Source organism: Streptomyces sp. NPDC102467, from assembly GCF_044765445.1.
In the GTDB taxonomy this organism is placed as follows: Bacteria; Actinomycetota; Actinomycetes; order Streptomycetales; family Streptomycetaceae; genus Streptomyces.
Genome location: NZ_JBIWKA010000003.1, coordinates 11,978 through 66,983, shown reverse-complemented (window position 1 = coordinate 66,983; position 55,006 = coordinate 11,978). Strand labels below are relative to the sequence as shown.

Sequence of the window (55,006 nt, the reverse complement as noted above, 5' to 3'; positions counted from 1 at the left end):
CCACCCTCACCACCGAGGCCTTCCGGCCCGAGCTCGCCGAGATCGACCAGCAGTCCACCCTGGAGATCGCGAAGATCATGAACGGCGAGGACGCCACCGTCCCCACCGCCGTCGCGGCCCAGCTGCCGCGGATCGCCGCCGCGATCGACGGCACGGCCGAGCGCATGGCGCGCGGCGGCCGGCTGATCTACGCGGGCGCCGGCACGGCCGGGCGGCTCGGAGTGCTGGACGCGTCGGAGTGCCCGCCCACCTTCAACACCGACCCGGGCGAGGTCCTCGGCCTGATCGCGGGCGGCCCGTCGGCGATGATCACCGCGGTCGAGGGCGCCGAGGACTCCAAGGAGCTGGCGGCCGAGGACCTGGACGCCCTGAAGCTGACGGCGGACGACGTGGTCGTCGGCATCTCCGCCTCGGGCCGCACCCCGTACGCGATCGGCGCCGTCGAGCACGCGCGCGGCGGTGTCGGCGCGCTCACCATCGGCCTGTCCTGCAACGCGGACAGCGCCCTCGCGGCCGCAGCGGACCACGGCATCGAGGTCGTCGTCGGCCCGGAGCTGCTCACCGGCTCCACCCGGCTGAAGGCGGGCACGGCGCAGAAGCTCGTCCTCAACATGCTGTCGACGATCACCATGATCCGGCTCGGCAAGACGTACGGGAACCTGATGGTCGACGTACGCGCGTCCAACGAGAAGCTGCGGGCCCGCTCCCGCCGCATCGTCTCCCTGGCCACGGGCGCCGAAGACGCCGCCATCGAGGCCGCACTCGCCGCGACCGACGGGGAGGTGAAGAACGCGATCCTCGTCGTCCTCGGCGAGGTCGACGGGCCCACGGCGGCCCGCCTGCTGGCCGACTCCGACGGCCACCTGCGTGCCGCGCTCGCCGCGGCCGCCACCTCCTGACCCCACCCCGGTACTTCCGTACTCCCGTACAGAGCAAGGCACCACGCACATGACCGAGAACAAGAACCGCGCCATCGCCGCCGCGATCCTCCCGCTCGTCGGCGGCGCAGCGAACGTCACTTCCGTCGTCCACTGCATGACCCGGCTCCGCCTGGGCCTGGCCGACCGCTCGCTCGTCCAGGACGAGGCGCTGAAGGCGCTGCCCGATGTCATGGGCGTGGTCGAGGACGAGACGTACCAGATCGTCCTCGGCCCGGGGAAGGTCGCCCGGGTCACCCCCGAGTTCGAGGCGCTGGTGGCCGAGGCCGACGTCCCGGCCGCCGCCCCCGCCCCCGCGCACACCACGACAGCCGATGAACTGGCCGACCGGGGGGCCGAGTTGAAGGCGGCGCGCAAGGCGAAGAACGCCACGCCCCTCAAGCTCTTCCTGCGCCGGATCGCCAACATCTTCGTGCCGCTGATCCCGGCCCTGATCGGCTGCGGCATCATCGCCGGCATCAACGGGCTGCTGATCAACCTGGAGTGGCTGCCCGGCGTCACCCCCGCCCTCGCCGCGATCGCCTCCGGCTTCATGGCGCTCATCGCGGTCTTCGTCGGCTACAACACGGCGAAGGAGTTCGGCGGCACCCCGATCCTCGGCGGCGCGGTCGCGGCGATCATCGTGTACGCGGGCGTCGCGAACATCACCGCGTTCGGCCAGAAGCTGAGCCCGGGCCAGGGCGGTGTCCTCGGCGCGCTGGGCGCGGCGGTCCTCGCCGTCTACGTCGAGAAATGGTGCCGCAAGTGGGTCCCCGAGGCGGTCGACGTCCTCGTCACACCCACCCTCACGGTACTGATCTCCGGCCTGGTCACGATCTTCGGTCTGATGTACGTCGCCGGTGAGATCTCCACCGGTATCGGCACGGCGGCCAACTGGCTCCTGGACAACACGGGCGCGTTCGCGGGCCTGGTCCTGGGCGGCCTCTTCCTCCCCCTCGTCATGCTGGGCCTGCACCAGGCCCTGATCCCCATCCACACCACCCTCATCGAGCAGCAGGGCTTCACGGTCCTCCTCCCGATCCTGGCGATGGCGGGCGCGGGCCAGGTCGGCTGCGCGATCGCGGTCTTCAAGCGCCTCAAGCACAACAAGTCGATCCGGAAGACGATCAAGTCGGCGCTCCCGGCAGGCTTCCTGGGCGTCGGCGAACCCCTCATCTACGGTGTCTCGCTCCCCCTGGGCCGCCCCTTCATCACGGCGTGCGTCGGTGGCGCGGCGGGCGGCGCGTTCATCGGCTTCTTCTCGATGCTCGGCGACAAGGTCGGCTCGACGGCCATCGGCCCGTCCGGCTGGGCCCTGTTCCCCCTCCTCAAGGGCAACCACGGCCTGGGCACCACCTGCCTGATCTACGGCGGCGGCCTCCTGATCGGCTACGTCGTCGGCTTCCTGGCCACGTACTTCTTCGGCTTCAGCAAGCAGATGCTGGTCGAGCTGAACGCGGACGCCGAAAACACGTCCGCGGGCGAGTCTCCGACGGCCCGCGCGGAGTCCACCCCGGACGCCCCGACCCCGGAACCGGCGAAGGTCTGATTCTCGCGCTCGCACGTGTGGCCTTGCCTCACGACCCTCTCGCACGTACGCTTTCCTGTACGTACAGGAAAGCGTACGTGCACACTCGAGGAGGCTGCGATGCGCACCATGACCTACACCGAGTCGCGGGCGAAGTACGCCGAGACGCTCAACGCAGTCGTGGACGACCGCGAGGAAGTAATAGTGACTCGCGCGGGCCACGACCCCGTCGTGATCGTCGCGCTCGACGAGTACGAGTCCCTGAAGGAGACGGCGTACCTGCTACGCAGCCCAGAGAACGCGCGACGGCTATTGGCCTCCATCGAACGCCTGGAGAACGGCGGCGGCACGGTCAGGGAGCTCGCTGAGTGAAGTTCGTCTGGGATGAGTCCCCCTGGCAGGACTACATTTGGTGGCAGGCCCAAGACCGCAAGATCGTCAAACGGATCAACGCCCTCCTCCAGCACATCGCCCACAATGGCAACGAGGGCATCGGCAAACCGGAGCCATTGAGGCACGGCTTCCAGGGTTACTGGTCCCGCCGAATCACCGACGAACACCGCCTCCTGTACAAGATTGTCGACGACGAGATCCGCATCGCCGGTTGCAGGTACCGCTACGAGCGGTGACCTCCTGAGCACCTGACCCGCTCACGGCAGCCGCCCCTCCTGATTGACCCACCGCACCCGCGGCCGCAGTTGCACGCATCCGCCCTCGCGGCCATCACCTGCCCGACGCGCCCGTCCCGTCTGTCGATCACGTACGGGCCGAGACTCATCGCGCGTTCCTCTCGTGCAGCACCGCGACCATCCGCATCGCCGTGTCCAGGTTCACGCACCCCGGGTCCACCAGCGGATACGCGGCCTCCCCCGCCGCCGACACGGGGTCGACCCGCAGCCAAGGCGGCAGCGCCCCCAACACGCCCAGCTCCGCCCGCAGTTGCCCACCTGGCACAAGTCCACCCACAGCGGCGGCGAGGGCAGCAACCGCCTCGCCGCCACCGACACCCCCGGACTCGTCCCGGCCCGCGACTCCAAGCACCCCTCCGACCCGAAGCCCGGGCCGGCGCGCGGCAACGAGTGGTGGACGGCGTACGCGGCACACCCGGCCACCCCGAGGCCCTGCCCGGCGGCGTCTGCGCCCTGTGCCGAGGCGCCCGCCCCGGCTACCGGGCCCCCGCCCCTCTCACCCCGGAAACCGTCCGCTCCCACGCGTCGGAAGTGCGCAGCGCGATGTGGTCCGGGCGGGAAAGAACGTGGGCATGGCCCCGCACCGGCCCCCGGGCCCGCCCGGCCCCGCTCCACATGCGGCGGGCCCCGCCCTCCCCCATCCTGACCCCATGGCTGAGAGCACCCTTTCGAAAATCTCCTGGACCGAGTTCCGCCCCGAGCGGCGGCGCCTTGTCGCGGGCGCCGCGCTGACCGGCGCGGGCATGCTCGTCGCCACGGCGGGCGTCGGCGTACTGGTCTACGAGCTCGCCCGCGCGGGCCGCACCTGGACCGGAAGCTGGGGCGTGCCGCCCGCCGAGCTGGCGTCCCGGACCATGCACCAGGCGCAGACCGCGGCCCAGAGCGCGGCCCAGGCCGGCCGCGACGCCTGGAGCAGCTACGAGGAGTCGCCGCTCCGGCGCCGCTAAATGTACTGATCACGAGCGCTGTGGGCGCTGGTGATCAATACACCTAGGGCCCTTCTGACGGATCTCCGTGAGGGAAGGAGCGGCGTAGTGGGGTCTCCCCTGCTCGAACGGAGTGGAGAGCTTGGGGAAGCGTGCGCTCGGGGTGCGGTGTGAAGGGTCATGTGGCGGAGCCACCTGTCCCTTTGCGCCGTGCGCCGAGGGTGCGTGCCGGGCGTCGTGACGCCGCGGAGATCCGTCAGAAGGGCCCTTAGCCCGCCCAGCGGCCCGACAGGAACGCCACCGCGTACAGCGTGGACAGCGGGGCCAGGACGCACAGGCAGACGTACGTCGCCCGCTGGCTGCGCAGCGTCCACGCGGCCAGGCCCGCCCACAGCGGCCACCACAGCAGCGTCGCGCGCGGCACCGACGTGTACCAGTAGGACGTGCCGAGCGCCCACAGCGTCAGCGCCACGTACGTGGCCTCGGCCCAGCGGCGGCCGCGCAGCAGCCGGGCGAGCAGGCCGAGGCCGAGCAGCGTCGCGACCAGTTCGGCCTGGCACGCGAGCGCGTACCCGGTGGCGTAGTTCCCGTCGAAGGCCGCGTTCCAGGTGGTCGCCCACGCTTCCCACGGCCAGTGGAACGTGCGGTACCAGCCGCGTTCCTGCGCGTGCTTCCACGCCATCCAGTCGCCGGTCCTGGCATGCAGATACGCCGTGTACGCGAGTACCGGCACGGCGGGCAGCGTCAGCCAGGGCAGCCGCCGCCACGGACGCGACGGAGCGTGCGTCACCAGGAACTGCACCAGCAACGCCGCCACGAGGAAGAGCCCGCTGATCCGTACCGTGGTCGCGCCCGCGGTGAGCAGCCCCGCGAGGGCCCAGTTCCCGCGCCGCGCCGCGAGCCACGCGGGCAGGGCGAGCGCGAGGAACAGCGACTCGGTGTACCCGGCGGCCAGGAACACCGCGCACGGCGAGAGCAGCAGAAGCAGTACGGCCCGGCCGCCGACCAGGCCGCCCGCGATGCGCGCGAGAGCCAGCACGGCGACGCCGCCCGACACGAACGAGATCAGCAGCCCGGCGAGCGTCCAGTCGGGGACGACGACGTGGACGGCGCGCAGCACGAGCGGGAACCCCGGGAAGAACGCCTCGGAGTTGGCGTCACCGTGGAAATACCCGTACTCGGCGATGGTCCGGTAATGCGCCCAGTCCCACTGCTGCCACACCGAGAGCAGCGGCCGCGCCCGCTTGACGTCCGGGCCGCCGACGGGGAAGAGCCGGGCCACGCAGTACGCCGTCACGAGGAGCCCGGCCCGGGTGAGGACGTAGGTCCGCAGCACCGTCCGGTCGAGGGGGGTCAGCCGGCGCAACGGCCTTTGTGCGGCGGGTAGTTGCTGTCGTACGGGTGGTGCTGGGGGTATGTCCAGAAGGGCTGCGGGCATACGCGAACTCCGTTTCGGGCCGTGCGGGACCGCCCGGCGGCGCGTCACGCGTGCGCGGCCGGCGGTTCAGGGGCGGTGAGGGGCTAGGTGTATTGACCCGCAGGGTTGTTGACGCGGGTCAATACACCTAGGGCGCGGACGTGGGCGCGTCCGTCGGCGTACCGGAGGGCGGGCTCGTCCCTTGCCTGGTCGGCGGCGGCGTCGTCCGCACCGACCCCGGCACCGACGGCGAGTCCGAGGACGTAGAGGTGGAGGACGTAGAGGTGGCGGACGACGTCGGAGTGGCGGGCGGCGTGGACGGCGGGCCGGACGACGGCGCCGGCGTCGGCTCCCCGGTGTCGGCGGGCCGGACCGTGCGCGGCCCGTCCGCCATGAGCCCGGCGGCCACGGTGCCACCGGTACCGGCGCACAGCACGACCGCGGCGGCCGCGGCGACGGTGAACCGGCGGCGCCGCAGCCGGTCGCCGCGGGCCCGGATCACCACCCCGGGCCGGGGCACGGACCCCCGCTGCCCGGACGCGGCCAGTTCCTTGAGCGCCTCGGCAAGGCCGGGCTCGTCGCGGGCTTCAGTCACGGTGCGCCTCCTGCGCGCGAGGGTCCTGCATACGGCCGGCCAGCGCGGCCCGGCCCCGGGACAGATGCGTCTTCACGGTGCCGGTGGAGAGCCCGGTCTCGCCCGCCACCTGCTCGACGGAGAGATCGCAGATGTAGTGCAGGGCGACGACCCTGCGCTGCTGGGCGGAGAGCCCTCTCAGCGCTTCGACGAGCGCGACGGATCCGGGCTCGGGCGCGCCCACGGAGGGTGCTCCGCCGTGCCGCAGCCAGGCCTGCTCGCTGCGCCGCAGCCCTCGGTGGCGCCGCAGCGCGAGCCGCCAGGCCACGGTCCGTATCCATGCTTCGGGCGCGGCTTCCCGGTCGAGCCGCCCGCGCCGGCTCCACGCCTTCACGAACGCCTCCTGCACGACGTCCTGCGCCTCCTGCCGGTCGCCGAGCATCACGTACAGCTGCCCGGTGAGCCGCCCGACCGCATGGGCGTAGAACTCCTCGAACTCCTCAGCGGTCACTCCCGTGCTCCCCGTGCTCCCGGCCGTCGTGCTGTCGTGATCTTTAGACCTGGCGGCCCCGAACCGGTTGACACTCAGGGGCAGAAATTTTCGAACGGCGCGCGGCCGGGAAACGCCCGAGGGCGGCACCCCCTCCAGAAGAGGAAGTGCCGCCCTCGGTACGAACAGACGAGCTGAACCAGGTCGGTGACCGGGATCAGAAGTCCATGTCACCGCCCGGCATGCCGCCCGGAGCGCCGCCGGCAGCGGCCTTCTCCGGCTTGTCGGCGATGACGGCCTCGGTGGTGAGGAACAGCGCGGCGATGGAGGCGGCGTTCTGCAGAGCAGAGCGCGTCACCTTCGCCGGGTCGAGGATGCCCTCGGCGATCATGTCGACGTACTCACCCGTGGCGGCGTTCAGACCGTGGCCGACGGCCAGGTTCCGAACCTTCTCCACGACGACGCCACCCTCGAGACCACCGTTGACGGCGATCTGCTTGAGCGGGGCTTCCAGGGCGAGCTTCACGGCGTTGGCGCCGGTCGCCTCGTCACCCGTGAGCTCCAGCTTCTCGAAGACCGCGGAGGCCTGGAGGAGAGCCACGCCACCACCGGCGACGATGCCCTCTTCGACGGCCGCCTTCGCGTTGCGAACGGCGTCCTCGATGCGGTGCTTGCGCTCCTTGAGCTCGACCTCGGTCGCGGCACCGGCCTTGATGACCGCAACGCCGCCGGCCAGCTTCGCCAGGCGCTCCTGCAGCTTCTCGCGGTCGTAGTCGCTGTCCGAGTTCTCGATCTCGGCACGGATCTGGTTGACGCGACCCTGGACCTGGTCGCTCTCACCGGAGCCGTCGACGATCGTCGTCTCGTCCTTGGTGATGACGACCTTGCGGGCGCGGCCGAGCAGGTCGAGACCGGCGTTCTCCAGCTTGAGGCCGACCTCTTCGGAGATGACGGTGCCACCGGTGAGGATGGCGATGTCGCCGAGCATGGCCTTGCGGCGGTCACCGAAGCCGGGCGCCTTGACGGCGACGGACTTGAAGGTGCCACGGATCTTGTTGACGACCAGGGTCGACAGGGCCTCGCCCTCGACGTCCTCGGCGATGATCAGCAGCGGCTTGCCGGACTGCATGACCTTCTCGAGCAGCGGAAGGAGGTCCTTCACGTTGCCGATCTTCGAGTTGACGATCAGGATGTACGGGTCGTCGAGCGACGACTCCATGCGCTCCATGTCGGTGGCGAAGTACGCCGAGATGTAGCCCTTGTCGAAGCGCATACCCTCGGTGAGCTCGAGCTCCAGACCGAAGGTCTGGGACTCCTCGACGGTGATGACGCCTTCCTTGCCGACCTTGTCCATGGCCTCGGCGATGAGCTCGCCGATCTGGGTGTCGGCGGCGGAGATGGAGGCCGTCGAAGCGATCTGCTCCTTGGTCTCCACGTCCTTGGCCTGCTCGAGCAGGGCGGCGGAGACGGCCTCGACGGCCTTCTCGATGCCACGCTTGAGGGCCATGGGGTTGGCACCGGCGGCCACGTTGCGAAGGCCTTCGCGAACGAGGGCCTGGGCCAGGACGGTCGCGGTCGTCGTGCCGTCACCGGCGACGTCGTCCGTCTTCTTCGCGACCTCCTTGACCAGCTCGGCGCCGATCTTCTCGTACGGGTCCTCGAGCTCGATCTCCTTGGCGATGGACACACCATCGTTGGTGATCGTGGGGGCACCCCACTTCTTCTCGAGGACGACGTTGCGACCCTTGGGGCCCAGGGTCACCTTGACGGCGTCGGCGAGCTGGTTCATGCCGCGCTCGAGGCCGCGCCGTGCCTCCTCGTCGAACGCGATGATCTTGGCCATGTGAAGTGGTCCTCCCGGACGGGGTGGAAATGCAAGCAAACGGACCGTGCTGGTGCCCGCGACGGACGGTCCCTGAGCCTTGTGGTTCCTTGCCCCACCCGGCCCCTGGACCTCACCGACCCGATCCAAGTTCTGTCACTCTCACTGGGAGAGTGCTAAGCCCAATGATTAGCACTCGACCCATGCGAGTGCAAGCGGCTACCACAGATCCTTGAGGGGCGCGCGCAGCACGGAGGGTCCCCGCCCCGCCGGGTGCGCAGCACGAAGGGCCCGCACCCCCTGTCGGGGACGCGGACCCTTCGCTTCATACGAAGCCTGCAGTCAGTCGCGACGCGCTTCAGCCGGCGGCGGCCAGGCGGACCATGTCGGCCTGCGGCCCCTTCTGGCCCTGCGAGATCTCGAATTCAACTCGCTGACCCTCTTCGAGGGTGCGGTAGCCGTCCATCTGAATCGCGCTGTAGTGGACGAATACATCCGCACCACCGTCGACCGCGATGAAGCCGTACCCCTTCTCCGCGTTGAACCACTTGACGGTGCCCTGAGCCATGCCTAACTCCCCTATTACTGGCCCTTGCACAGACCCGCACTTCGCGGATCCGGGTCAGACCTCACCCTCCCCAATGGGTGGGGGTGTGCGCCGGAACGCGTCGACCGCGGCTGAATGTATCTGCCCAACTGCCCTCTGCAACAGGTCAATCGGACGAGAATTCTGGGCACACATGATCGGGGAAACCGGGCCAACTCACCGGATCCCAGGGCAAGTCGGGCCGCGTAAATGCCATAAAAGGCCCGAATGGGCTGGGCACTTTGGCTGCTTCTTGTCGCGTCGAGAGCGAGAATTCATATGCACCCGTCATGCACCACACGGGGGAACGAAGCAGCTTCCCCAACTGTACCGCGCTCAACCAAGCAGAATTGCCCCCTCCGCTTCTCGGGCGGAGGGGGCAATTCAAGTAACTCTGCGTGGAACGTAGAGCAGGGGAACGTAGAGCAGGGGAACGTAGAGCAGGGGAAAGATCAGCCGCCGGCGACGGCGGGAATGATCGACACGCCGGCGCCGTCCGGCGTCGCCGTGCCGAGGCCCTGCTCGAAGCGGACGTCGTCGTCGTTGACGTAGACGTTGACGAAGCGGCGCAGCTTGCCCTGGTCGTCGAGGACGCGGGCGGCGATCCCGGTGTGGTTCTTCTCCAGGTCGGCGATGACATCGCCGAGCGTGGCCCCTTCGGCGGCGACCTCGGCCTGCCCGCCGGTGTAGGTACGGAGAATGGTAGGAATCCGGACGTTGACGCTCATGGTGGGTGACTCCCGGTGCTACAGGTTCGGTGGGCTCGGGTTCAGTGGTCGAGGCCCGCGGCGCGGAACGCCTCGAGGCTGGGCCGGATCGTCGCCGTGGCCTGCGAGGACTCCGCGACGGCGTCGAGCGTCTTCAGACCGTCACCGGTGTTCAGGACGACCGTCGTCAGGGACGGGTCGATGAGACCGGCCTCGATGAGCTTCTTGGTGACGCCGACCGTCACCCCGCCCGCCGTCTCCGCGAAGATGCCCTCGGTCTGCGCGAGCAGCTTGATCGCGTCGACGACCTGCTCGTCGTCGACGTCCTCCACGGCTCCGCCGGTGCGGCGCGCGATGTCGAGGACGTACGGACCGTCGGCCGGGTTGCCGATGGCGAGCGACTTGGCGATGGTGTCCGGCTTCTGCGGACGGACGACGTCCGTGCCTGCCTTGTACGCCACCGAGACCGGCGAGCAGCCCTCGGCCTGGGCGCCGAACAGCTTGTACGGCTTGTCCTCGACGAGCCCGAGCTTGATCAGCTCCTGCAGCCCCTTGTCGATCTTCGTGAACTGCGAACCGGACGCGATCGGGATGACCAGCTGGTCGGGAAGCTGCCAGCCGAGCTGCTCGCAGATCTCGTACGCGAGGGTCTTGGAGCCTTCACCGTAGTACGGGCGCAGGTTCACGTTGACGAAGCCCCAGCCCTCGCCCAGCGGGTCACCGATGAGCTCGGAGCAGAAGCGGTTGACGTCGTCGTAGTTGCCCTCGATGGCGACGAGGTCACCGCCGTAGACGCTGGCCATGACGACCTTGCCCTGTTCCAGGTCGTGCGGGATGAACACGCAGGAGCGGAAGCCGGCGCGGGCGGCCGCGGCGCCCACGGCGCCGGCCAGGTTGCCGGTGGAGGAGCACGAGAGGGTCGTGAAACCGAAGGCGCGCGCGGCCTCGATGGCCTGCGCGACGACGCGGTCCTTGAAGGAGTGCGTGGGGTTGCCGGAGTCGTCCTTGACGAACAACTTGCCCTGCTCGACGCCGAGTTCACGGGCGAGGTTGTCGGCCTTGACGAGCTTGGTCCAGCCGGGGTTCAGGTTCGGCTTCTCGGCGACGTCGGCCGGGACGGGCAGCAGGGGGGCGTAGCGCCAGAGGTTGGCCGGGCCCGCCTCGATCTGCTTGCGGAGCGCTTCGGGGTCGCCGACGGGCAGGTCGTACGCGACTTCCAGCGGCCCGAAACACTCGACGCAGGCGAAGATCGGACCGAGCTCGAACCTGGTGCCGCACTCGCGGCAGGAGAGCCCGGAGGCGGGGCCCAGATCGACGGTCTTCGCGGGGGTTCCGGTGACGGCGTCGGTGGTGGCGACAGTCTGTGCAGCCATGAGAGGCGAGGCCCTTTCTCCTCATCTTCCTCGCGGCGCATCTCGCCACGAGACGGACTTGGCACCTTCCCGAGCCGGGAGCCTCGCGGGCGCACTGCAATGTGCGGACGAGACCGGCTGGAGGGTTGCCGGGGCTTCAACGGGCCGTATCCCTCTGCCCCTCTGGATGAGCGGTATTCGGTTATGTGTAGCGGTTATGTGCGGCGGTGACCCCGACATGCGATGGTCACCGACCTTGTTCAAGACTGTAACCGAAGGCCCGGACCCTTGAGATAGTCGTCCGAACCGCGAGATGGATCACATCCACCGATACCGACCCGCCACCCGCCCCGCCGCTGAGGAGCCACAGACCGTGCTGGAAGAAGTCGAACACTGGCTGAGCAGCCGCTCCTGGTCCGTGGCCGACCGCCCGCCGCAGCAGCTGATCGCCGCGAAGCGGGCATCCGGCCAGAAGGTGAGCGTGGTGCTGCCCGCGCTCGACGAGCAGGAGACGGTCGGCGAGATCGTCGCCACGATCCGGCGTGAACTCATGACGGACACGGTGCCGCTCGTCGACGAGCTGGTGGTCGTCGACTCCGGGTCCACGGACCGCACCTCCGAGGTCGCCGCGGCGGCGGGGGCGACCGTCGTGCACCGGGACACGATCCTGCCGCGCCTGCCGGCCCGGCCCGGCAAGGGCGAGGTGCTGTGGCGCTCGCTGTTCGTCACGTCCGGCGACATCGTGTGCTTCGTCGACGCGGACCTGAAGGAGTTCTCCGCGGACTTCGTCACCGGGATCGTCGGGCCGCTGCTCACCGAACCGGACGTGGACTTCGTCAAGGCCATGTACGACCGCCCGCTGGACGGGGCCGCGGGGCAGGGCGGCCGCGTGACCGAGCTGATGGCCCGCCCGATACTCAATCTGCACTGGCCCCAACTGGCCGGATTCGTCCAGCCGTTGGGCGGCGAGTACGCGGCCCGCAGGTCGCTCCTGGAGCGGCTGCCGTTCCCCGTCGGGTACGGCGTCGAGCTGGGGCTGCTCGTGGACGCGCTGCACACCGTGGGTCTGGACGCGCTGGCCCAGGTCGACGTCGGGGTGCGCAAGCACCGGCACCAGGACGGGCAGGCGCTCGGGCGGATGGCCACGGCGATCTACCGCACGGCGCAGCTGCGGCTCGCGCGGGGGCATCTGGTGCGGCCCGTGCTCACCCAGTTCGAGCGGGGCGAGCACGGCTTCGAGCCGAGGACGTACCCCGTGGACACGGAGGAGCGGCCGCCGATGGCCGAGATCAGTGAGTATGCGGAGCGTCGCGTGGCGTAATCACCGGATGATCACGTTTTTACCTAGATTGCCCCTATGTGGCTCAGATACCTCAAGGGCGTGGCGGCGCTCGCCGCGACATCGACGGCCGTCGCGACGCTCCTCGCGACGGCCACCCCCGCCTCCGCCGTCGTCGTCGAACCGTTCGCCAAGCGCTACGAGGAAGCCCTGTACGGCGACTTCATCACGCTCGGCAACACCGTGCTGCAGTGCCCGGACACGCCCGAGGCCGACGCGACGCGCTGCCAGGACGCGCAGGCCGGACACACCGCGGAGAACAACAACCAGTTCGACATGCAGTACGCGGACCGGGCCGGGTTCGGCTCGACGGTGCTGAACTCCTCCACCGGCAAGGTGACGATCCCGCCCAGCGCCACCGTCGCGTACGCCCGCCTCTTCTGGGGCGGCAACGACGGCACGTACAAACTGGGCCGCAACCAGATCCAGCGGTGCGACACCGCGGGCCTCGCCACCTCACCGGCCGGGAACCCGCTCACCCAGAAGCCACTGGTCGCGGTGGACGGCGGCACCGAGACCCCCGTCGCCGTCCAGAACGCGGTGCGCACCCCGGCCGCGGTCGGCGGCCCGCACTACTACACGGCCGAGTCCGACGTCACCTCGCTGTTCTCCGGCGTCGCCACCGGCACCGAGGTGCCCGTCGCGGTCGGCAACGTCTGGGCTCCCACGGGCAAGGGCTGCGTCGGCGGCTGGTCGCTGACCGTCGTCTACAAGTACGACAGCCCCGACAGCGAGTACGCGCCCACCCGCCGCAACGTCTACGTCTACGGCGGCCACGTCGTGCAGCAGTCCAAGGACCCGGACACCACGATCTCCATCGACGACTTCTACCGGGCCGGCGGCGGCGACGTACGCGCCGGTGTCACGGCGTACGAGGGCGACTCGAACGTGGCGGGCGACCAGTTCCTGGTCAACGGCAAGCGGATCGTGGACCCCGACGGCGGCGGCGCCAACAACTTCTTCGACAGCCACGCCGACGGCTCCCTCGACCCGGCCGACCACAACAACTTCAGCATCGACGCGAAAGAGGCGATCATCCCCTCGGCCGCGCTGCCACCGGGCTCCACCTCCGCCGCTCTGACGTTCCGCACCCGGGGCGACACCTACGTGCCCTCGGCGCTCGCCTTCTCCGTGCCCGTCCCCGACCTGGAGGTCAAGAAGAGCGCCGCGCCGAAGAAGGTCGCGCCCGGCGGCAAGGTGACGTACACGATCACCGCCAAGAACATCGGCGAGGTCGACCACCCGGGCGCCAAGCTCAGCGACGACCTCAGCGACGTGCTGGACGACGCCACCTACAACCGCGATGCCAAGGCCACCCTGGGCAAGGTCACCTACGACACGCCGAAACTGAACTGGCGCGGGAACGTGCCCGCGGGGAAGACCGCGAAGATCACCTACAGCGTGACGCTGCACGACCCGCTCAGCGGCGACGGCAAGCTGACCAACAACGTGATCGCCGACACCCCGCGCACCAACTGCGACGACGACTCGTCCGACCCGAACTGCGGGACAACCCCGGTCATCGAGAAGCCGCGCACGCCCGCCCCTCCCGTCCCGCCGATCAAGATCGTGCAGACCCCGGCCACCACCACCCCGCCCCCGTGCGCCAAGGTCGGCGACACCATCACCCTGCGCAACGGAAGCGGCCACCCGCGCAGGAACGCCCGTATCCACTGGCCGGCGAAGGGCGCCGTCAGCACCCCGACCGCCAGTGGCGGCAGCATCACCAAGAAGGGCGCGAACTTCTACTGGAGCGGCAGCGTCCCCGCCCACGGCAAGGTCGTCATCAAGTGGAACGTGCGGGTCTCCTGCACACCCGGCCGCGTCCTCGCCATCCCGGTCACCGGTGACGTACCGAAGACCACCTGCACGACGCGCTCCCGTGGCGGCGGCGACGACCCGTGCACCGCCGTCATCGTCCCCCGCCGCCAGCAGGCCCGGCCCGCACCGGGAGCGACGCACGGCTCCGAGCTCGCCGCGACGGGCTCCGACGGCTCGCACGCCCTGCTGTACGGCGGGCTCGCGCTGTCGCTGTGCGGACTCGGCGCGCTGGCCCTCGCGGCGGTGCGCAGCCGCCGGGGCTGACCTGCGCTTGAGTCAGTCGTATACGGCCGGATCCCTGACGGGATCCGGCCATACGTTTAGACCCGGGTGAGCCGGGCTAGCGTGCCGGTATGGCTTCCACTCTTGGTGCTGCTGAGGTTCTCGTCGCGTCCAACCGCGGCCCCGTCTCCTACGTCGTCGGGGACGGTGACGACGGCGCCACGATCGAGGCGAAGCGCGGCGGTGGCGGACTGGTGTCCGCGCTGAGCGTCGTCGAGGACAAATTGTGGGTGTGCGCGGCACTCACCGACGGCGACCGGGCGGCCGTCGGGCGGGGAATCTCCGAGCCGGGTGTGCGGATGCTGGACATCGACGCGGACGTGCACGCGGACGCCTACAACGGGATCGCGAACTCCGTGCTGTGGTTCGTGCACCACATGCTCTACCAGACGCCTCTTGAACCGTCGTTCGGCCCGGAGTTCCGCCGCCAGTGGGCGTCCTACGAGGCGTACAACCGGGCGTTCGCCGAGGCCCTCGCCGAGGAGGCCGCGCCGGGCGCGACGGTGGTCGTGCAGGACTACCACCTGGCGCTGGTGCCGGGCATGCTGCGCGAGCTCCGCGACGATCTGCGCATCGGACACTTCTCGCACACGCCCTGGGCGCCCGTCGACTACTTCCGGATGCTGCCCGACGACATCGCCGAGCAGCTCCTCAAGGGCATGCTCGGCGCGGACCGGCTGGCCTTTCTGACCCGCCGCTGGGCGGACGCCTTCACCGATTGCTGTACGCGGATCCTCGGGGGCACGTCGGGCACCCGGATCGGGGTGCACGGTCTCGGCGCCGACGCCGACTTCCTGCGGGAGCGCGCCGGCCGCGCGGACGTCGAGGAACGCCTGGCCGCGCTGCGGGAACAGGTGGGCGCGGACCGCAAGGTGATCGTGCGGGTGGACCGCACCGAGCTGTCGAAGAACATCGTGCGCGGCCTGCGCGCCTACGAGCTGCTGCTCGAGACCCGCCCGGAGCTGATCGAGAACGTGGTGCACGTCGCGTTCGCGTACCCCTCACGCCAGGACCTCAGCGTGTACCGCGACTACACGGACGAGGTGTCACGCGTCGCCGAATCCATCAACTCCCGCTTCGGCACACCGGGTTGGACGCCGGTCGTGCTGCACGTCAAGGACGACTTCGCGCGCTCGCTCGCGGCGTACCGGCTCGCGGACGTGGCTCTGGTCAACCCGATCCGCGACGGCATGAACCTCGTCGCGAAGGAGGTACCGGTCGTCTCCGACGAGGGGTGCGTGCTGGTGCTCTCCCGGGAGGCGGGGGCGTTCGAGGAGCTGGGCGAGGACGCGCTGGTCGTGAACCCGTATGACATCAGCGCGACTTCGGCGGCGCTCGCCGCCGCGCTCGACATGGAGGGTGACGAGCGGGCGGAGCGCACGAAGAGGCTGGCCGCCGCGGGGACCGCGCTGCCCCCCGGCCAGTGGTTCCTGGACCAGCTCGAGGCACTGCGCGCCTGAGGCTTCGGGCGGGGGCGTGCCTAGGCGGAGATGGCTCGGGTGAGGTGCTGCAGCAGGGCCACCACCCCGGCGGGCCCGTCGAGGACCAGGTCGGCCCGCTCCGCCAACTCCGCGATCACCGTATCGGCGGCGACGAGCACACCCGGCATCCCCTCCTCGCGCACCTTCTCGACCGCCGCGAAAGCGGGGAGGTCGCCCAGGTCGTCGCCCGCGTACAGGACCGACTCCGCGCCGACCTCACGGATGTACTCGGTGAGCGCGACGCCCTTGTCGACACCGGGCGGGCGCAGCTCCAGGACCATCCGGCCGGGTTCCACCATCAGCCCGTGCCGGGCGGCGAGCGCGGCGAGCGGTGCGCGCAGCGTCTCGAACGCGCCCTGCGGGTCGCTCGCGCGGCGCGTGTGGACCGCGACGGCCCGGCCCTTCTCCTCCACGTACGTGTCGTGCCACAGACCCGACTCGGCGAGGACGCCCGGGAGTTCGGCGCGCACCGCGGCGACCCCGGGGTGCGGCGCGGGGGCCCGCACGGTGCCGGTGACGGCGTCCCAGCGCTCGGCGCCGTAGTGGCCGAGGACCACCAGGTGTTCCAGGCCCGGCACTCCCGCGAACCCGCCGTGCCGCACGGCGACACCCGCGGGCCGCCCGGTGACGACGGCGACGGAGGCGACCCGGGGCGCCAGCGCGGCGAGCGCCGCCACCGCGTCGGGGTGGGCGCGGGCCTGCTCCGGGTCGGCGACGATCGGCGCGAGCGTTCCGTCGAAGTCCAGGGCGATGACTGCCTTGGAGGGCCGGGCGGCGATCGCGGCCAGGCCGTCGCGCCCGGCGGAGGTGGTCGGGGTCCAGAGGTCGTCCTGGGGGCTCACCATGCGACCGACCTTAGCCGCGGCCCGGACGTCGTGGGGCCGCGGGGACCCCGTGCTCGGCCGGGTTCAACGCTCACGACGCTTGCTGTCCCGCACGCGCCGCAGCCGGTTCACCGTGACCGGGGCGAACTCGAGCGCCCGGGGATCGTCGAGCAGCGCGTTCAGCAGCTGGTAGTAGCGGACCGGCGCCAGGTCCAGCTCCTCGCGGACCGCCCGCTCCTTGGCTCCCGGCGACTCCCACCCGCGCCCCTCGAACGCGAGCACCGCGCGCTCGCGCTCACCGAGCGGGGGGCGGGGGTTCAGGGCGTCCATGCCGTCACGCTACTCGGCGGCTTCCGCGGCCGCCGCCTGGTTCTGGATCCGGCCGAGCACGGCGCCCGCACTGCTGTTGGCGGAGACGGCGGAGCCGATCTGGTCCTTGATGTCGGCGCTGACCGACGCCCAGGACGTCTTGCCGACGGGGTAGATCTCGGAGTTGTCGAGGCTCTCCAGGAACGGCCAGAGCTTCTTGTCCTCCTCGTCGCCCAGCATGGCCTCGGAGGCGCTGTTGGTGACCGGCAGCAGGTCGTACTCGCGGGAGAACTCCAGGACGTTCTTCTCGCTGTAGACGTAGTTGAGGAAGTCGCCGACCTGCTTGCGGTGGCCGTTCTGCTTGAACGCCATCATCCAGTCGGCGACGCCCATCGTGGACCTGGCCTGGCCGCTCGGCCCCGGCAGCGGCACGGTGCCGAAGTCGACGCCCTGCTTCGCGGCCATCCGCATCAGCGTGGGGTGACCGTTGAGCATGCCGACCTCGCCCTTGGCGAACGCGGCGAAGGCGGTGGCCCGGTTGAGCTCGCCGGGCGCCGTGGGGCCGGTCAGGCCCTTGCCGACGAGGTCGTTCTTCAGCCAGTCGAACGTGGCGACGTTCTGCTTCGAGTCGATGGTGTACGAGCCGACGTCGTCGGTGTAGCCGTCGCCGCCGCTCAGCATCCAGATCATGGTCTCGGCCTGGGCCTCCTCACGGCCCAGCGGCAGCGCGTAGGGGATCTTCACCCCGTGCGCCTTGAGCGCCTTGGCGTCGGCCTCCAGCTCGGGCCAGCTGGTGGGCGCGGAGATCCCGGCGTCCTTGAAGAGCTTCTTGTTGTAGAACAGCAGCCGCGTGGAGGAGGCGAACGGCATGCCGTACTGGGTGCTGTCGACCTTGCCGGCGTCGGCGAGCTGGGCCAGGTAGTCGGCCTGGGTCGGCACGTTGAGCAGGTCGCCGACCGGGTACAGCTTGTCGGCGGCGGCGTAGTCCGCGTACGCGCCGATCTGCGCCATGTCCGGGGCGTGCCCCGCGTCGACCATGCTCTTGACCTTCGCGTCGACGTCGTTCCACGAGTAGACGTCGACGTCGACCTTGACGTCCGGGTGGGTCTTCTCGTACGCGGCCGCGAGCTTGTCCCAGTATTTCTGGGAGCTGTTCGCCTCGGAGTCGCCGTAGTCGGCGGCGACCAGCTTCAGCGTGACGTCGCCGGAATCCGCGCCGCCGCAGGCGGTGAGCGTGCCCGCCATGCCCAGTGCGGCCGCTGCCGCGATCAGACCGGTGATGTGCCGCTGCACCGCTGTTCCACCTCGTATGTGTGTCACGTGTGTTGTTCGCGGGCCCCCGGGGGTCCCCCGGGCCCGCACTCAAAGACAAGATCTAAGGTCTACACCACCAAGATCTCGCTCCGGCAACAGGGCGGTATCCGCGCAAGATCCATGCGAATGGACTAGACCTCTCGCGGGTGTACGCGCGACACTGTGCCCCGTGAAACATGTCATCGCCCTGGACGTGGGCGGCACCGGAATGAAGGCCGCCCTGGTCGGGGCGGACGGCACCCTGCTGCATCAGGTGCGCCGGGCGACCCTGCGCGAACGCGGCCCCGCCGCGGTCGTCGAGACGATACTCGGCTTCGCCGCCGAGCTGCGCGCGTACGGCGAGGAGCACTTCGGCGAGCCCGCGGCAGCCGCCGGCGTCGCCGTGCCGGGCGTCGTCGACGAAGCGAACGGCATCGCCGTGTTCGCCGCCAACCTCGGCTGGCGGGACGTGCCCATGCGAGCCCTGCTGAGCGAGCGGCTCGGCTCCATCCCCGTCGCGCTCGGCCACGACGTGCGCACCGGCGGGCTCGGCGAGGGCCGCCTCGGCGCGGGCAAGGACGCCGACCGGTTCCTGTTCATGCCGCTGGGTACCGGGATCGCCGGCGCCATCGGCATCGACGGGCGGATCGAGCCCGGCGCGCACGGCTCCGCGGGCGAGATCGGCCATGTCGTCGTGCGCCCCGGCGGAGTGCCCTGCGGCTGCGGGCAGCGCGGCTGCCTGGAGCGGTACGCCTCCGCGTCCGCCGTCACCCTGGCGTGGCAGGCCGCGAGCGGCGACGAGAAGGCCACCGCGGCCCAGTGCGCGCGGGCCGTCGACGCCGGGGACCCGAAGGCCGTCAAGGTCTGGCAGGACGCCGTGGACGCGCTCGCCGACGGTCTCGTCATGGCGCTCACCCTGCTGGACCCGCGCACCATGATCATCGGTGGCGGTCTCGCCGAAGCCGGGGAAACCTTGTTCACGCCGCTGCGTGCGGCCGTCGCGGAGCGCGTGACGTTCCAGGCGCTCCCCACGATCGTCCCGGCCGTCCTCGGGGACACCGCCGGATGCCTGGGCGCGGGCCTGCTCGCCTGGGACCTGCTCGCCGACGACCCCGAGAACGCCGACAACACAGCCAACGCAGACGACGCCGACAACACGGAGGTAGCCCCCTGATGGCCACAGCAAAGGTGCTCGCCGGTGCCCGGGTGGTACTGCCCACCGGGACCGTCACCGACGGACGCGTCATCGTCGACGGCACGCGGATCGCCGGGAGCGCTCCCGGCGACGCGGAGGTCGTCGACCTCTCCGGCCACTGGGTGGTGCCCGGCTTCGTCGACATGCACAACCACGGCGGCGGCGGCGCCTCCTTCACCTCCGGCACGGTCGAGGACATCCTCAAGGGCGTCCACACCCACCGCCTGCACGGCACGACGACGGTCGTCCCCTCGTTCGTGACCGGCGAGACGGACTTCCTCACGCAGCGCGCGGGCCTGCTCTCCGAGCTGGCCGAGCAGGGCGAGATCGCGGGCATCCACTTCGAGGGCCCGTTCATCTCGCCGTGCCGCAAGGGCGCCCACGACGAGACGCTGCTGCGCGACCCCGAGCCGGCCGAGGTGCGCAAGCTGGTCGACGCGGCCCGCGGCAAGGCCAAGATGGTCACCCTCGCCACCGAGCTCCCCGGCGGCCTCGACTCCGTGCGCCTCCTCGCCGAGCAGGGCGTGATCGCCGCGATCGGGCACACCGACGCGACGTACGAGCAGACCGTGGAGGCCATCGACGCGGGCGCGACCGTCGCGACGCACCTCTTCAACGCGATGCCGGCACTCGGCCACCGCGCGCCGGGCCCGATCGCGGCGCTCCTGGAGGACGAGCGGATCACCGTCGAGCTGATCAACGACGGTACGCATCTGCACCCGGCCGCCCTGGAGTTGGCCTTCCACCACAAGGGCGGCGGGAAGGTCGCGTTCATCACCGACGCGATGGACGCGGCGGGCTTCGGCGACGGCCGCTACATGCTCGGCCCGATGGAGGTCGAGGTGAAGGACAGTGTGGCGCGGCTCGTCGAGGGCGGCTCCATCGCGGGTTCGACGCTGACCCTGGACCGGGCGTTCAAGCGCGCCGCGACCATCGACCGCCTCGCGGTCGAGGACATCGTCCGGGCCATCTCGGCCAACCCGGCCCAACTCCTGGGAATCTACGACAAGGTGGGCTCCCTGGAGCCGGGCAAGGACGCCGACCTCGTCATCCTGGACGCGGAGTTCGAGCTCAAGGGCGTCATGCGCAAGGGCGAGTGGATCGTCGAGCCGCAACTGGACTGATGCGCAGGGCGGTTGGTCCACCGGCTGGGCCAACCGCCTTGACTTTGGCATGATCCACACCCGTAACTGAAAGCGTTACTGCACGTACGCGTATCCATCGGGGGGTGAGGTCCTGTGATCCTCACAGTCACCTTGAACACCGCGCTCGACATCACCTACAAGGTCGACGCACTGCACCCGCACGCCTCGCACCGCGTGCGCGCCGTCACCGAACGGCCGGGCGGCAAAGGCCTGAACGTGGCCCGGGTACTCGCCACGCTCGGCCACGAGGTGGCGGTGACGGGGTTCGCGGGCGGCGCCACGGGACGTACGCTCCAGGACCAACTCCTCGGCGCCGACGGCATTTCCGACGCCCTGGTCCCCGTCAGCGGTTCGACCCGTCGCACGATCGCGGTGGTCGACGCCTCGACCGGCGACACGACCCAGCTCAACGAGCCGGGCCCGCTGGTCTCCCCCGCCGAATGGACGGCCTTCCAGGAGGCGTACGAGCATCTGCTGGGGTCCGCCTCGGCGGTCGCCCTGTGCGGCAGCCTGCCGCCGGGCGTGCCGGTCGGCGCCTACGCGACGCTGGTCCGGGCGGCGCGGGCCGCCTCCGTGCCCGTACTCCTGGACACCAGCGGTGAACCCCTGCGCCGCGGCATCGCGGCCCGCCCCGACATCGTGAAGCCGAACGCGGACGAGCTGGCCGAGCTCACCGGCTCCCACGAGCCGCTCGGCGCCATGAAGGAGGCCCGCAGGCGCGGCGCGCACGCCGTCGTCGCCTCGCTCGGCGCGAAGGGGCTGTGCGCCCTCACCCCGGACGGCAGCTGGCAGGCCCCGCCACCCGCCCGGCTCGCCGGCAACCCGACGGGCGCCGGCGACTCAGCGGTCGCCGGCCTGCTCTCCGGCTACGTGGAACACCTGCCGTGGCCACAGCGCCTGGCCCGCGCGGTCGCGCTGTCGGCGGCGACGGTGGTGGCGCCGGTGGCCGGAGAATTCGACGCGGCGACGTACGAGCGGCTCGTACGCGAGGTGAACGTGACGGATCAGATCAGCGCTGCCTGATCCGCCGGGGCGTCAGCCCTTGCCCTGGGCCAGCCACATCTGGTCGATGTTGGCGTTGCACGTGTTGCCCTGCTCACAGGAGACCGTGATCGCGTTCGTCCCCTTCGTGAGCTGGACGATGGCCCACGTGTTGGTCCAGCCCTTCTCCCAGTCGCCTTCCTTGGCGTGGGCGAAGTTCGTCATGTTCAGCGGCCGGGACTGCTTCGTCCCGTTGACGTTGATCGTGGCGTCGGAGTCCTTGCCGGGCACTCCGTAGTTCACGTACAGCTTGTACGCGCCGTCCTTCGGAATGTCGTTGACGGTCCAGGTCAGGCTCGCGCCCACCTTGTCGAACCCGGCGACATACACCCCGCCGGCCGCCTTCGCGCCGTCGACGTCGGAGGCCGTGGCGGTGCCGCCGTCCAGCTTCAGCGCCTTCGCGTCGGTCTTCGGCAGGTCGACCGGGTCGGCGGAGGCCGACTTCGAGGGCGTCTCGCTGGGCTGCACGGTCGCCGAGCCGGCGGACGGCTTGCTGCCCGCCTCACCCTTGTCGTCGTCCGAGCCCGCGCTCATCATGGCGACACCGATACCGATCACCACGGCCGCCACCACGGCCACCGCACCGATCAGCAGGGCCTTGGTGTTCGGGCCCCTGCCCCGGCCGCCACCGCCGCGCGAGGGCTGTGGCGGACCCGGCTGGGCGGGAGCGCCACCGCCGGGCAGCGTCTCCGGCGCCTGGTAGTAGGCGTTCGGCTGGTTGTACGCGGCGGTCTGCTGCTGCTGCTGTTGGGGCGGCACCTGCTGCTGCCCGTACTGGCGCTCGCCGACCGTGCGGACGTGGTGGTACGAGGAGCGGGAATGCGGGTAGCCATAGCCGCCACCCCCGCCGTTGGGCGGGGTCGCCCCGGCCGCCTGTCCGTCGGCGTACAGATAGCCGAACGGATCATCGTCCTCGGGCGTGGTGCTCGCGCCGTTGTTGCCGGGCGCCATCCCTGATCACTCCCTACACGTTGCTTACCGGGGCGAGCGTACCCGCTGCGAGCGACCCGAAGACGTGGCCTTGACCTCACCGAAACCTATGGAACCGGGCTTCCCGTCCGGTCAGCCGGCCCGTCGGTGCTGCTTGGCACGTGATCTCTTCTCCACGTACATCCGCTGGTCAGCGGAGCGCAGCACCTCTTCCGCGGTCATGCCGCAGTGCGCCCAGCCGATGCCGAAACTGGCCCCCACGCGGACCGCGCGGCCGTCGACACGAATCGGCGGAATGATGGCGTTCCGCAACCGGACGGCGAGATCCTGCGCGTCCGCCTGGCCGAGGCCGTCTGCCAGCACCACGAACTCGTCGCCGCCGAGCCGGGCGACCGTGTCCCCGTCCCGCACGCCGTGCGTCAGCCGGCGGGCCACCTCGATGAGAACGGCGTCACCCGCGTTGTGCCCGAACCGGTCGTTGATCGACTTGAAACCGTCGAGGTCGCAGAAGAGGACGGCGAGGCCCTTCGAACCGTCGTCGACACCCGACCCGTCACCTTCGGTCCCCGCGGGCGCGATCACATGTACGTGGTGGTCGAAGCCGTCGAACCCGTCGTACAGGCCGGACTGGGGCGGGACCGGCAGGGCGGAGCCGTAGTCGAAACCGTGCCCGTTGCCGTGACCGCCGTGCTGCGCACTGTGGGCGGCCTGGGCGCCATGGTCTCCGTACGCCGCGTCGAGCGAGTCGACGGCGCTCGGCCTGCCGGTGTCCAGCGGGCGGTGGCACAGCCGCGCGGAGAGCCGGGCGCGCAGCTCCGCCGAGTTCGGCAGGCCGGTCAGGGAGTCGTGCGAGGCGCGGTGGGCGAGCTGCAACTCGCGGCGCTTGCGCTCCTCGATGTCCTCGACGTGCGTGAGCAGGAAGCGGGGCCCGTCGGCGGCGTCGGCCACCACGGAGTTGCGCAGGCTGACCCAGACGAACGTGCCGTCGCGCCGCCCGAGCCGCAGCTCCGCACGCCCGCCCTCGGCGGAGGTGCGCAGCAGGGTGCCTATGTCCTCGGGGTGCACGAGGTCGGAGAACGAGTAGCGGCGCATCGCGGAGGCGGGGCGGCCGAGGAGGCGGCACAGCGCGTCGTTGGTCCGCAGGATCCGGCCGTGCTGGTCGCCGCCCATCTCGGCGACGGCCATGCCGGACGGCGCGTACTCGAAGGCCTGCCGGAAGCTTTCCTCACTTGCGCGAAGCGCCTGCTGCTCCCGCTCAAGCCGGACCAGCGCGCGCTGCATGTTGGCCCGCAGGCGGGCGTTGCTGATCGCGATCGCCGCCTGGAACGCGTACATCTGCAGCGCCTCGCGGCCCCAGGCGCCGGGCCTGCGTCCGTTGCGCGGGCGGTCCACGGAGATCACGCCGAGCAGTTCGCCGCCGGAGGCGCCGGACGGGGGTCCCCCCGCGCGCGTGGATTCGAGCGTGGGCGAGTACATGGGGGCGAAGAGGCGGTCGGAGGGGTGCCACTCGTCGTCGAAGCGGGGCGGCGGGCCGTCGGTGAACCACTGCGGCACGTCGTCCTCGTCGAGTATCCAGCCCTCGGTGTACGGGATGAAGCGCAGCTCGCCCCAGGGCTCGCCCATGCCCAGGCGGCGGTCCCAGGAGTCGCGGGAGCCGACGCGGCCGGTGATCAGGGCCTCCGCGGCGGAGTTCCCCGCGAAGGCCGCGACGACCAGGTCGCCGTCGGGGCGCACGAGGTTCACGCAGGCCAGCTCGTAACCGAGCCCGTTGACGACGCCGTCTGCGACGGTCTGCAGGGTGTCGGCCAGGCTGCGGGCGGTGTTCATGTCCGCCATCACCTGGTGCAGCTGGTGCAGGGTCGCAAGACGGACGTAGGGCTCCGACTCGGTCTCCATGCTCAGTTCTCCCCGAGACCTCGACAGCACTCCAGAATTCTGATCGGCTCTCCACGCGCACGTGCAGCAGCACGTTCATCTCGCAGTATCACCGCCACTGAATCACAGCGAGCTGCCCACCCGGTACACAGGGTCAACAAAATATGGCACCTGTGACTCAAGTCACAGCAGGGAGTGGAGGGTTGGGGTGGGTTCCTGAGGAAATCCTGTGTGCTTGCCGGGCGTGCGAAACAGTACGAGACGGCGCGAAGCCTGGCATACCCGGGCGGCTCCCGTCAGCTTCTTTCGAGGTCCTAGGACCCGTCTCGGCCATCAGCCCGATGTGGTGCGCATGAGGACACGACTAGCGTCTGAAGCGTGTTGAACAATCCCCCTGCCACGCCTGCCGATCCCTCCCCCCACGTCCCGTCCCCGAACCGGTCCACCGGGCATTCTGAGGGGGTGAGCAACGACGAGTTCCGCGCCGCCCTGTCCCGTCTCGCCGCGGGAGTCGTCCTGCTGACCGCGCACGAGGCCGCCCTCGACCCCGACGGGCCAGTCGGGGAGGACGCGGGCATGACGGCGACGTCGTTCATGTCGGTGTCGCTCGACCCGCCGCTGGTACTGGTGTCACTGCGCAACGGCTCCCGCATGGACGACCTCCTCGACGAGCAGCCCCTGTGGGCGGTGTCACTGCTCTCGGAGTCACAGAGCCACATCGCCGGGCGCTTCGCCATGAAGGGGCGGATCAGCGACCGGCTGCTGTTCGAGGACGTCTCCTACGTACGGGGCGAGCACACGGGGGCTCCGCTGGTGGGCGGGGCACTGGCCACGCTCGAGTGCCGCACCGAGCAGTTGGTGCCGGCCGGCGACCACACGCTGGTGATCGGCCGCGTCCTGAGCGCGTCTCTGCCGAGTGCGGACGGGGGCCCGCTGACGTATTTCCGGGGCCGGTACCGCAGCCTGGGCTAGCCGGAGCCGGGGGCGGCTACGGGGGTGCCGCTCTGGTGTTCGTCGCCGGGCGCGGATGCGTCGTGGCTGGTCGCGCAGTTCCCCGCACCCCTGAAATGCGCACTACGTGCGCCATCTCATGGGCTGCGGCGGAGCCGCATGCCCCAGGGGCGCGGAGAACTGCGCGACCAGCCCCCACCGGCCCGCGCCCGGCGACGAGACCGGTAGGCGGCACCCCCGTAACCGCCTACCAGTCCCGCGCGGAGCGCCCCCGCTTGGTCTCCGAGCGCGCCTTCTTCTCCCGCAGCCGCCGCTCGTTGATCCCGCGAGGGATCCGCGTGGCCCGGCGCTGCTTCGGCGGCGGAGCCGTCGCTTCCGCGAGCAGCGCCGCGAGGCGGGTCGCCGCGGTCTCCCGGTTGCGCCACTGCGAACGGTGCTCGGAAGCCCGTACGGAGACGACACCGTCCACGAGGCGGGACGCCAGCCGCTCCAGGGCGCGGGCCTTCCACACCTCGGGCAGCGCCTTCGTGGCGGCCAGGTCGAACCGCAGCTCCACCTGCGAGTCGCTGGTGTTCACGTGCTGCCCGCCCGGCCCGGACGACCGCGAGAAACGCCAGAGGAGCTCGGCCTCCGGGAGGACGACCGAACCGCGGATGGGATAAGGACCGGACATGTGTCCATGGTCGCCTGCCCGCGCCGGTCCGTCACCCGGTTTTCGCCCGGGTAAAGAAAGTAAAGGGACCTGGAACCTCCCGTACCCGCTTCGCGTTCATAGGGGTACGAGTAGCTTCGGCTACGCACGTATGAACTTAACGAGGGAAGGGACTCCCGCAATGGCTGTAAGCCTGTCCAAGGGTGGCAACGTCTCGCTCACCAAGGAGGCTCCGGGCCTGACCGCCGTCACCGTGGGCCTCGGCTGGGACGTCCGCACCACCACCGGTACCGACTTCGACCTCGACGCCTCCGCGATCGCGGTGAACACGCAGGGCAAGGTCTACTCGGACGGCCACTTCGTCTTCTTCAACAACAAGGAGACGCCGGACCAGTCCATCGTCCACACCGGAGACAACCGCTCCGGCGAGGGCGCGGGCGACGACGAGGCGATCAACGTCAACCTGGCGGCCCTGCCGGCCGACGTCGACAAGATCGTCTTCCCGGTCTCGATCTACGACGCCGAGAGCCGCTCGCAGAACTTCGGCCAGGTGCGCAACGCGTACATCCGCATCGTGAACCAGGCCGGCGGCACCGAGATCGCCCGCTACGACCTCTCGGAGGACGCGGCCACCGAGACGGCCATGGTCTTCGGCGAGCTGTACCGCAACGGGGCGGAGTGGAAGTTCCGCGCCGTCGGCCAGGGCTACGCCTCGGGCCTCACCGGCATCGCGCAGGACTTCGGCGTCAACGTCTGAGTTCGCGAGCGTTAAGCAGCCGGGCGGGCCCCGGGCACGCCGCAAGCGGTGCGCCCGGGGCCCGTCCCGCTGTTTCCGGGTTCCGGGTTCCAGGTTCCAGGTTCCAGGTTCCAGGTGCAGAGGAGACCGCGCACGTGCTGCAGCTCGCCGCTGGTCAGGCGTGGTCCGGCTTGCCGTCCCCGTACAGCCATACGTCCCAGATGTCCGCGAGCGCCTTCGCCTTGCCGGGATTCTTCTTCTCGACGTAAGCGGTGAAGTCGCCGGTGTCCGCATTGCCGTACCTGTGGTCGGCCGGCCAACTCTTCAGCAACGCAAAGAACTTGGTGTCGCCGAGCGCCTCCCGCACCTTGTGCAGGACCATCGCTCCGCGCTGGTAGACAGGCTCGTCCGAGACCTGCGCGGCGGTGGGCGGGACGGCGGGCGGGAAGGCCCAGACGTCGTCACCGGCCGGACGTGCGGAGAGCGCGTCGAAGGCATCCTGGGCCGTGTCGCCCGCATGGTCCTCCTCCCACAACCACTCCGCGTACGTCGCGAAACCCTCGTTCAGCCACATGTCGCGCCACGACTTCGGCGTCACCGAGTCGCCGTACCACTGGTGCGCCAACTCGTGGACGAGGGTGTCGAGGTCGGGGGCGCCCGGGAAGACGGGCCGGTTCTGGGCCTCCAGGGCGTACCCCGCGTCGCCTTCGCGGTCGACGATCGCGCCGGTGGAGGAGAACGGGTACGCGCCGAACGTCTTCGTCTCCCAGTCGATCACCTCGGGGAGCCGGGCCAGCACCTTCGCGCTCGCCTTCGCCTCGCGCGGGTCGACGGCCGTGTACACGGGCAGGCCGGACGGGGTCCTCGACCGCTCCGTCCCGAACTTCCCGACGGCGACGGTCGCCAGGTAGCTCGCCATGGGCTGCGCGACGTGCCAGGAGTAGGTGACGTGCCGCCCGTCCGCGGACCTGCGCGTGCGCCTCAACTCGCCGTTGGAGACGGCCTGTACGCCCTGGGGGACCGTGACCGTGATGTCGTACGTCGCCTTGTCGGAGGGATGGTTGTTACTGGGGAACCACGCCATGGAGCCGGTGGGTTCGCCGAGGCCGAGCGCGCCGTCCGCGGTGCGCAGCCAGCCTTCCTCGGAGCCGTCCGGGTCGGTGATCGTGACGGGCTCGCCGGAGTAACGGACGACGGTGCGGAACCTGCTGCCCCTGGCCAGTTCATCGCGCGGGCGGACCGTCAGCTCGTGCCCGGCGCGGCTGCCCACGGCACGCTTCCCGTCGACGGTGACCCCGTCCACCGTCAGCCCCTCGAGGTCGAGGTTGAACGCGCTGAGGTCCTGGCCCGCCTCGGCGGTGATGTCGGCCCTGCCGGTGAGGCGGTGGGTGCCCGGGTCGTAGGCGAGGTCGAGGGCGTAGTGCGTGACGTCGTAACCGCCGTTGCCCAGCTTGGCGAAGTACGGGTCACGCAGGCCCGCGGCGCCCGGAGTGCCGTGGACGCCGCCGGAGCACGCGGGGACGGCGGCGAGGGCCAGCAGGAGCGGCAGGACCACGAGGGGGTGGGGGGTTCGCACCTCGTGATCCTATGACCGTTATGCCCTGTCGCCGGGCGGGCGGGGGCCCGGCGGCGGCCTCACAGGACTCCTCAGAGGACGGCGATGCCCAACGGGCGGTCTCCAGCGGCCAGTCGCCGGGTGGCGCCGCTGTCGACGTCGACGACGGTGAGCCCGTTCCAGTAACCGTCGCGGGTGAAGCCGCCTGTCACGTAGGCCGTGCGGCCGTCGGTGGAGACGGTGACGTCCTCGTGCGGTCCGTCGAGCGGAATCACCTTTTCCTTGCCGTCCTTCGAGCTTCGGTCCTTCGAGCTTCGGTCCTTCGAGCTTCGGTCCTTCGAGCTTCGGTCCTTCGGGCGGACTGTGAGGGAGGGGCCCTCGTCCCGGGACGGGTCGATGGGGCCCGTGCCGACGACGAGGAGGGTGCCGTCGGGAGTGACCGTCGTGCCGTGCTGATGAGTGTTCGCCGTCATCCGCTCGGTCGTCGAACGGCCGGTGTCCGGGTCGACGACCACCAGCTTCTCGCCCTCGAAGGGGAACAGGAGCTTGCCGTCCGAGGGCCGGACGGCCGCGTAGTGCGGCTTGAGCCAGGAGCCGAGCCCGCCCTCGGTGCCGTACGGCGCCACTTCGATGCGGCGGGTGCCGCCGTCGAGGTCGGCGGGGTCGACGACGGTGACGTCGAACGAGTCGTGGCCGGTCGCGTACACCTGCCCGCCGTCCCACGAGACGTCCACGTCGAAGGGGCGACGGCCGACGCCGGCGACGCCGGTGACCTTGAGGGTGTCCGTGTCGACGACCTCCAACGTGCCCTTTGCATCAGGGACGTTGACACCTACGTAGACGTGTTCGCCGTCGGGGGCGAGGGCGATACCCATGCCGCCGCCGCGGTACTCGCCGTGCGTCGGCTCGCCGAGATTCCTCGTCTCGTACGGGATGAGGGCGATCCGCGTACGACTGCCGGTGTCGACGACCGCGACGCCCTCGGCCGTGGCGACCCAGGCCCGGCCGTCGTCGCCGACGGCGAGACCGTAGGGCGCGGTGCCCACCTTCACGGAGTCGACCGGCCCCTTGTCCGGATCGACGAAGGTGACCGTGTCGGCGCCGAAGTCGGCGACCAGGACCGTACCGGCGGGGGTCTTGGCGGTGGACCCCTTGGTGGCGGCCCGCTCATCGGGCGATGCGGGCTTCGCCGCCGACGGCGCGCTCGAATCACCCTTGCCCTGCGACGAGTTGGCGTGCTGTGAGGCGCAGCCCGCGAGCAGCGCCACCGCTGTCACGGCCACCAGCAGACGGCGTTTCACCGTACGGCCCTCAGCAGACCGGCGATCTCCATGAAACCGCGCCGCTCGGCGTGCGCCAGGGCGGTGACGCCATCGCCGTCAGGGAGGTCCGGGGTGGCGCCTGCCGTGATCAGCAGCTCGACGATCTCCTGGTGCGCACGGCCGCCGTCACCGAGGATCACGGCCTCCAACAGGGCGGTCCAGCCGAGGCGGTTGACGTGGTCGACGTCGATGTCGGTCTCGCGCAGCAGGGCCCGTACGTAATCGACATGGCCGCGTTCGCAGGCCGGGATGAGGGAGATGCCGCCGAACCGGTTGGTGACCTTCAGGTCGGGGTGCGCGGGCAGCAGGGCCCGCATCATGGCGACGCTTCCGGTGACGCCGGTGACCAGCCAGGGGGTGTCGGCCCGCTCGTCCCGGGCGTTCGGGTCGGCACCGGCCGCGAGCAGCTCCCGAGCGGCCGGCACGTGGTCGCCGAGGGCCGCGAGCAGCAGCGGGGTGCGGTGGTGCTCGTCGCGGGTCCCGGTGCCGGCACCGGCGGCGAGGGCGACGCGGACGGCGCCGGCGTCGCCGGTGGCTGCCGCGGCGAGCAGGGCGGCATTCTTGGGGTGCGGCATGCTGATCAGCTCCAAAATCAAGCCCCTCGGGGGTCTCCCCCGGACGGAGTCCGGGGGAGATGTGCCGGGCGCAGGGCAACGAGCGACCGGTTCTAGCGGAGCGCAGCGACACCCGCCTGGGCGAACTTCTCGTCCAGGTCCCCGGAGGGCGTACCCGCCACGCCGATACCGGCGATCGGCGCACCCTTGACGGCCACGGGGGCACCGCCTCCGAGGAACAGCGTGCCGGGGATGTCCTTCAGCGTCGGGGCCTTGTCCAGGCGCTTGGCCAGCTCGGACGTCGGGGCGTTCCAGGAGACGGCGGTGAACGCCTTCTTCTCGGCCGCCTCGTAGGCCTGCGGGCCCGCACTGTCGCCGCGCAGCGTCAGGATGGTGTTGCCGTCCCGGTCGACGACGGCGACGGAGACCTTCTGGTTCTCCTTCTTCGCGGCGTCGAGCGCGGCCTCGGCCGCCTTGGTCGCGGAGTCCAGCGTCAGGTGCGTGGTCGTCATGGTGGCGCTGCTCCTGGCGGCAGAGGCCGGGGCGGAGGAGGCGGCCGGGGCGGAGGCGGCAGCGGAAACCGTGCCGAACGTACCGGCGGCGACGGCGGCCAGCACGGCGCTGCCGGTGACGACGGTGGAACGGCGGGAGAGCTTCTTCATGGGGGACTCCTCGGAGGGCGGGGGCGGCGTTGTCCGCGTGCTCGGTGCGTTCGGTGCAACCGGTGCATTCGGTGTGATCGGTGCATCGGTGCGGTCGGTGTTCCTTCTGCTCTCAAGCCTGGGCCCGGAACCGGGGTCGAACCGTCGGCGTTCCGGCTGCTCGCGGCCTGCCGAGCGGCCGACACCGGGGTCATCCGATCGGTTGACCCCAGGGGCGCGGGAGCCCACCACAATGGAAGTGTTTGCCCAGTTCGAAGCCGCAGAGGGAGGTGCAGGAACCGTGCCCGAGGACGAGCGCCACCTCGACAAGACCTACGACGCGGACACCCGCCGCGTCACCGCCGTCATGCACGCCGCGTTCTTCCTGCTCCTGGTCGTCGCCCTCGCCCGCTTCCTGCTGCGCCACCCCGGCGGCGCCCGCACCCCCTGGATCATCGGCCTCTGCGCCGTACTGGCCCTCGTGTACGTCACCGGCCTCGCGCGCGGCATCGCGGAGCGGCCCACCACGAGGCAGCGGCTCTGGCTGACCCTCGTGGTCGTGGTGTGGGTGGTGCTCGTCGCGCTCGCGCCCAGTTTCGCCTGGTGCGCGGTGCCCCTCTTCTACACCGGCCTTCGTACGCTCCCGACCCGCGCCGCACTCGTCCTGGTGACCCTGCTGACCGGTCTGGTCATCGCGGCCCAGCTGCGCCTCGCCGGCCGCTGGGACCCGGACCTGGTGCTCGGACCACCCGCGGTCGTCGTGATCGCCACCGCCGTCTTCCTCACCATGGAACGGCAGTCCGTACGTCAGCGCGCCCTCATCGACGACCTGATCCGCACCCGCCGCGAACTCGCCGCCGCCGAACGCCGCGCAGGCACCCTCGCCGAACGCCAGCGCCTCTCCATGGAGATCCACGACACCCTCGCCCAGGGCCTCTCCAGCCAGCAGATGCTGCTGCAGGCGGCCGAGCGCGTGTGGGAGTCCGACCCGGGCAAGGCCCGCGCGCACGTCCGCACCGCCGAGTCCGTCGCCGAGCACAACCTCAGCGAGGCCCGCCGCTTCGTGCACGACCTGGCCCCCGCCGACCTGGCCCACGGCCTTGCGGACGCGCTGCGTGCCGTCGCCGCCCGCGAGAGCGGCGATCGCCTCACGGTCCGCGTCCACATCGACGCCATGGGCGGGCCCGGCTCCCAGAACGGGCCGGGCGCCGCCCCGCACCTGCCCGACCGCGTCCAGTCGGCCCTGCTGCGGATCGCGCAGGGCGCCCTGGCCAACGTACGAGAACACTCCGGCGCCACCACCGCCGCGCTCACCCTCACGCTCCTGGACGACCAGGTCGTCCTGGACGTCGCCGACGACGGCCACGGCTTCGACCCGGCGGCCCTGCCCGATTCACCGACCGGCGTACGCGGCCACGGGGTTCCGGCGATCCGGGCGCGGGTCCGCCAGCTGGGCGGCGCCCTGACCATCGAATCCGCGCCCGGCGAGGGCGCGGTCCTCTCGGCCGCCATTCCGTTGCGGAAGGAGGAGTGAGCGGCCGGTGTCCCACGCGGGCCACTCGCCGTGGGGACCAGGTCATCGCCGGGCGCGGGCCGGTGGGGACTTCACGCGCCCACGCGGCGGAGCCGCACATGTCACAGCCCCGCGCCCCTGGAGCATGCGGCTTCGCCGCAGCCCCCTGGGCGCCTTGGGCGCGCCGATGAACCGTCCGCCCCAACCGATCGGAGCCCCGCCCATGACCGGCCCCGCCAAGACACCCACCCGCATCCTCCTCTGCGACGACCACGCGGTGGTCCGCGCCGGGCTGCTCGCCCTCCTCGACAGCGCCGAAGACATCGAGGTCGTCGGCGAGGCGGGCACCGGCGAAGAGGCGCTCGCGCTGGCCGCCCGGCTCACCCCCGACGTGGTCCTGATGGACCTCCAGCTCGGCGACGGCATCGACGGCGTGGAGACCACCCGTCGGCTCGCCTCAGGACCGGCGCCCACGCCCCACGTCCTCGTCCTCACCACGTACGACACCGACGCCGACATCACCCGCGCCATCGAGGCGGGCGCGACCGGCTACCTGCTGAAGGCGGAACGTCCCGAGGAACTGTTCGCGGCGATCCAGGCCGCCGCACAGGGCCGTACGACACTGTCCGCGCCCGTCGCCAGCCGCGTCATGGCCAACCTGCGTAAACCCCGGCCCACCCTCACCGACCGCGAGCGCGACATCCTCGCGCAGCTCGCGCACGGCCTGGGCAACCGGGAGATCGCCAAAGCCCTGTTCATCAGCGAGGCCACGGTCAAGACCCACCTCGGCCGGATCTACGACAAACTCGGCGTGGACACCCGGGCAGGCGCGGTCGCCGTGGCCAAGGAGCAGCGACTGCTGCCGTAAGCCCTGCGCAGGCAGAAACAGTGACCGGCCGCCGTAGGTCCCGCGCACGCAGAAACAGTGACCGCCGCCGTCCGTCCCGCACACACAGAAACAGCCACCGCCGCCGTCCGTCCCGCACACACAGAAGCAGCGACCGCCACCCCGGCCGCCCGGCCCGCCGGGGCGTGACACCATCCCTTACGTGCTCGACATCGGCTACGCCCTCTCCCACCGCTTCCCGGACCCACCGCAGCTGGACTACCGCCGCGCGGACGTCCACACGCTGCGCCACGACCTGTTCTGCGGTGACGTGTACCTGGCCGACACCAAGGCGGACCGCGAGGTGTCCACAGCCTGGGGATGGGTGCCGGTGCTCGACTTCGCGTGGGCGCTGTGCGACATCGTCGAGCAGCTGGACCAGGACCCGCGCGGCAGCCGCAGCGCCACCCCGCAGTACGCGGACCTGGACTTCACCGAGTCGTCCGACCGCATGCTCTTCGAGCGCCGCTTCGGCTGGGTCGACGTCGAGGCCGACTGGATGCCGGGCGACGAACCCCCGCTGACCTTCTCCCACGCCGAACTGCGCCGCGAGGCACGGGACTTCCTGCACGACCTCGTCGCCGACCTCACCGACCTGCACGAGGACCTGGCGGAGAACCCGGCGATCTGGAGCCTCCAGTCCCGCTTCCCCCGCCTCCCCGACAAGCCATAGGCCCCACCGGAGCCGGCGCCGGCCCCGGGCCCGACCCGCCCTACCCCACCACCCGCACCCCGAGCTGCGCCGCGAACGCCGGTGCCAGATCGAAGAGTTGGGCCGGGGAGACGACCGCTCCGCCCAGCCGGTCCACCCCCCGCGCGATCCCCAGCTCGGCCGCGCCCCGCAGGTCGACGTCCGTCATGGTCACGCCCGTGAGATCCGCCCCCTTGAGCACACACCCGGGGAACTCCACCCGCTCCAGGCGCGCACCCCCGAAGTCCGGCTCCACCAGCACGCAGCCGTCGAACACGACGTCCTTCAGCCGCGCCTTGCGCAGATTCAGGTAGTCGATCTTGCCGCCCCGGATCACCACCCGCTCCAGGACCGCCCCGTGCAGCTGCACCCCGCCGAGCCGCGCGTCCGTCACCTCCACGTCCCGCAGCGTCGCCTCCGCGAGATCCGTGCCCACACCCCGGATACCGGTCAGCGTCGAGTCCAGGAACCGCGCGCGGCGCAACGCCGCCTCGTCGAAGCCGCACCCCACGATTGCGCAGTCCATGAACCGCGCCCCGGTCCCCTCCTGCCCGGCGAGGTCCGCGCCGCTGAACTCGAGCCCGTCGTAATCCCCGTCCGGCTCAAGGCGGCCACCTTCCTCCCACGGCACCAGCGGAGGCAGCCGCACCTCCGGCCGCCGCGCCTTCTTCACCTTCGCCGCCCCACCGCTCCTGTCTGCCATGCCCCCATGCTGCCTGCCCCCACTGACAATCCCGCGAGCCCCCTTCAAAACCCCGTACCACCTGCGGCGATCCCCCCGATGTCACATTCCGGGGCGCCCCGACCGTCGTAACCCCGAAGGACCACAGACGACCGGCACCAACCGACAGGACCGACAGGACCGACAGGACCGGCACGACACGGCCCGGCCCGGCACCCGGCCCGACAAGGCTCAAAGAGAACCGCACGCGACGCACCACGCCAGGAGCCCCCATGCCCCGCAGCACGCCCGCCCTCACCGTCATCGGCGGCGGATTCGCCGGCCTGACCGCCGCGATCACCGCCGCGGAGGCCGGCGCCCGCGTCACACTCCACGAGGCGCACCACACACTCGGCGGCCGCGCCCGCACCGCCGACGGCCCCTACCGCACCAACGAGGGCCCGCACGCCCTCTACAACGGCGGCCCCCACTGGACCTGGCTGAAACAGCGCGGCCTGCTCGGGCAGCTCGCCGCGCTCCCGCCCCGCGAAGCCGCCCGGCTGCGCTTCCACCGCGACGGCACCCTGCGCCGCACCCCGCCCCTCGCCCTGCTCCGCCTCCTGCGCCGCCGCCCCGAACTCGCCCCCGCCGACGAGGACTTCACCACCTGGGCGAGCCGCCTCATCGGCCCCGAAGGCGCCCGCGCCGCCGCCCACTACACCGCCGTCGCCCTCTTCCACCACGACCCCGGCGCGCTCTCCGCCCGCTTCGTACAGGAACGCCTGCGCCGCACCGCCAAACTGCCCCCGGAGGCCGCCTACCCGGTGGGCGGCTGGGCCTCGGTCATCGACCGGATGGCGGCCCGCGCCTGGAACCTCGGGGTCCGCGTCGAAACCCTGGCCCGCCTCGACACCGTGCCCACCGACACCCCGGTCGTCGTCGCCACCTCCCTGGACGCGGCCCGCCGCCTCCTCAAGGACGACACCCTGGTGTGGGACAGCGGCCGTACGGCCCTCATCGACCTGGCCGTACGCACCCGCCGCGGCGACCCGTTCGCCGTCTCCGGCCTCGACTCCCCGGCCTGGCTCGAACGCTTCACCGCGCAGGACAAGTCCCTCGCCCCGCCCGGCGAAAGCCTGATCCAGGGGCAGATCCCGCTCGCCCCGCACGAGTCCGGATCCGACGGCGCCGCCCGCGCCGAACACCTCCTCGACCTCGCCCTCCCCGACTGGCGCGAGCGCACCACATGGCGCCGCGACTCCGTCGCCAAGGGCCGCACCGGCGCACTCGACCGCCCCGGCACGACCTGGCGCGACCGGCCCGCGATCCACCGCGGCGACGGCGTCCACCTCGCCGGCGACATGGTGGCCGCACCGGGCATCCTCTCCGAGGTCTCCTTCACCAGCGCCATCGAGGCGACGACCCTGGCACTGCGGCTCCCCGTGACCACCCGCGGCCTTGACCTCAACAGCGCTTGAGGTCAAAGACTGGCGCCCCGAGCAGCTGAACCGCGTATCCGCCAGGGAGCGCCCATGCACGCCATCCGACTGCACGCCTTCGGCCCCGCCCAGAACCTCACGTACGAGAAGACCGACGACCCCGAACCCGGCCCCGGCCAGGTCCGCGTCACCGTCGAGGCCGCCGGCGTCCACCTCCTCGACACCGCGATCCGCAACGGCGTCCAAGGCCCGCTGCCCCGCCTCCCTGAGCTCCCCACGATCCCCGGCCGCGAGATCGCGGGCACCGTCACATCACTCGGCGCGGGCACCGACCCGTCCTGGCTGGGCAAGAAGGTCGTCGCCCACCTCGGTTTCGCACCCGGGGGCTACGCCGAACTGGCCGTCACGGACGCCACCCGCCTCCACCCGATCCCGCCGAACCTCGACGCCGCCCAGGCCGTCGCCATGATCGGCACCGGCCGCACCACCGTGGGCATCCTCAACTTCGCCGACCTCACCCCCGAGACGGTCGCGATCGTCCCCGCCGCGGCCGGCGGCATCGGCACCCTCCTCGTCCAGTACGTGAAGAACGCGGGCGGCACCGTCATCGGCCTGGCCGGCGGCCCGGCGAAGACCGCACTGGTGGCGGCGAACGGCGCGCACCTCGCCCTCGACTACAAAGACACCAACTGGCCCGCCCTGGCACGGGAGTTCCTCACCGCGCGCCACACCCGAGCCACCGTCCTCCTCGACGGCGTCGGCGGCCCCGCCGCCACCACCGCCCTCGACCTGCTCGGCCCCGGCGGCCACCACATCATCTTCGGCTGGTCCGGCCAGGGCATCGACGACACCGGCGGCCCACTGCTCCTGGACGACACCGAACGGACCCGCCGCGGCCTCGTACAGGAACAGGTACTCGGCCCGGCGATGATGCAGAAGGCAGGCGGCGACAACCCCGTCCGCACCCTGGAACTCGCCGCCCTCGACCTCGCCGGCCGCGGCGTCCTCACCCCGGCAGTCCACCGCTTCCCGCTCGCCGACGCGGCCGCCGCGCACCACGCACTGGAGACACGCGGCACGACGGGCAAGGTCGTCCTGGAACCCTGACCCGCCGGCGCGACTCCCCTACGAACCGAGCCGGTCGAGCGCCTCGTCGGTCAGCCGGAACACCGACCACTCCTCCTGCGGACGGGCGCCGAGAGCCCGGTAGAAGTCGATCGACGGCTCGTTCCAGTTCAGAACGGACCACTCCAGCCGCTCGTACCCGCGCTCCACGCACATCCGCGCCAGCCCGGCCAGCAACGCCTTCCCATGCCCACCACCCCGCGCCACAGGACGGACGTACAAGTCCTCCAGATAGATCCCGTGCACCCCGCGCCACGTCGAAAAGTTCAAGAACCAGAGCGCGAACCCGACCGGCTCCCCGGAGACATCGTCCTGCGCGATATGCGCGAACGCCGCCGGCCGCTCACCGAACAAGGCCTCCCCCAGCTGCGCCTCGGTGGCCCGCACCTCGTCGAGCGCCTTCTCGTACTCGGCGAGTTCACGGACCATGGCATGGATGACGGGCACGTCAGCGGGAGTGGCACTACGAATCATGGCCGCAGGTTAACCGCCCGCGCAGGCATGTCACCCCAGCAGCCGCCCCGCGATCTCCATACCGTCGGCCGAAAGCTCCCGCCCGTCCGCCACGTCCCACAACGCGTTCTGCAGCACCCGCCCCAACGTCCAGGCCCGCGCCCGCTCCCGGTCCAGACCCAGCACCTCCGTCATCGCGTCGAACCGCCACACCACCTCGTCCGCCTCGAACCGGTTGTCGAGCGCGGGCCACAGATCGAACCCCGGGTCCCCGGCGAGCGGCTTCGGGTCGATGGCGAGCCACGGCTCCCGCTCACTCGCCAGCACGTTCTCGAAATGCAGATCCCAGTGCAACAGGCGGTCCCCGGCCTCCCCCGCGACCTCGCGCACCGCCGCCGCACACGACGCCACGACCCCCCGCCGCACCGGATCGGCGATCCTCGGCAACGCCGCCGGCACCTCCGCGAGCATCCGCCCCGCGATGTCCGACAACGACCGCATCCCCTCCGGCGCGGGCCCCGCCGTCAGCCGCGCCAACAACCCGGCGATGACCAGAACAGCCGCACGGGAATCCGCCACCACGCTCAACATCCGCCCCGCGTCCAGCCGTTCGAGCAACATCGTGCCCGTACCGGCATCGTGGTCGAGCAACCGCATCGCACCATCACCACCCCACACCCGCAGCGCGACCGGCTCCCCCTCCGTCTCCCCGTCAAGAACCTGGAACTTCACCGCCGCACGCACCCCGTCCACCCGCCGCACCACAGGCAGCACCAGCGCCGCCACCCCATGCATCGCGGGCCCGTCGACCCGCAGATCCCACCGCTCGACGAACTCCTCGACCCGGGCCGGCAACGCCGCGATGAACGCACGGCCCGCCTCCCCCGCGTACTCGTACTGCGACTCGATCAGGCCCACCGGAATGTCGATCACGGCCGCGACCCTACCGGCGTGCCTGAATCGGGCATGCGCCTTTTTCTCCGTCGCGCAGGGACATCCATGGCGTCGTCCGTGTGGTCGTACCTCCGCAGCGCCCCGGGCACCTACCTCTGGCTGGCCGCACTCTTCGTCACCACCGTCGCCGTCCACCACATGGACCCGCACTTCGAACAGGACTTCCTGCGCCAGCGCTCCACCAACCTGCACGAACTGTCCAAGAACCCGATCCGCGTCCTCGTCTCCTCCGCCCTATGGATCGACGGCAGCAGCTGGTGGCCGTACGCGATCCTCTACACGGCCCTCCACGCGCAGGCGGAACGCTGGCTCGGCACCGCCCGCTGGCTCGCCATCGCCGCCGCCGCACACGTCCTGGCAACACTCATCAGCGAAGGCGCCCTCCTCTGGGCGATCCGCCACGGCCACGCACCCGCATCCTCGGTCAATACCCTGGACATCGGGGTGAGTTACGCACTCGCGGGCATCGTCGGCGCACTCACCTACCGCATCGCCCCACCCTGGAGATACCTGTACCTGACGGCCGTCCTCATCATCTACGGCAACCCGCTCATCACCAGCCGCACCTTCACCGACCTCGGCCACTTCACCTCGGTCCTGATCGGCCTCGCCTGCTACCCGCTCTGCCGAGGACACGGCGACCCCTGGAACCCCTTCCGCAAACCCATCAAAACACCGCAGACGTAGCCAACCCCAGACCCAGCAGCGAATCAGCCGAACAATCAACGGCCCGCACCTCCGCAACCCAACCCACCACCGGCCTCCACCCCCAGCCCCACACCCCTGCCACCGACCCCAACCCGCGCAGTAACGTCCCCTGCCATGAGCAGCGCGAACAGCATCGGCACCGGCGGACGCGGCCCGGTCAACGGCGGCATATCGTTCTGGTACGCCGACGACGGCATCCCCGACGCCCGCGAGCCCCTCACCGGCGACGCGAACGCCGACGTCGTCATCGTCGGCGGCGGCTACACCGGCCTCTGGACGGCGTACTACCTCAAAAAAGCCGCGCCCTTCCTCCGCATCACCGTCCTGGAACAGAAGTTCTGCGGCTACGGCGCCTCCGGCCGCAACGGCGGCTGGCTCTACAACGGCATCGCGGGCCGCGACCGCTACGCGGCTCTCCACGGCCACGACGCGGCCGTCCGCCTCCAACAGGCCATGAACGACACGGTGACCGAGGTCATCGACGTAGCCCGCGAGGAATCCATCAACGCCGACATCCACCACGGCGGAGTCCTCGAAGTCGCCTACACACCAGCCCAGTTGGCCCGCCTCAAAGCCTTCCACGCCACAGAACTCGCCTACGGCGAAAAAGACCGCACCCTGCACGGCGCCCACGAAACCACGACCCGCATCCGCGTGGCCGGCGCGGTCGGCTCCACCTGGACCCCGCACGGCGCCCGCCTCCACCCCGTAAAACTCCTCAAGGGCCTGGCCCACGCGGTCGAGAACCTCGGCGTCACCATCCACGAATCAACACCGGTCACCGAGATCGCCCCCAAACACGCCATCACCCCGTACGGCACCGTCCGCGCCCCCTACATCCTGCGCTGCACCGAAGGCTTCACCGCGTCCCTCAAGGGCCAGCGCCGCACCTGGCTCCCCATGAACTCCTCGATGATCGCCACCGAACCCCTCACCCCCGCCCAATGGGAGTCGATCGGCTGGGAAGGCCGCGAAACCCTCGGCGACATGGCCCACGCCTACATGTACGCGCAGCGCACAGCGGACGACCGCATCGCACTCGGCGGCCGCGGCTTCCCCTACCGCTACGGCTCCCGCACCGACAACGACGGCCGCACCCAGCCGGAGACGATCGCCTCACTCACCGACATCCTCACCCGCTTCTTCCCCCAGCTCACCGGCGTCGGCATCGCCCACGCCTGGTCCGGCGTCCTCGGCGTCCCCCGCGACTGGTGCGCCACAGTCACCCTCGACCGCTCGACCGGCCTCGGCTGGGCAGGCGGCTACGTCGGCTCAGGCGTCGCCACCACCAACCTGGCCGCCCGCACCCTCCGCGACCTCGTCCAACAGGACTCCGGCCAATCCGGCCCCACCGACCTCACCACCCTCCCCTGGGTCAACCACAAGGTCCGCAAGTGGGAACCCGAACCCTTCCGCTGGCTCGGCGTCCACGGCATGTACGCCACGTACGCGGCAGCCGACCGCCGAGAGCTCACCACCCCGAGCACGGAATCGTCACGGCTCGCGAAGATCGCGGACCGGGTGGCGGGGCGACACTGACCGCACCCACGGCACACCGACCATCAATTCCCTTGCATCTAAACCGAGTTGCGCGCATGCTCCCTGCCCGTAAGACGAGTTGCCCACGTTTCCCAAGAGACAGGAAGCACCGGATGCGCAAGCTCGCAGCACTCCTCACCACAGCCGCGGCCGCCGCCACCCTCGTCGGCATCACGGGCACCACCGCCCAGGCCGGCGCGGAGTCGACCTACATCGGCCGCTACGCCGGCAAGAGCGCCTGCGTGGACGCGGGCCAGCAGTACGTACGCGAGGGCTACAAGAGCTACAGCTGCCTCGTACAGCCCGGCACCCCCTACTACGACCTCTTCGTGTCGTAGCGGCCCGGCCCGCTCCACGATCCCGGCGCGGGACAGCGAAAAGCCCAGGTCACACGGGGTGTGACCTGGGCTTTTATGTGGAGCCCCCTATCGGATTCGAACCGATGACCTTCGCTTTACAAGAGCGGCGCTCTGGCCAGCTGAGCTAAGGAGGCACCGCGCACCACAACGCCGTGCGCGGAAGCTCTCCCACCTTACACAGCCTCCCTTACCGCAGGCCAAGAAGTTCACCCGCGCCCTATCGACCGAAATTCGTGAGTGACCACCCGTGCACCCGTTCGTTGAACGGACAGACATGCTGTTCCGAATATCGGACTGCACGAACGGGCGGGGGCTCATGGACGTTCCGGCGGAGAAGCCGTGTTCGGTGACGGATGCGGAGGCCAAGCGCGTCAAGCGCGAGGCGCTCGGCATCGCCGACAGCAGCAGGCCGCGCAGCCGCCCCGCCGGGCCCGTGAAGCGCCGCGCGAAGGAGGCGGGGACCCGGGAGCGTGTGTACCGGTACCGCTTCTATCCGACGGAGGCGCAGGCCGAGCAGTTGGCGAAGACATTCGGTGCGTGCCGCTGGGTCTACAACGAGGGCCTGGCGCTGCGCGAGAAGGCGTGGCGTGAGCATCACGTGTCGGTGGGGTTCGCGGAGACGAGCCGGGCACTGACGGGGTGGCGGCGCGCGGAGGGGACGTCGTGGTTGGGGGAGGTGTCGTCGACGGTGCTGCAGCAGCCGTTGCGGCACTTGCAGGCGGCGTTCCAGGAGTTCTTTCGTGGTTCGTCGAAGTATCCGAGGCGGAAGAAGAAGGGGCGGGCACGGGATACGGCGACGTATGCGCGGACCGGTTTCACCTGGCGAGAGGATCCGGAGCAGCCGGGCACGGGTGCGGTGAAGCTGGCGTTGCAGAGTGGGCCGCTGGATGTGCGGTGGTCGCGGCCGTTGCCGTCGGGTGTGATGCCGGTCCGGTTGACGGTGGAGCGGGATCGGGCGGGGCGGTTCTTCCTCGCGTTTCTGGTGGAGGAGTCGATCGATCCGCTGCCAACGGTGTTCCTCGCCGGGTCGCGGGAGCCGCGGGCGGTGGGCATCGATCTGGGTCTTGCGTCGCTCGTGACGCTCGACGACGGTACGAAGGTGGATCATCCGAGGCTGCTGCGGAAGTACGCGGATGAACTGAAGCGATTGCAGAAGGAGTTGCACCGCAAGAAGCTGGGTTCGCGGAACCGGGAGAAGGTGCGTCAGAGGATCGCGCGGCTGTATGCCCTGATCGGGGACGTGCGCAGGGACATGTTGGATCAGCTCACCACCCGCCTCGTGCGCGAGAACCAAGTGCTCGTGGTGGAGGATCTGTCCGTCGTGACCCTGATGGCGGCCGCGAAGGGGAAGGGTCGGCGGCGCAAGTCGCGGCTCAACGACTCGATCAAGGACGCTTCGTGGGGCGAGTTGCTGCGGCAGCTCCGTTACAAGTGCGAGTGGTACGGGCGGACGCTGGTGGTCGTGGACCGGTTCTTTCCGTCGACGCGACGGTGTTCGCATTGCCACGACAAGGGGCCGAAGCTGGATGTGTCGGTGCGGGAGTGGGTATGTACCGGTTGCGGTGCGGTCCACGACCGTGATGTGAACGCGGCGGTGAACCTGCGGGACGAGGGGATGCGGCTGTACTGGCTGGTGGCGTCGGGGCTGCCGCCGGGGCGGGCGACGCCTTCGGTGATCAGGGCGTCGGAGTTGCCGGTGCCGGGTGAGGTGGTGGCTGCCGCATAGGGACCGCGGCTGGTGTGTGTGCGGTACGGACCGATGGGCTGTCGGCCGTCATGCCTGTGGAGCTTGCGTGAGACCGTGCGGTGCGGCGGAGAAGTCCGTTGCCCGTCGGCGGCGGGCTGTGAAGCAGGAAGCCGTGGGCAAGGCCAAAAGGCAGTTGCTCTGACCCCCCTCAGCGGCGCGCGTCAAAAGTCACGCGCTCTGCCTGCTCGAAAACTTCGGCGAATCCCACAGCCTCCGACCTACTGACAGATCCCCCACCTGCCGGGTACCGTCCGATCAGTTCACCCGCGTGGACTACACCAGTGCTTCACTCAGCGCTTCACCATGCTTAACGCCGCCGTGGCACAAGCCGTGGCGGCCCCACCTTTACAACGGATCGTCCGGCACGTTCCTGCCGGTGAAGGGGGCTTCACAGCCATGGCTTCTGTCACGTTCGACAAGGCGACCCGCGTCTACCCGGGGTCCACCAAGCCCGCCGTCGACGGCCTGGAGATCGAGATCGAGGACGGCGAGTTCCTCGTCCTCGTCGGCCCGTCCGGTTGCGGAAAGTCGACCTCCCTGCGGATGCTCGCGGGTCTCGAGGACGTCAACGGCGGAGCGATCCGCATCGGCGACCGCGACGTCACGCACCTGCCGCCGAAGGACCGGGACATCGCCATGGTGTTCCAGAACTACGCGCTGTACCCGCACATGTCCGTCGCCGACAACATGGGCTTCGCGCTCAAGATCGCCGGTGTCAACAAGGCGGAGATCCGGCAGAAGGTCGAGGAGGCCGCGAAGATCCTCGACCTCACCGAGTACCTGGACCGCAAGCCGAAGGCGCTCTCCGGTGGTCAGCGTCAGCGTGTGGCCATGGGTCGCGCCATCGTGCGTGAGCCGCAGGTGTTCCTCATGGACGAGCCGCTGTCGAACCTCGACGCCAAGCTCCGTGTGTCGACCCGTACGCAGATCGCGTCGCTGCAGCGCCGCCTCGGCATCACCACGGTGTACGTCACGCACGACCAGGTCGAGGCCATGACGATGGGTGACCGGGTCGCGGTCCTCAAGGACGGTCTGCTCCAGCAGGTCGACACCCCGCGCAACATGTACGACCGCCCGAACAACCTCTTCGTCGCCGGCTTCATCGGCTCCCCGGCCATGAACCTGGTCGAGGTCCCGATCACCGACGGCGGCGTGAAGTTCGGCAACTCGGTCGTGCCGATCAACCGTGAGGCCCTGAAGGCCGCCTCCGACAAGGGTGACACCACGGTCACGGTCGGTGTCCGCCCGGAGCACTTCGACATCGTCGAGCACGGTGGCGAGGCCGCGAAGACCCTCACGAAGGACGCCACGGACTCCCCGGCGGGCCTCGCGGTCTCCGTGAACGTGGTGGAGGAGCTCGGCGCCGACGGTTACGTCTACGGTGCCGCGCAGGTCAACGGCGAGCACCAGGACCTGGTCGTCCGGGTCAACGGCCGTCAGGTGCCGGAGAAGGGTGCCCAGTTGCACGTCGTGCCGCGTCCGGGCGAGACCCACGTGTTCTCGACGTCGACGGGCGAGCGCCTCTCCGACTGAGGAATCACTGAGATACTCGAGTCAGCCCGATGGGCCCCGCGCGTCGGCGCGGGGCCCTTCGCGTACGCCCACGTTGTCGACAAATACCCCGGCAAGTAAGACATTTAGGCCAGTGGCGTCAACGCGTAGGCAAAGAAACATAGTTGGGTGTCCCTCGGTCGAGTGACTAAATGTCGCCAAATCATCACTGACCGCTACGCTCACTCGCGTGACGCACTCCGCTAACTACACCCAGAAGTCGCGCCGAGCCCGGGGCCAGGGCCCCGCCCGCCGCGCCGCCCGCACGCTCGCCTTCGTCCTACCGGTGATGCTGGTGCTCTCCGGGACCCTCGCGGTCACCCGAGTCAACTGGTCCGGGGGCTCTTCGGACTCCATCCTCACGGCTTCCTCACAGGACGTCTCCGCGCGCGCCAAGTCGCGTGCCCCTCAGGACGTCCTGCGCGACCGTCTCCTCCAGGAACTTCAGGAGGAGAACCCCGGTATCGCGCTCACCCATCTCCAGCAGGAGGTCGACCGACGCCCCTCGCTCGCCAAGCACTGCATGACGATCGCGAAGGCCCTGGGCCGCGCCGCGGTGCAGGCCTACGGTCCGGCCCGCGCGCAGTCGTACGCGCGGCCGGTCTGCGACACGTCCTTCGCCTCGGGGGTGGCGGGCTTCCGCGGCTGATCCCTCAAGAGCCTCACCGGTCCACACCAGTCCACGCCGGTCCACACCGGCCCCGGCGGGCCGTGCGCACGTACAGTTCCGGTCATGACGACCGCTGAACCGGCCGCGCACGGCCCGCATTCGTATCCGCACCGCCCCACGCAGGCCGTGGTCCTGGCGGGCGGCCAGGGTTCGCGCCTGCGCCCGTACACCGACGACCGGCCGAAGCCGATGGTGGAGATCCCAGGTACCGGGACGCCGATCATCGGGCACCAGCTGGCCTGGCTCGCGGAGGAGGGCGTCACGGATGCCGTCGTCTCCTGCGGGCATCTCGCCGAGGTCCTCCAGGAGTGGCTGGAGCAGGCGGAGCTGCCGCTGAACGTCACGACGGTCGTGGAGAAGGAGCCGCTGGGCCGTGGCGGCGGGCTGAAGTTCGCGGCGGCGCATCTGCCGCACGGGGACCGCCCCTGGTATGCGACGAACGGCGACATCTGGACGCGTTTCTCGCTGCGTGACATGGCGGATTTCCATCATGAGCGTGAGGCGACGGCTACGTTGGCGCTGGCCCGGCCGCGGATTCCGTGGGGGGCTGTGGAGACGGACGCGTTCGGGCACATCACGGACTTCGTCGAGGCGCCGCCGTCCCCGTTCCTGATCAACGCGGGGCTCTACGTCTTCTCCGCCGACTTCGCCTCCCTGCTCCCGGATGTCGGCGATCACGAGCGGACCACGTTTCCCCGTCTGGCGCGCACCAAGCGGCTGGCCGGTTTTCCGATTCCGCAGGGCGCGTACTGGCGGGCGATCGACACGGCGAAGGATCTTCGTGAGGCCGCCAAGGAGCTTGCCGCGCAGGGCCGTTGAGGTTTCCGGCCTGCCTGTACCCCCCTGAGCGGTCTACGTCGATGGGGCCCCGCACGTGGTTCGTGCGGGGCCCCATCGGTGTTCGGGAGGGGAGAGGGTGGGGCGTCAGCCGAGGAGGCCGCCGACGAGCCTGCCGCCGCCTCCGTCGTCGGAGCCGCCGCCACCGCTGCTGCTGGTGCCGCCGGAGGAGGTCGCGCCGCCTTCTGAACCGCCGCCTCCGGTCGTGCCGCCGGACGTCGGGCCGCCGGTGTTGCTGGCAGGCGGCTGTTGCGGTGTCGTCTGCTGCGGCGGGGCCTGGCCTGCCGTGGAGCCCTGCGTCGGCGTGGTCGTGGAGCCGCCGACGGTGCCGGTCTCCCGCGTGGCGCCGGGCGTTCCGGCGGCGCCGGAGGGGCTCGCGGTGGTGCCCTGCGTCGGCGCGTCGGAGGCCGCGGGGCTCTTCGACTGGCGCTGCTTGTGGCCGGGCTCGGAGGGCAGCGGGGAGCCGGGCAGTTCGTTGCGCGGGGAGTCGCCGGGGCCGGGTGCGGTGACCCGGTCGGCGTCGCGGACGGCGCCGCCGAGCACCGAGCCGATGAGCAGGGTGCTGCCGATGACGAGGGTGGCGATGACGGTGCCGCGGCGCAGCACGTAGCGGCGCAGGTCCCACAGGGCGGTGCGGGGTCCGAGGCGGCGCCAGGCGCCGCCGGCGAGCCGTCCGTCGATGGAGTAGACGGGGGCGCCCGCGATGATCAGGGGCGACCAGGCGGCGAGGTAGATGATGTCGGGCGCGTCGTAGGCGGGGACGGTCTTCCAGCTGACGGTGAGGAGCAGCGCGGCGGAGAGCAGTGCGCCGAAGACGGCGGCGATCCGCTGCCACAGGCCGAGGACGGTGAGTACGCCGACGATGACCTGGAGGAAGGCGATGACGAGTCCGGCGCCGACGGGGTGCTGGAGCGCCCAGTCGCGCATGGGTTCGGCGAGGGCCCAAGGGTGCAGTGAATTCAGCCACTTGACCATGGAGCCGCGCTCGCCGCCGTCGAAGTAGACGGGGTCGCAGAGCTTGCCCATGCCCGCGTAGATGGAGATGAAGCCGAGGAAGACGCGGAGGGGGAGGAGGACGACGCCGAGGTTCATCCGGCGTCCGGGGTAGTAGGCGTGCCGGACGGGGCCGTAGCGGCGTGCGGCGGTGGTCTCGTTCTCCGATTCGAGGTCGGGGTCGTAGCCGGAGTCGGAGGGGCCGTCGAACTCGTCGTCCTCGTAGCGGATCTGTTCGAGTTCGCCGGTCTCCTCGAAGGCGCTGCCGGCTTGTCGCATCTGCGGCAGGATCCGGGTGCCGGGGCCGCCCTGTCGGGGGGTGATGACGACGGGGGTCTCCTCGGTCGCCTCTCCCTCGTAGAGCTGGTCGGCGAGGTCGCGGTCGAGGCGCGGGATGACCTGTGTGGCACCGCCGTCACCGCCCTCACCGGGTTCGCCCACGCGGCGCGCGGACTGCAGCAGTCCGCTGGCGGCGAGGTCTCCTGCGCCGCTCATGACGACGGGGCGGCGGCGGGCACCGGGGGTGCCTGCGCCCGTGATGACGGGGATGCGGGTGGTCGCCGCGCCGGCTCCGGCCACGCCCGTGGCGTTCAAGTGCCGTGCGATGCGCGGGAGTTGTGTCTGCTGCGCCCTGGGAAGCTGCACGCGGAAACTCGCGTGGTTGACGATGACCTGCGCCGGGTCGCACGGAACCTTCACCATGCTCAGCGCGGGAGCGTCGTCGAATCCCGACGAGCGGTCCCCCGAGGGTGTGCGGGGCGTTCTGGTGTCCACACTCATCTAACCGAGTGATGTGTGTTTAGGACACTGCCTTGACCACACCGAAATGTCCGGGCCCCGTCAAGGTCGTGGGGCCCGGACCGAACGGGCCCCTCAGGCGCGGCGGCGCGACGCCTCGTAGAGCACAACTCCCGCCGCGACACCGGCGTTCAGCGACTCGGCGCCGCCCGGCATCGGGATGCGGACGCGGTAGTCGCAGGTCTCGCCGACCAGGCGGGAGAGGCCCTTGCCCTCGCTGCCGACCACGATGACGACGGGGCCGGAGAGTGCCTTGACGTCGCCGAGCTCGCGCTCGCCGTCGGCGGCCAGGCCCACGATGGCGACGCCGGCCTTCTTGTACTGCTCCAGGGTCCGGGTCAGGTTGGTCGCACGGGCGACGGGGATGCGTGCGGCGGCGCCGGCCGAGGTCTTCCAGGCGCCGGCGGTCATGCCGGCCGCCCGGCGCTCGGGCACGACCACGCCGTGTCCGCCGAACGCGGCGACGGAGCGGACGACGGCGCCGAGGTTGCGCGGGTCGGTGACGCCGTCGAGGGCGACGATCAGCGGGTCCTGGCCGGCGTCGAAGGCGGCGGCGACGAGGTCCTCGGGGTGCGCGTACTCGTACGGCGGGACCTGGAGGACGAGGCCCTGGTGGTTGAGGCCGTTGGTCATGCGGTCGAGCTCGGGGCGGGGGGCTTCCATGAGGTGGATGCCGCCGCGCTCGGCGGCGAGCTGGAGGGCCTCGCGGACGCGCTCGTCGTTGTCGATGAACTGCTGGACGTAGAGCGTGATGGCGGGCACGCCCTCGCGCAGTGCTTCGACGACCGGGTTGCGGCCGACGACCATCTCGGAGGTGCCCTTGCCGCGCGGTCCGCCGGTGCGGCTGGTGGGGCGGCGGGCGGCCTGCTTGGCCGCGGCGTTGGCGACACGGTTCTTCTTGTGGCCCTTGCGCGCCTCTGCGGGCGGGGTGGGGCCCTTGCCCTCCAGGCCCCTGCGCCGCTGGCCGCCACTGCCGACCTGCGCGCCCTTCTTGCCGGACATGCGACGGTTGTTACTGGCGGCCATGACTTACCTGTCTCTGTGTTTGTCCGCGCGGTGCGCGCGGATGTACGTCTACGTCTATGAAGTGTGCCGCCCGACGGGCCGGGCGGCACATTCGGGGGATCAGCGGGGTCCGAGGCTCCAGCGCGGGCCGCTCGGTCCGTCCTCGATGACGAGCCCGGACTGGCCGAGCTGGTCGCGGATGGCGTCGGCGGTGGCCCAGTCCTTGCGGGCGCGGGCCGACTCGCGCTGGTCGAGCACGAGGCGGACGAGCGTGTCGACGACGCCGTGCATGCTTTTGATGGATCCAGTGTCGCCGCGGTCGCCCTCGCCGGCCCAGTGCGGGTCGAGCGGGTCGAGGCCGAGGACGGCGAGCATGGCCCGGACCTCGGCGAGGCGGGCGACGGCGGCTTCCTTGTCGTCGGCGGCCAGTGCGCTGTTGCCCTGGCGGACGGTGGTGTGCACGATGGCGAGCGCCTGGGGTACGCCCAGGTCGTCGTCCATCGCCTCGGCGAAGGCGGGCGGGACCTCGTCGGCCGCTTCGACGACGCCGCCGGCCTTCTCGGCGACGCGCTGGATGAAGCCTTCGATGCGGGCGAACGCGGACTCGGCCTCGCGCAGCGCTTCCTCGCTGTACTCGATCGTGGAGCGGTAGTGCGGGGTGCCGAGGTAGTACCGGAGGACGATGGGCCGCCAGTGCTTGACCATCTCGGAGACGAGGACGCTGTTCCCGAGCGATTTGGACATCTTCTCGCCGGACATGGTGACCCAGGAGTTGTGCACCCAGTACTTGGCGAACTCGTCGCCGTACCCCTTGGCCTGCGCGATCTCGTTCTCGTGGTGCGGGAAGACCAGGTCGATGCCGCCGCCGTGGATGTCGAAGGCGGTGCCCAGGTACTTGTGGGCCATGGCGGAGCACTCCAGGTGCCAGCCCGGGCGGCCGCGGCCCCACGGGGTCTCCCAGCTGGGCTCGCCTTCCTTGGCGGCCTTCCACATGGCGAAGTCGCGCGGGTCGCGCTTGCCGGTCTCGCCGTCGCCGGACGGCTGGCGCAGCTCGTCCAGGTCCTGGTTGGACAGCTCCAGGTAGCCGGGGAAGGAGCGCACGTCGAAGTAGACGTTCCCGTCGGCCTCGTAGGCGTGGCCGCGCTCGATGAGGCCCCGCATCATCTCGACCATCTCGGTGACGTGTCCTGTGGCGCGCGGTTCGTACGTCGGCGGGAGGCAACCGAGGGCGGTGTAGGCGTCGTTGAACGCCCGCTCGTTCTCGTAGCCGATCGACCACCACGGCCGGTTCTGCTCCGCGGCCTTTTTGATGATCTTGTCGTCGATGTCCGTCACGTTGCGTACGAACGTCACGTCGTAGCCGCGGTACGAGAACCAGCGGCGCATGATGTCGAAATTGAGCCCCGACCGGATGTGTCCGATGTGCGGGGCCGCCTGGACGGTAGCGCCACACAGGTAGATCGAGACACAGCCCGGGACGATCGGGGTGAAGTCACGCGTCTGCCGGGCGCTGGTGTCGTACAGGCGAATAGTCACCCCTCCAGGGTAGTGGGCCCGGAGGGGTGCCATGGGCCCGCCGGTGTCACAGCCTGCCTACGACCTTTCGGGCGCGGACCCGCACGACGACGCGCTCCGCGTCCTCACCGGAGGAGGGGTTGAACTCCGCGTACTTCTTGCCGGTGTACTTGAGGGAGAGCTCGTCGATGAGTTCCTGGCCGCCCTCGGTGCTGATGTCGGCGGTGCCGCGGATCTCGGCGTAGGTGTACGGGTTGTCGGCGGGCTGGACGAGGACCGTGACGCGCGGGTCGCGGCGCAGGTTCTTCTCCTTGCGGCGGCCGACGGTGGTGGAGAACAGGATGTCGTCGCCGTCGCGCTTGGCCCAGACCGGGGAGACCTGGGGGCTGCCGTCGGGCTGGATGGTGGCGACGTTGATGAAGACCTTGGTGTCGAGCAGTGCCTTGAGTTCGTCGGACAGGTGGGCGGTCATGGCCTCACTCCTTCTCAGAGGGTTCACGGGCGGTCGTCTGACGCGGATGACGCGTACCCGATCCTGCGGGAATGGAGAGGGGCGGCGCGACATTTCCCGGTCCTTCGCGTCCGGTGTCACCCGAAGCCGGTGGCATTCAAGCCCCTCCGGCGTTTGAGGAGCGGGGTCCGGGGCGGAGCCCCGTGCCGGTTCACCGACGCCGCCGGGGCGCCGATGCCAGCACCACAAGGGCTCCCACGCACGCCAACGCCGCCGCAGGCGCGAGTACGGACCACGGCGCCCGTTCCGCGTACGGCAGGTTCTCCATCAGGAGGCGTCCCCACTCGGGGGTGGGCGGCTGGGTGCCGAGGCCGAGGAAGCTGAGGGAGGCGAGGGCCAGGGTCGTGGGGGCGAGGCGGAGCACCGCGTGCCGGGTGACCTGCGGGAGTACCCCGGTCAGGACGTGGTGGCGCAGGATGTGCCAGCGGCCGGCGCCGTGGACGATCGCGGCTTCTACGTGTCCCGAGGCGCGTTCCGTCTCGGCGAGGGCGGCGGTGTGCGCGGCGAGCGGTGCCCAGCCGACGGCGGCGACGGCGCCGGCCGCTCCGGTCATGCCCGCGCCGAACAGGCCGGTGACCAGGAGTCCGGCGAGGATCGCGGGCAGGGCGTTGGCGACCTCGGTGAGGCCCGCGGTCCAGCGGGCCAGGCCCAGGGCGACTCCGGCGACGAGGCAGGCCGCGCAGACCGCCGCCGCGACGGCCAGGGTGCGCAGGGCGCCGTGGCCGAGCCGGGCGAGCACGTCCCGGCCGAGCGCGTCGGTGCCGAACGGGTGCCCGGTGGTGGGTGGGGCGAGGCGGGCGGCGAGGTCGACCTGGAGGGGGTCGCGGGTGAGCCCCCAGATGATCACCGCGAGGAGTGCGGCGGCCAGTACCCCCGCCGCGTACAGGCGCCCGGGCCCGCCGCCGGGTGTGCGGGCCAGGCCGGGGAGCGCGCCCGCTTCGAGGGCGGGGCCGAGCAGGCGTCGGCGCAGGAGTCCGACGGTGACGGCGGCCGCGACCCCGAGTGCGAGCAGGACGAGCAGGCAGCCCTGGAGGAGGGGCAGGTCCAGGTCGAGGGCGGCGGCGACGGCGGTGCCGCCGAGTCCGGGGATGGCGAAGACCGCTTCGACGGCCGCGGCGGCGCCGGTCAGGCCGACCATGGTCAGTCCGGCCTGGGGCAGTACGGCGGGCAGGGCGCGCCGGGCCGCGTGCCGGGCGATGCGCGCGCGGGGCAGGCCGCTCGCCCGCCAGGTCCGCACCCAGGGTTCGGCGAACGCGGCGGGCAGCGCGTCCTGGCCGAGCCGTCCGAGGACGGCGCCTGCGGGGATGCCGAGGGCGAGGGCGGGCAGCACGGCGGAGGCGGGTGACTGCCAGCCCTGTGCGGGGAACCAGCCGAGGCGGACGGCGAGGAGTGTCGCGAGGACGGAGGCGAGCAGGAATTCGGGGAGGGCGGCGAGGATGCCCGCGCCCACGCCGTTCGGCGGCCGGGCGGCGCCGCGCCGCAGTGCCGGCAAGCACAGCGCGACGGCGACGAGGACGGTGACGACCATCGCGTAGGCCATGAGGGAGAGGGAGACCCCGAAGGCGCCGGAGACGTCCGCTGCGACGTCGGCGCCGGTCACCCAGGAGGTGCCCAGGTCGCCGTGGAGCAGGCCGCGCGCCCACTGCCCGAGGAACGTGAACGGGCCTTCGCTCAGGCCCAGTTGGTCGCGTACGTCGGCGAGTTGTGCCGGGGTGGTGGGGGCGTCGCCGTAGCGGGCGTGCAGCACGGTCAGGGCCGGGTCGGTGCGGGTCAGCCAGGGCAGCAGCGCGGTGAGGGCCAGCAGTGCGGCGGCCGCGGCCACCCGGCCCGCGGCGACGCTCGCGTATCTCATCGGGCGTGTGTCTCCAGTGCGACGAACTGTCGCTCGTAGGGGTCGAGGGCGACGCCGCGCACGGTGGCGCCAACGCCTTGGAGGTGTTCTTCGTGGACGATCGGCACGGCCGCGTCGGTGCGCAGGATCGTGGCCTCGGCGGCGAGTACGGCCTGTTGCCGTGCGGTGCCGGCGAGTCCTGCGGCCTCGCGCACGGCGGTGTCGACGGCCGGGTCGTCCAGCTGGGAGATGTTGAAGCTGCCGCCGCTGGTGAAGTCGGAGGCGAGGTAGGAGACGGGGTCGCCGGTGTCGAGCGCGGTGGAGCGCGACATGAGGAACGCGTCGTACTGCCCGTCGAGGGCGCCGGTCTCCAGGCGCGCGTAGTCCTTGATGACGAGCCGGACGTCGAACCCGGCGCGTTCGAGCTGCTGTTGGAGGGCCGCGGCTACTTCGGGCAGCTCGGCGCGGTTGGTGTAGGTGGCGAGGGTGAGGCGCTGTCCGCGCGGTGCGGCGGCCTTCGCGCGGCCGGTGACGGGGAGCTGTTTGCCGCTCGCCCAGGCGAATCCGGGGCCGAGGAGGCCGGTGGCGCGCTCGGCGTATCCCTCGTAGACGCTCTTCGCCAGTGCGGACGTGTCGGCGCTCTCGCGTACGGCGGCGCGCAGTCCGGGGTCGGCGAGCGGCCCGGTCCTGGTGTTCAGGTACAGGGTGGTGGTGCGTACGGTGGCGACCTTGCGGGCCCGGCCGCCGAGGATCAGCGCCTGCGCGGCGGGGACGAACTCGGCGAGTTCGATCTGGCCCGAACGCAGCGCGTTGGCACGGGCGTTGTTGTCGGCGACGAAGGTCACGTCGATGCCGCGCGCGGCCGCTCTGCCGCGCCAGTGCCCGTCGAAGCGGTCGAGCGTCGCGGACACGGCCCCGTTCAGCTCGGTCAGCGCGAAAGGCCCGGTGGCGGTCCCGACCGGGTCGACGGCGCCGTCCTTGCCGTAGGCGGCCGGGGAGAAGACGGCGAGGGAGGGGTTCGCGAGGCGGGCGGGCAGCAGCGGGTCGGCGGCGCCGGTCGTGATCCGCACGGTCCGCTCCCCCGCTGCGGTCGCCGTCAGGGTCATGTCGCTGAGCACGCGCGGCTTCACCTTGGCCCGCCCGGCCGCCCGCAGCGCGCCCACGACGGCCTGCGCGGTGACCCGGGCGCCGTCCTGGAACCGTGCGTCCCGCAGCGAGAACTCCCAGGTGGTGGCGTGGGTACGGGTCCACTTCGCGGCCAGCGCCGGGTGGATGACGCCGTCGGTGTCCATGCGGGTGAGCCCGTCGACGACGGCGAGCCGGCTGAGCAGCAGCCCGTCGTCGCCGTAGGGGGACAGTCCCTGGGTGGGGGCGAAGGCGAGGTCGACGGCGATCCGGCCGCCGCCCGAGGTGCCGGTGAACGAGCCGCAGGCGCTCGTCAGGCCGGTCGCGGCCGCCGCCAGCAGGAAGCCGCGGCGGCGCATCAGGCGACGGGCACGGCTGCGGGAACCGGTGCGGGCAGCGGCAGTTCGAAGTGGACGATGCCCTGTCCGCCGCCGGGCAGTGTGCGCTCGTCGCAGACCTCGTGCGCGAGGGAGCGCCAGAACGGTTCGGCGCCGGGCACGGCCGGGTCGGTGTGCAGGTAGAGCGCCTCGTAGCCGCCGGTCCTGGCCACGAAGCCGGTGAGCTCGCGCACCAGGGCGCGGGCGAGGCCGCGCCGGCGGTGTTCGGGGCGTACGTAGATGCGGCAGAGCTGGGCGGTGGTGCCGGAGGGGAAGCGGTCGGCGACCCAGGGCGGGTTGGGCGGCGCGGCGGGCCCGCGGTCGCGGACCGCGCCGGTGGCGACGATCTCCCCGCTCGGCACGTGCTCGGCGACGAGCAGCGTGCACCGCTCGGGGCGCAGGTAGGCGGCGGCCGGGTCGATGATGTCGGCGTGCCAGCGCGGCACGTACCCGGACCTCAGATCGCGGTACACGGTGTCCAGCATGACGGCGCGGGCTCCGTCCACGTCGCCGACACCGGCCGCGCGGATCTTGTACTCACCCATTGCCTGACACTGCCTCTGCTGCCTTCACCCACGACCGGACACCTGCCCGACCATGCTAACTGCAACTGATGCGCAGTAAGCCGCGGGCCGCTGGTCAGAGGGGTCGGGCGGTGCGCAGGGTCAGGCGGTGCGCAGGGTCAGGCGGTGCGCAGGGTCAGGCGGTGCGCAGGGTCAGGCGGTGCGCAGGGTCAGGCGGTGCGCAGGGTCAGGCGGTGCGCG

At 71.1% G+C, this 55,006-nt stretch carries 54 protein-coding genes, 1 tRNA gene and 1 riboswitch (1 of these 56 only partly in view); of the genes, 26 read left to right on the top strand and 29 right to left on the bottom strand.

Translation table 11 applies throughout. The annotated features are described in order from the left end of the window. The 4 genes from murQ to ACIREE_RS06175 all read left to right on the top strand — a co-directional run. A protein-coding gene (murQ, locus tag ACIREE_RS06190; protein ID WP_404147025.1) for an N-acetylmuramic acid 6-phosphate etherase crosses the window boundary here: on the top strand, positions 1–899 show its 3' portion. 73 nt of this gene lie to the left of the window's left edge; the window shows 899 of its 972 coding nt (coding positions 74–972); its start codon lies off the left edge, out of view; it ends in the stop codon at positions 897–899. A gap of 49 nt (positions 900–948) precedes the next feature. Then, positions 949–2,466, top strand: a complete 1,518-nt coding sequence (locus ACIREE_RS06185; protein WP_404147022.1) for a PTS transporter subunit EIIC — start codon at positions 949–951, stop codon at positions 2,464–2,466. A gap of 99 nt (positions 2,467–2,565) precedes the next feature. Continuing rightward, positions 2,566–2,817 carry a type II toxin-antitoxin system Phd/YefM family antitoxin gene (locus ACIREE_RS06180; RefSeq protein ID WP_404147019.1) on the top strand — a complete coding sequence of 84 codons (252 nt, stop codon included), beginning with the start codon at positions 2,566–2,568 and terminating at the stop codon, positions 2,815–2,817. Further along, the gene (locus ACIREE_RS06175; protein WP_404147016.1) at positions 2,814–3,074 is read left to right on the top strand and encodes a Txe/YoeB family addiction module toxin; all 261 of its coding nucleotides are present in this window, start codon (positions 2,814–2,816) and stop codon (positions 3,072–3,074) included. The genes ACIREE_RS06180 and ACIREE_RS06175 overlap by 4 nt, the downstream gene beginning before the upstream one ends. A gap of 145 nt (positions 3,075–3,219) precedes the next feature. On the opposite strand, the gene ACIREE_RS06170 is transcribed toward ACIREE_RS06175, so the two are convergent. Continuing rightward, positions 3,220–3,486, bottom strand: coding sequence for a hypothetical protein (locus ACIREE_RS06170; protein WP_404147013.1), 267 nt, complete (start codon positions 3,484–3,486; stop codon positions 3,220–3,222). On the opposite strand from ACIREE_RS06170, the gene ACIREE_RS06165 reads away from it, so the two are divergent. Beyond that, complete coding sequence (locus tag ACIREE_RS06165) at positions 3,385–3,780, top strand: DUF397 domain-containing protein (protein ID WP_404147010.1); 396 nt, start codon at positions 3,385–3,387, stop codon at positions 3,778–3,780. The two genes, ACIREE_RS06170 and ACIREE_RS06165, sit on opposite strands and share 102 nt — an antisense overlap. Positions 3,781–3,784: 4 nt before the next feature. Beyond that, entirely contained in the window at positions 3,785–4,081 is a 297-nt protein-coding gene (locus tag ACIREE_RS06160; RefSeq protein WP_404147007.1) for a hypothetical protein, read from the top strand. A 247-nt stretch (positions 4,082–4,328) separates the two neighbouring features. Here ACIREE_RS06160 and ACIREE_RS06155 read toward each other — a convergent pair whose 3' ends face one another. From ACIREE_RS06155 to thrC, 7 genes are all read right to left on the bottom strand, one after another. Continuing rightward, positions 4,329–5,498, bottom strand: a complete 1,170-nt coding sequence (locus tag ACIREE_RS06155) for a hypothetical protein (RefSeq protein ID WP_404147004.1) — start codon at positions 5,496–5,498, stop codon at positions 4,329–4,331. 127 nt (positions 5,499–5,625) lie between these two features. Next, positions 5,626–6,072 carry a hypothetical protein gene (locus ACIREE_RS06150; protein WP_404147002.1) on the bottom strand — a complete coding sequence of 149 codons (447 nt, stop codon included), beginning with the start codon at positions 6,070–6,072 and terminating at the stop codon, positions 5,626–5,628. After that, a complete protein-coding gene (locus tag ACIREE_RS06145) occupies positions 6,065–6,562 on the bottom strand; it encodes a SigE family RNA polymerase sigma factor (protein WP_404147000.1) in 498 nt (165 codons plus the stop codon). Before ACIREE_RS06145 ends, ACIREE_RS06150 begins: the two co-directional genes overlap by 8 nt. 196 nt (positions 6,563–6,758) lie before the next feature. Then, a complete protein-coding gene (gene groL / locus ACIREE_RS06140) occupies positions 6,759–8,384 on the bottom strand; it encodes a chaperonin GroEL (protein ID WP_404146997.1) in 1,626 nt (541 codons plus the stop codon). A 337-nt stretch (positions 8,385–8,721) separates the two neighbouring features. Beyond that, positions 8,722–8,931, bottom strand: coding sequence for a cold-shock protein (locus ACIREE_RS06135; RefSeq protein ID WP_109445992.1), 210 nt, complete (start codon positions 8,929–8,931; stop codon positions 8,722–8,724). Positions 8,932–9,401: 470 nt separating this feature from the next. Beyond that, positions 9,402–9,677: a MoaD/ThiS family protein gene (locus ACIREE_RS06130; RefSeq protein WP_404146994.1), complete on the bottom strand. Its 276-nt coding sequence runs from the start codon at positions 9,675–9,677 to the stop codon at positions 9,402–9,404. Positions 9,678–9,718: 41 nt separating this feature from the next. Next, positions 9,719–11,029: a threonine synthase gene (thrC, locus tag ACIREE_RS06125; RefSeq protein WP_404146991.1), complete on the bottom strand. Its 1,311-nt coding sequence runs from the start codon at positions 11,027–11,029 to the stop codon at positions 9,719–9,721. An 18-nt stretch (positions 11,030–11,047) separates the two neighbouring features. After that, positions 11,048–11,202, bottom strand: a riboswitch (SAM riboswitch). 179 nt (positions 11,203–11,381) lie between these two features. On the opposite strand from thrC, the gene ACIREE_RS06120 reads away from it, so the two are divergent. The 3 genes from ACIREE_RS06120 (at position 11,382) to ACIREE_RS06110 (ending at position 15,910) form a co-directional block, all read left to right on the top strand. After that, the gene (locus tag ACIREE_RS06120) at positions 11,382–12,329 is read left to right on the top strand and encodes a glucosyl-3-phosphoglycerate synthase (protein ID WP_404146988.1); all 948 of its coding nucleotides are present in this window, start codon (positions 11,382–11,384) and stop codon (positions 12,327–12,329) included. A gap of 36 nt (positions 12,330–12,365) precedes the next feature. Further along, positions 12,366–14,432 (top strand): hypothetical protein, encoded by a 2,067-nt coding sequence (locus tag ACIREE_RS06115; protein WP_404146985.1) that lies wholly within the window; start codon positions 12,366–12,368, stop codon positions 14,430–14,432. Between the two features lie 89 nt (positions 14,433–14,521). Then, the gene (locus tag ACIREE_RS06110) at positions 14,522–15,910 is read left to right on the top strand and encodes a trehalose-6-phosphate synthase (protein WP_404146982.1); all 1,389 of its coding nucleotides are present in this window, start codon (positions 14,522–14,524) and stop codon (positions 15,908–15,910) included. Positions 15,911–15,930: 20 nt separating this feature from the next. Here the strand turns inward: ACIREE_RS06110 and otsB are convergent, their stop codons facing one another. From otsB to ACIREE_RS06095, 3 genes are all read right to left on the bottom strand, one after another. Continuing rightward, a complete protein-coding gene (otsB, locus tag ACIREE_RS06105; protein ID WP_404146980.1) occupies positions 15,931–16,776 on the bottom strand; it encodes a trehalose-phosphatase in 846 nt (281 codons plus the stop codon). Positions 16,777–16,839: 63 nt separating this feature from the next. Further along, complete coding sequence (locus ACIREE_RS06100) at positions 16,840–17,085, bottom strand: DUF3263 domain-containing protein (RefSeq protein WP_404146978.1); 246 nt, start codon at positions 17,083–17,085, stop codon at positions 16,840–16,842. A 9-nt stretch (positions 17,086–17,094) separates the two neighbouring features. Then, on the bottom strand, positions 17,095–18,309 hold the full coding sequence (locus ACIREE_RS06095; RefSeq protein ID WP_404148165.1) for an ABC transporter substrate-binding protein: 1,215 nt from the start codon (positions 18,307–18,309) through the stop codon (positions 17,095–17,097). Between the two features lie 238 nt (positions 18,310–18,547). On the opposite strand from ACIREE_RS06095, the gene ACIREE_RS06090 reads away from it, so the two are divergent. The 3 genes from ACIREE_RS06090 (at position 18,548) to ACIREE_RS06080 (ending at position 21,720) form a co-directional block, all read left to right on the top strand. Further along, the gene (locus ACIREE_RS06090; protein WP_404146975.1) at positions 18,548–19,531 is read left to right on the top strand and encodes an ROK family protein; all 984 of its coding nucleotides are present in this window, start codon (positions 18,548–18,550) and stop codon (positions 19,529–19,531) included. Further along, positions 19,531–20,676 (top strand): N-acetylglucosamine-6-phosphate deacetylase, encoded by a 1,146-nt coding sequence (gene nagA, locus ACIREE_RS06085; RefSeq protein ID WP_404146973.1) that lies wholly within the window; start codon positions 19,531–19,533, stop codon positions 20,674–20,676. Before ACIREE_RS06090 ends, nagA begins: the two co-directional genes overlap by 1 nt. Before the next feature lie 114 nt (positions 20,677–20,790). Further along, a complete protein-coding gene (locus ACIREE_RS06080) occupies positions 20,791–21,720 on the top strand; it encodes a 1-phosphofructokinase family hexose kinase (protein ID WP_404146971.1) in 930 nt (309 codons plus the stop codon). Between the two features lie 12 nt (positions 21,721–21,732). Here the strand turns inward: ACIREE_RS06080 and ACIREE_RS06075 are convergent, their stop codons facing one another. Both ACIREE_RS06075 and cdgB read right to left on the bottom strand, forming a co-directional pair. Next, positions 21,733–22,689: a carbohydrate-binding protein gene (locus ACIREE_RS06075; protein ID WP_404146968.1), complete on the bottom strand. Its 957-nt coding sequence runs from the start codon at positions 22,687–22,689 to the stop codon at positions 21,733–21,735. Positions 22,690–22,800: 111 nt separating this feature from the next. Next, positions 22,801–24,564, bottom strand: a complete 1,764-nt coding sequence (gene cdgB, locus ACIREE_RS06070) for a diguanylate cyclase CdgB (protein ID WP_404146965.1) — start codon at positions 24,562–24,564, stop codon at positions 22,801–22,803. Positions 24,565–24,921: 357 nt separating this feature from the next. On the opposite strand from cdgB, the gene ACIREE_RS06065 reads away from it, so the two are divergent. Beyond that, positions 24,922–25,515, top strand: coding sequence for a flavin reductase family protein (locus ACIREE_RS06065; RefSeq protein ID WP_404146963.1), 594 nt, complete (start codon positions 24,922–24,924; stop codon positions 25,513–25,515). A gap of 226 nt (positions 25,516–25,741) precedes the next feature. Here ACIREE_RS06065 and arfB read toward each other — a convergent pair whose 3' ends face one another. Next, positions 25,742–26,167: an alternative ribosome rescue aminoacyl-tRNA hydrolase ArfB gene (gene arfB, locus ACIREE_RS06060; RefSeq protein WP_363192913.1), complete on the bottom strand. Its 426-nt coding sequence runs from the start codon at positions 26,165–26,167 to the stop codon at positions 25,742–25,744. A gap of 160 nt (positions 26,168–26,327) precedes the next feature. Between arfB and ACIREE_RS06055 the strand changes: the two genes are divergently transcribed. Next, on the top strand, positions 26,328–26,903 hold the full coding sequence (locus ACIREE_RS06055) for a TerD family protein (protein WP_404146960.1): 576 nt from the start codon (positions 26,328–26,330) through the stop codon (positions 26,901–26,903). A gap of 154 nt (positions 26,904–27,057) precedes the next feature. On the opposite strand, the gene ACIREE_RS06050 is transcribed toward ACIREE_RS06055, so the two are convergent. From ACIREE_RS06050 to ACIREE_RS06035, 4 genes are all read right to left on the bottom strand, one after another. Next, positions 27,058–28,458 carry a M1 family metallopeptidase gene (locus ACIREE_RS06050; protein ID WP_404146957.1) on the bottom strand — a complete coding sequence of 467 codons (1,401 nt, stop codon included), beginning with the start codon at positions 28,456–28,458 and terminating at the stop codon, positions 27,058–27,060. Between the two features lie 71 nt (positions 28,459–28,529). Beyond that, positions 28,530–29,738 (bottom strand): hypothetical protein, encoded by a 1,209-nt coding sequence (locus tag ACIREE_RS06045; protein ID WP_404146954.1) that lies wholly within the window; start codon positions 29,736–29,738, stop codon positions 28,530–28,532. Next, positions 29,735–30,334: an ankyrin repeat domain-containing protein gene (locus ACIREE_RS06040; RefSeq protein WP_404146952.1), complete on the bottom strand. Its 600-nt coding sequence runs from the start codon at positions 30,332–30,334 to the stop codon at positions 29,735–29,737. The genes ACIREE_RS06045 and ACIREE_RS06040 overlap by 4 nt, the downstream gene beginning before the upstream one ends. Positions 30,335–30,426: 92 nt before the next feature. Further along, positions 30,427–30,975 carry a heme-binding protein gene (locus ACIREE_RS06035; RefSeq protein ID WP_404146949.1) on the bottom strand — a complete coding sequence of 183 codons (549 nt, stop codon included), beginning with the start codon at positions 30,973–30,975 and terminating at the stop codon, positions 30,427–30,429. Positions 30,976–31,321: 346 nt separating this feature from the next. Between ACIREE_RS06035 and ACIREE_RS06030 the strand changes: the two genes are divergently transcribed. The 3 genes from ACIREE_RS06030 to ACIREE_RS06020 all read left to right on the top strand — a co-directional run bounded on the left by ACIREE_RS06030 (position 31,322) and on the right by ACIREE_RS06020 (position 34,026). Next, the gene (locus ACIREE_RS06030) at positions 31,322–32,488 is read left to right on the top strand and encodes a sensor histidine kinase (protein WP_404148163.1); all 1,167 of its coding nucleotides are present in this window, start codon (positions 31,322–31,324) and stop codon (positions 32,486–32,488) included. 202 nt (positions 32,489–32,690) lie between these two features. Then, the gene (locus ACIREE_RS06025) at positions 32,691–33,335 is read left to right on the top strand and encodes a response regulator (protein WP_404146947.1); all 645 of its coding nucleotides are present in this window, start codon (positions 32,691–32,693) and stop codon (positions 33,333–33,335) included. Between the two features lie 181 nt (positions 33,336–33,516). After that, on the top strand, positions 33,517–34,026 hold the full coding sequence (locus ACIREE_RS06020; RefSeq protein WP_404146944.1) for a hypothetical protein: 510 nt from the start codon (positions 33,517–33,519) through the stop codon (positions 34,024–34,026). A gap of 40 nt (positions 34,027–34,066) precedes the next feature. Here ACIREE_RS06020 and ACIREE_RS06015 read toward each other — a convergent pair whose 3' ends face one another. Next, complete coding sequence (locus ACIREE_RS06015) at positions 34,067–34,747, bottom strand: pentapeptide repeat-containing protein (protein WP_404146941.1); 681 nt, start codon at positions 34,745–34,747, stop codon at positions 34,067–34,069. Between the two features lie 251 nt (positions 34,748–34,998). Between ACIREE_RS06015 and ACIREE_RS06010 the strand changes: the two genes are divergently transcribed. Both ACIREE_RS06010 and ACIREE_RS06005 read left to right on the top strand, forming a co-directional pair. Further along, the gene (locus ACIREE_RS06010) at positions 34,999–36,183 is read left to right on the top strand and encodes an NAD(P)-binding protein (RefSeq protein WP_404146939.1); all 1,185 of its coding nucleotides are present in this window, start codon (positions 34,999–35,001) and stop codon (positions 36,181–36,183) included. Between the two features lie 54 nt (positions 36,184–36,237). Further along, positions 36,238–37,251 carry a zinc-binding dehydrogenase gene (locus tag ACIREE_RS06005; protein ID WP_404146936.1) on the top strand — a complete coding sequence of 338 codons (1,014 nt, stop codon included), beginning with the start codon at positions 36,238–36,240 and terminating at the stop codon, positions 37,249–37,251. A gap of 18 nt (positions 37,252–37,269) precedes the next feature. Here ACIREE_RS06005 and ACIREE_RS06000 read toward each other — a convergent pair whose 3' ends face one another. Both ACIREE_RS06000 and ACIREE_RS05995 read right to left on the bottom strand, forming a co-directional pair. Further along, positions 37,270–37,743: a GNAT family N-acetyltransferase gene (locus tag ACIREE_RS06000; RefSeq protein ID WP_404146934.1), complete on the bottom strand. Its 474-nt coding sequence runs from the start codon at positions 37,741–37,743 to the stop codon at positions 37,270–37,272. Between the two features lie 30 nt (positions 37,744–37,773). After that, complete coding sequence (locus ACIREE_RS05995) at positions 37,774–38,655, bottom strand: aminoglycoside phosphotransferase family protein (RefSeq protein ID WP_404146931.1); 882 nt, start codon at positions 38,653–38,655, stop codon at positions 37,774–37,776. Positions 38,656–38,721: 66 nt separating this feature from the next. Between ACIREE_RS05995 and ACIREE_RS05990 the strand changes: the two genes are divergently transcribed. From ACIREE_RS05990 to ACIREE_RS05980, 3 genes are all read left to right on the top strand, one after another. Further along, positions 38,722–39,363, top strand: a complete 642-nt coding sequence (locus ACIREE_RS05990; protein ID WP_404146929.1) for a rhomboid-like protein — start codon at positions 38,722–38,724, stop codon at positions 39,361–39,363. 135 nt (positions 39,364–39,498) lie between these two features. Beyond that, positions 39,499–40,923 carry an NAD(P)/FAD-dependent oxidoreductase gene (locus ACIREE_RS05985; RefSeq protein WP_404146926.1) on the top strand — a complete coding sequence of 475 codons (1,425 nt, stop codon included), beginning with the start codon at positions 39,499–39,501 and terminating at the stop codon, positions 40,921–40,923. A 113-nt stretch (positions 40,924–41,036) separates the two neighbouring features. Then, positions 41,037–41,261: a hypothetical protein gene (locus ACIREE_RS05980; protein ID WP_404146923.1), complete on the top strand. Its 225-nt coding sequence runs from the start codon at positions 41,037–41,039 to the stop codon at positions 41,259–41,261. Between the two features lie 78 nt (positions 41,262–41,339). On the opposite strand, the gene ACIREE_RS05975 is transcribed toward ACIREE_RS05980, so the two are convergent. Then, positions 41,340–41,416 (bottom strand) — tRNA-Thr (locus tag ACIREE_RS05975). A 182-nt stretch (positions 41,417–41,598) separates the two neighbouring features. On the opposite strand from ACIREE_RS05975, the gene ACIREE_RS05970 reads away from it, so the two are divergent. The 4 genes from ACIREE_RS05970 (at position 41,599) to ACIREE_RS05955 (ending at position 46,069) form a co-directional block, all read left to right on the top strand. Next, positions 41,599–43,008, top strand: a complete 1,410-nt coding sequence (locus ACIREE_RS05970; protein ID WP_404146920.1) for an RNA-guided endonuclease InsQ/TnpB family protein — start codon at positions 41,599–41,601, stop codon at positions 43,006–43,008. Positions 43,009–43,425: 417 nt separating this feature from the next. Then, positions 43,426–44,562, top strand: a complete 1,137-nt coding sequence (locus ACIREE_RS05965) for an ABC transporter ATP-binding protein (protein WP_404146918.1) — start codon at positions 43,426–43,428, stop codon at positions 44,560–44,562. Between the two features lie 208 nt (positions 44,563–44,770). Further along, complete coding sequence (locus ACIREE_RS05960; protein ID WP_404146915.1) at positions 44,771–45,229, top strand: hypothetical protein; 459 nt, start codon at positions 44,771–44,773, stop codon at positions 45,227–45,229. Between the two features lie 84 nt (positions 45,230–45,313). Continuing rightward, positions 45,314–46,069, top strand: a complete 756-nt coding sequence (locus ACIREE_RS05955; protein ID WP_404146912.1) for an NDP-sugar synthase — start codon at positions 45,314–45,316, stop codon at positions 46,067–46,069. A gap of 105 nt (positions 46,070–46,174) precedes the next feature. On the opposite strand, the gene ACIREE_RS05950 is transcribed toward ACIREE_RS05955, so the two are convergent. The 7 genes from ACIREE_RS05950 to ACIREE_RS05920 all read right to left on the bottom strand — a co-directional run bounded on the left by ACIREE_RS05950 (position 46,175) and on the right by ACIREE_RS05920 (position 54,787). After that, on the bottom strand, positions 46,175–47,854 hold the full coding sequence (locus ACIREE_RS05950) for a DoxX family protein (RefSeq protein ID WP_404148161.1): 1,680 nt from the start codon (positions 47,852–47,854) through the stop codon (positions 46,175–46,177). A gap of 99 nt (positions 47,855–47,953) precedes the next feature. Next, on the bottom strand, positions 47,954–48,904 hold the full coding sequence (gene rlmB, locus ACIREE_RS05945) for a 23S rRNA (guanosine(2251)-2'-O)-methyltransferase RlmB (RefSeq protein WP_404146909.1): 951 nt from the start codon (positions 48,902–48,904) through the stop codon (positions 47,954–47,956). Between the two features lie 99 nt (positions 48,905–49,003). Further along, positions 49,004–50,419, bottom strand: a complete 1,416-nt coding sequence (gene cysS, locus ACIREE_RS05940; RefSeq protein ID WP_404146906.1) for a cysteine--tRNA ligase — start codon at positions 50,417–50,419, stop codon at positions 49,004–49,006. Positions 50,420–50,465: 46 nt separating this feature from the next. Further along, entirely contained in the window at positions 50,466–50,870 is a 405-nt protein-coding gene (locus tag ACIREE_RS05935; RefSeq protein ID WP_404146903.1) for a PPOX class F420-dependent oxidoreductase, read from the bottom strand. A gap of 190 nt (positions 50,871–51,060) precedes the next feature. Continuing rightward, on the bottom strand, positions 51,061–52,761 hold the full coding sequence (locus tag ACIREE_RS05930; protein ID WP_404146901.1) for an ABC transporter permease subunit: 1,701 nt from the start codon (positions 52,759–52,761) through the stop codon (positions 51,061–51,063). Further along, positions 52,758–54,224, bottom strand: coding sequence for an ABC transporter substrate-binding protein (locus tag ACIREE_RS05925; RefSeq protein WP_404146899.1), 1,467 nt, complete (start codon positions 54,222–54,224; stop codon positions 52,758–52,760). The genes ACIREE_RS05930 and ACIREE_RS05925 overlap by 4 nt, the downstream gene beginning before the upstream one ends. Beyond that, positions 54,224–54,787 (bottom strand): GNAT family N-acetyltransferase, encoded by a 564-nt coding sequence (locus ACIREE_RS05920; RefSeq protein ID WP_404146896.1) that lies wholly within the window; start codon positions 54,785–54,787, stop codon positions 54,224–54,226. Before ACIREE_RS05920 ends, ACIREE_RS05925 begins: the two co-directional genes overlap by 1 nt. Positions 54,788–55,006: the final 219 nt, after the last annotated feature.

Excerpts from the sequence above, each read along its gene's own strand:
- ACIREE_RS05980 (WP_404146923.1), top strand. The coding sequence starts at position 41,037 with ATGCGCAAGCTCGCAGCACTCCTCACCACAGCCGCGGCCGCCGCCACC.
- ACIREE_RS06035 (WP_404146949.1), bottom strand. The coding sequence starts at position 30,975 with ATGAAGAAGCTCTCCCGCCGTTCCACCGTCGTCACCGGCAGCGCCGTG.
- ACIREE_RS05985 (WP_404146926.1), top strand. The coding sequence starts at position 39,499 with ATGAGCAGCGCGAACAGCATCGGCACCGGCGGACGCGGCCCGGTCAAC.
- ACIREE_RS06160 (WP_404147007.1), top strand. The coding sequence starts at position 3,785 with ATGGCTGAGAGCACCCTTTCGAAAATCTCCTGGACCGAGTTCCGCCCC.
- thrC (WP_404146991.1), bottom strand. The coding sequence starts at position 11,029 with ATGGCTGCACAGACTGTCGCCACCACCGACGCCGTCACCGGAACCCCC.
- ACIREE_RS06000 (WP_404146934.1), bottom strand. The coding sequence starts at position 37,743 with ATGATTCGTAGTGCCACTCCCGCTGACGTGCCCGTCATCCATGCCATG.
- ACIREE_RS05970 (WP_404146920.1), top strand. The coding sequence starts at position 41,599 with ATGGACGTTCCGGCGGAGAAGCCGTGTTCGGTGACGGATGCGGAGGCC.
- groL (WP_404146997.1), bottom strand. The coding sequence starts at position 8,384 with ATGGCCAAGATCATCGCGTTCGACGAGGAGGCACGGCGCGGCCTCGAG.
- arfB (WP_363192913.1), bottom strand. The coding sequence starts at position 26,167 with ATGTCCGGTCCTTATCCCATCCGCGGTTCGGTCGTCCTCCCGGAGGCC.
- rlmB (WP_404146909.1), bottom strand. The coding sequence starts at position 48,904 with ATGGCCGCCAGTAACAACCGTCGCATGTCCGGCAAGAAGGGCGCGCAG.
- ACIREE_RS06130 (WP_404146994.1), bottom strand. The coding sequence starts at position 9,677 with ATGAGCGTCAACGTCCGGATTCCTACCATTCTCCGTACCTACACCGGC.
- ACIREE_RS06135 (WP_109445992.1), bottom strand. The coding sequence starts at position 8,931 with ATGGCTCAGGGCACCGTCAAGTGGTTCAACGCGGAGAAGGGGTACGGC.
- ACIREE_RS06180 (WP_404147019.1), top strand. The coding sequence starts at position 2,566 with ATGCGCACCATGACCTACACCGAGTCGCGGGCGAAGTACGCCGAGACG.
- otsB (WP_404146980.1), bottom strand. The coding sequence starts at position 16,776 with ATGGTGAGCCCCCAGGACGACCTCTGGACCCCGACCACCTCCGCCGGG.
- nagA (WP_404146973.1), top strand. The coding sequence starts at position 19,531 with ATGGCCACAGCAAAGGTGCTCGCCGGTGCCCGGGTGGTACTGCCCACC.
- ACIREE_RS06110 (WP_404146982.1), top strand. The coding sequence starts at position 14,522 with ATGGCTTCCACTCTTGGTGCTGCTGAGGTTCTCGTCGCGTCCAACCGC.
- ACIREE_RS06095 (WP_404148165.1), bottom strand. The coding sequence starts at position 18,309 with ATGGCGGGCACGCTCACCGCCTGCGGCGGCGCGGATTCCGGCGACGTC.
- ACIREE_RS05920 (WP_404146896.1), bottom strand. The coding sequence starts at position 54,787 with ATGGGTGAGTACAAGATCCGCGCGGCCGGTGTCGGCGACGTGGACGGA.
- ACIREE_RS06025 (WP_404146947.1), top strand. The coding sequence starts at position 32,691 with ATGACCGGCCCCGCCAAGACACCCACCCGCATCCTCCTCTGCGACGAC.
- ACIREE_RS05930 (WP_404146901.1), bottom strand. The coding sequence starts at position 52,761 with ATGAGATACGCGAGCGTCGCCGCGGGCCGGGTGGCCGCGGCCGCCGCA.
- ACIREE_RS05935 (WP_404146903.1), bottom strand. The coding sequence starts at position 50,870 with ATGACCGCCCACCTGTCCGACGAACTCAAGGCACTGCTCGACACCAAG.
- ACIREE_RS05925 (WP_404146899.1), bottom strand. The coding sequence starts at position 54,224 with ATGCGCCGCCGCGGCTTCCTGCTGGCGGCGGCCGCGACCGGCCTGACG.
- ACIREE_RS06100 (WP_404146978.1), bottom strand. The coding sequence starts at position 17,085 with ATGGACGCCCTGAACCCCCGCCCCCCGCTCGGTGAGCGCGAGCGCGCG.
- ACIREE_RS06040 (WP_404146952.1), bottom strand. The coding sequence starts at position 30,334 with ATGCCGCACCCCAAGAATGCCGCCCTGCTCGCCGCGGCAGCCACCGGC.
- ACIREE_RS06030 (WP_404148163.1), top strand. The coding sequence starts at position 31,322 with ATGCACGCCGCGTTCTTCCTGCTCCTGGTCGTCGCCCTCGCCCGCTTC.
- cdgB (WP_404146965.1), bottom strand. The coding sequence starts at position 24,564 with ATGGAGACCGAGTCGGAGCCCTACGTCCGTCTTGCGACCCTGCACCAG.
- ACIREE_RS06185 (WP_404147022.1), top strand. The coding sequence starts at position 949 with ATGACCGAGAACAAGAACCGCGCCATCGCCGCCGCGATCCTCCCGCTC.
- ACIREE_RS05965 (WP_404146918.1), top strand. The coding sequence starts at position 43,426 with ATGGCTTCTGTCACGTTCGACAAGGCGACCCGCGTCTACCCGGGGTCC.
- ACIREE_RS06010 (WP_404146939.1), top strand. The coding sequence starts at position 34,999 with ATGCCCCGCAGCACGCCCGCCCTCACCGTCATCGGCGGCGGATTCGCC.
- ACIREE_RS06015 (WP_404146941.1), bottom strand. The coding sequence starts at position 34,747 with ATGGCAGACAGGAGCGGTGGGGCGGCGAAGGTGAAGAAGGCGCGGCGG.
- ACIREE_RS06055 (WP_404146960.1), top strand. The coding sequence starts at position 26,328 with ATGGCTGTAAGCCTGTCCAAGGGTGGCAACGTCTCGCTCACCAAGGAG.
- ACIREE_RS05990 (WP_404146929.1), top strand. The coding sequence starts at position 38,722 with ATGGCGTCGTCCGTGTGGTCGTACCTCCGCAGCGCCCCGGGCACCTAC.
- ACIREE_RS05955 (WP_404146912.1), top strand. The coding sequence starts at position 45,314 with ATGACGACCGCTGAACCGGCCGCGCACGGCCCGCATTCGTATCCGCAC.
- ACIREE_RS06075 (WP_404146968.1), bottom strand. The coding sequence starts at position 22,689 with ATGGCGCCCGGCAACAACGGCGCGAGCACCACGCCCGAGGACGATGAT.
- ACIREE_RS06115 (WP_404146985.1), top strand. The coding sequence starts at position 12,366 with ATGTGGCTCAGATACCTCAAGGGCGTGGCGGCGCTCGCCGCGACATCG.
- ACIREE_RS06005 (WP_404146936.1), top strand. The coding sequence starts at position 36,238 with ATGCACGCCATCCGACTGCACGCCTTCGGCCCCGCCCAGAACCTCACG.
- ACIREE_RS06155 (WP_404147004.1), bottom strand. The coding sequence starts at position 5,498 with ATGCCCGCAGCCCTTCTGGACATACCCCCAGCACCACCCGTACGACAG.